Here is a 56797-nt window from a genome sequence, read left to right on the forward strand (position 1 = left end):
CGCTGATCGCCGCGCCGGCGGCGCGGTCGCGGCGGCGCAGCACCCGCCGCCCGGCCAGCCCCAGCACCGCCGGCAGGAGGGTGAGCGCGCTCAGCACGGTCACCGCGACGACGAGCCCGGTGGTGAAGCCCATGGTCATGAAGACCTGGATGCGGGACAGCACCAGCCCGAACAGCGCCAGCAGCACGGTGAACCCGGCGAAGAGGACCGACAGCCCGGCCGTCGCGATGGCCCGCCCCGCCGCCTCCGGCACGTCCAGCCCCGCCGCGAGCCCCTCCCGGTGCCGGGTGAGGATGAACAGCGCGTAGTCGATGCCGACGCCGAGCCCGACCATGGTCGCCAGCGTCGGCGCGGTAGTGGCCACATCAGTGACCGCGGCCACCAGCGTGATCCCCGACACGCCCACGCCGAGGCCGGCCAGCGCCACCGCCAGCGGCAGCCCCGCCGCCACCACCGACCCGAACGCCAGGAAGAGGATCACCAGCGCGGCCACGATCCCGATCGCCTCGGCGACGCCCCCGGGCGCGGTGACGTTCTCCGGCACCTGCCCGCCGAACTCCACCTGGTAGCCGTCCAGTCCCCGCGCCGCCGACCGCAGCCGGTCGAGCGTCTCGTCCGGCGCCAGATCCGTGACGGGCACCGAGTACCGGACGGTCAGCAGCGCCGTCGCCCCGTCCGGGCTCGGCTGCGGCGGGCTCACCTCGCTCACGTGCGGCAGCTTCCGCAGCTCCCCCGCCGCCGCGGCCAGCCTCGCCCGGTCCACCGTCCCGGACTTCGCGTGGACGACCACCCGCGCGTCCGCGCCCGACAGCGCCGGGAACCGCTCCCGCAGCAGATCGGTGGCCTGCTGCGACCCCGTGCCGGCCAGCGTGTAGTCGTCGTGCAGGGCGCCGCCCGCGGCGCCGGCGAACCCGGCGGCCGCCGCGACCAGCGCAAGCCACACCACGATGAACCGCCAGGGCCGCAAGGCCGCGGCCCTCCCCAGGCGGTAAAGCAGACGGGACATCGTTTTCTCCCCCGGCTCGGCAGTCCGACCGTCCGAGGATCGCGCGGGCCCCTTGCCGCCCACTTGGCGATGACTTGCGGCCCACCCCGTACGCTGGGCGGCGTGAGCGAGCTGAACGCCGAGGACGCGAAGATCATCACCCTGGCCAGGTCGGCGCGGGCCCGCACGGGCGCCGCCGAGGGCGCGGCCGTGCGCGACGAGACGGGCCGCACCTACAACGCCACGAGCGTGGACCTGCCGTCCCTCCGGCTCTCCGCCCTCAAGGCCGCGGTGGCGATGGCCGTCTCCAGCGGCGCCGCAGACCTGGAGGCCGCCGCGGTGGTGACGGCCGCCGAAACCCCCGACCCCTCCGACGTCCAGGCCGTCCGGGACCTGGGGCCGAAGGCACCCGTCCTGGTCGCCGCCCCCGACGGAACCCTCCGCACCACCCTCTGACCCGGCGCGTCAGCGGAGCCGGCCGGACTCCCCGGTGGCCGGCGCGTCCGCCGCGGCGGCCCCCAGCCTCGTCACCAGCACGGTGCCGATCCGGTTGCGGCGGCCGGCGATCGTCTCGGCTCTCAGGGTGAGGACGGGGCCGTCGTCACCCGAGCCGACCTCGGCCGTGGAGCCCTCGATGGGGACGCGGCCGAGGGCATGGGCCAGCAGGCCGCCGACGGTCTCCACGTCCTCGGCGTCGAGTTCGACGTCGAACAGCTCGGCGAGGTCCTCGACGGGGAGGCGGGCGGTGACGCGGGCGGCGCCGTCCGGCAGCCAGGTGACCGGCGGGATCTCGCGGTCGTACTCGTCGGTGATCTCCCCGACGATCTCCTCCAGGATGTCCTCGATGGTGACGAGGCCGGCGGTGCCGCCGTACTCGTCGATGACGATCGCGACGTGGATCTGCCGGGCCTGCATCTCGCGCAGCAGCTCGTCGATCGGCTTGCTGTCGGGCACGTAGGTGGCCGGGCGCATGACCGAGTCGACCGTCTCGACCGACTCGCCCTCGCGGTGCTCCTGGGAGCGGCGGACGACGTCCTTCAGGTAGGCGATGCCGACGACGTCGTCCTCGTTCTCGCCCACGACGGGGATGCGGGAGAAGCCGCTGCGCAGCGCGAGCGACATCGCCTGCCGCAGCGTCTTCGTGCGCTCGATGAACACGATGTCGGTGCGCGGCACCATCACCTCGCGGACGAGGGTGTCGCCCAGCTCGAACACCGAGTGGATCATCTCCCGCTCGACGGGCTCGATCAGATCGCGCTGCTCGGCGAGGTCGACGAGGTCGCGCAGCTCCGCCTCGGACGCGAACGGGCCCTCCCGGAACCCCTTGCCGGGCGTCAGCGCGTTGCCGAGGGCGATCAGCAGCGCGGGCAGCGGCCCGAGCACCCGGGTCACCGGGTGGATCACCGCGGCGCCCGCGAGCGCGATCCGGTCGGCGTGCTGGATGCCGAGCGTGCGGGGCCCGACGCCGATCACCACATAGCTGACCACGATCATGATCGCGGCGGCGGTGACGTAGGCGCGCCACGTCTCGTCCAGCCAGGAGATGCACAGGTCCGCCACGATCACGGTGGCGACCAGCTCGCAGCCGATCCGCAGCAGCAGCACCATGTTGACGTAGCGGGCCGGGTCGGCGACGACCTCAGCGAGCCGCTTCGCGCCGCGCCGCCCCTCGCGGACGACCTCGTCGACGGTGACGCGCGACACCCGGGCGAGCGCCGTCTCGGTGCCGGCCAGCAGGCCCGCCATGAACACCAGGCCCGCCGCCAGGGCGGACAGCCACGCCTGCGCCGTGCTCATCAGCCGCCGCGTTTCTCCCGCCAGGAGGTGAGGAGCTCGGCCTGCAGGCCGAACATCTCCTTGTGCTCCTCCGGCTCGGCGTGGTCGTAGCCGAGGAGGTGGAGGATGCCGTGCGCGCACAGCAGCTCCAGCTCCGCCTCCGTGGCGTGCCCGGCCGCGCGCGCCTGCCTCTCCGCCACCGACGGGCACAGGACGACGTCGCCGAGCAGCCCCGGATCGGTCTCGCCGTCCTCGTCGGCGCCGCCCGGCATGTGGCCGGGGCGCAGCTCGTCCATGGGGAACGACAGCACGTCGGTCGGGCCGGGCTCGTCCATCCACTTCTCGTGCAGCTCGGTCATCGCGGCCTCGTCGACCAGCAGGACCGACAGCTCCGCGAGCGGGTGCACGCGCATCCCGTCGAGGACGTGCCGGGACAGCGCCGCGATCGCGTTCTCGTCGACCGGGACGCCCGACTCGTTCAGCACCTCGATGCTCACTGCCGCCCCCGCTTGCGGGATCCGCCGCGCGCGCCCTGCTTGAACTCCGGCACGCGCGCCTCGTCCCAGCGGTTGTAGGCGTCGACGATGTCGGTGACCAGCTTGTGCCGGACGACGTCGCGGCTGTTCAGCCTGCAGAAGTCGATGTCCTCGACGCCCTCCAGGATGTCCTGGACGACGCGGAGCCCGCTCGTCTGCCCGTTCGGCAGGTCGACCTGGGTGACGTCGCCGGTCACCACGACCTTCGACCCGAAGCCGAGCCGGGTGAGGAACATCTTCATCTGCTCGGCCGAGGTGTTCTGCGCCTCGTCCAGGATGATGAAAGAGTCGTTCAAGGTCCGTCCACGCATGTACGCCAGGGGGGCGACCTCGATGGTGCCGGCGGCCATCAGGCGCGGGATCGAGTCGGGGTCGACCATGTCGTGCAGCGCGTCGTACAGCGGCCGCAGGTACGGGTCGATCTTCTCGTAGAGAGTGCCGGGCAGGAACCCGAGCCGCTCCCCCGCCTCGACCGCGGGACGCGTCAGGATGATGCGGTTGACCTGCTTGTCCTGCAGCGCGCGGACGGCCTTGGCCATCGCCAGGTACGTCTTGCCGGTGCCGGCCGGGCCGATCCCGAACACGATCGTGTGCTTGTCGATCGCGTCGACGTAGCGCCGCTGGTTCAGCGTCTTCGGGCGGATCGTCCGGCCCCGGCTGGACAGCACGTCCAAGGTCAGGACCTCCGCCGGGCGCGCACCGCTCTCGCCGCGCAGCATCGCGAGGCTGCGCTCGACCGCGTCGGGGGTGAGCTGGGTGCCGCCCCTCAGCAGCTCCAGCATCTCGCTGAAGAGCCGGGACGCCAGGTCCGTGTCGGCCTCCGGGCCGGTCACGGTGATCTCGTTGCCGCGGACGTGGATGTCGATGTCGCTGCCGAACGCCTGCTCGATCGCGTGGAGCAGCTCATCCCGGGAGCCCAGCAGGCTCACCATCGAATGGTCGTCCGGCACCACGATCTTGATCTGCGAGCGCGAGCCGTTCCGGTCGTCGCGCCCCGTGCGAGTTGCCCTCGTGTGAGTTGATTCGACCATCAGCCGGGCCTTGCGGCCTCTCGGACCTGCCTTCTGTCTGCTCCGGGTGTCCAGGTATGTCGCCATCCATCGTACTGGCCGCCCCCGGCAGAGCGCCGACAGGTTTTTCGCGTGGCGTGACCCGCCGGGCACCCGGCCCGGCGGAGGGCTCAGCCGGGAGGCCAGTTGAGGCCGCGGCCGCCCAGCACGTGGGCGTGCACGTGGAAGACCGTCTGGCCGGCCTGGGCGCCGGTGTTGAACACGACCCGGTAGCCGGCCTCGGCGACGCCCTCGTCGACGGCCACCTGGTGCGCCTCGCGGACGATCTCGGCGAGCAGCTCCGCGTCGGCCGCGGCGAGCTCCCCGACGGTCGGGTGGTGGTCCCTCGGGATGACCAGCACGTGCGTGGGCGCCTGCGGGTTGATGTCGCGGAACGCCACCGTCCCCGCCGACTCGCGGACGATCTTGGCGGGCACGTCCCCGGAAACGATCTTGCAGAACAGGCAGTCGGTCATCTGTCTCCCCTCGCAGCGGCCCGTGACCGCCCGGGAATCCTATCGAGACGGCGACGGCCGCGGCCCGCGGCGCCCCGTGCCGGATAGTGTTTCCGTTGATCAACCTCCGGTTGCGGTCACCATGACGACCGGTCACTGGTTAAGGTTGTCAGCTCAGGGCGCACCCCCCGGTACGCAAGGCGTTGCGGCGTTCTGCCGGCCGGGCGGGGACGCCCGATTCATGCCGCCCCGAGGGCGCCCGTCGAATGGACGGCCGGGGCCGGCGAAGGCGGCGGACAGGTGACCGAGGCAGACCAGGACATGCCCTTTCGTAAACCGGGCGAGGAGGGTGCGCGTCGAACTGACGTGACCGAGACCCTCGTGGCCAGGGGCACGGCGGGGGCGGTGGCCGTCGCCTGGGACGCCGATCAGGCGGTGACCGCGCTCTACAGCGCCAACTACCGCTCGCTCGTGCGTCTGGCCGCCATGCTCGTACGGGACGCCGGGACGGCCGAAGAGGTCGTCCAGGACGCCTTCGTCGCGATGCACGGCGGCTGGCGGCGCCTGCGCGACCCCGACAAGGCCCTGTCGTACCTGCGCCAGTCCGTGGTGAACCGGTCGCGATCGGTGCTCCGGCACCGCGCCGTCGTCGAGAAGTACGCCCCGAAGGGCCTGCCGGACGCGCCGAGCGCGGAGGCCGGGGCCATCGGGGAGCTGGAACGCTCGGCGGTCATCGACGCGCTGTCCCGGCTTCCCACCCGCCAGCGGGAGGCACTCGTCCTTCGCTACTACGCCGATCTCTCCGAAGCGGAGATCGCGAACTCGATGGGCATCTCCCGCGGCGCCGTGAAGAGTCACACGGCTCGTGGAATGACCGCGCTACGCAACGTCCTGGAGCAATTCTCATGACCACCGACCCCCACGACGAGCACGGCGAGATCCTCCGCCGCGCCCTGCACGCGGAGGCGGACTCGGTCAACCCCGCGGGCGACGGCCTGGAGCGCATCCGGGCCCGCATAGCCGACGGCCAGAGCCGCCGGTTCGGTCTCGGACTGCTCTTCGGGCACGCCCGGTTCGGGGTGGACCGGTTCACCGTCGGCTGGGCGCGGCCCGTCCTCGCCGTGGCCGCCGCCGTTCTGATCGCCGCGCTCGGCGTGACGGCGCCGCAGACCATGAACCTCATCCAGCAGACGGTCGGCAACAACGGGCCGGCCGGCGGCGGGCAGAACAGCACCGACGGGGACCGCACCGACCCCCAGGGCAACCCGCAGTTCCCCGGCCCGTCGTCCCCGGGGGCCGGCGCGTCCGGCTCTCAGTCGGCCTCCTCGACGGCGGGCCCCAGCTCCACGCCGGGGCTGTCGTCCTGCCGCATCCCGCAGCCGGGCGCCGCGTCCGCCTCGCCCGGCACGACCACCACGCCGTCCGCGGCCACCACGCCGTGCCCGAGCGAGACGCCGACCACCTCGCCGGTCACTCCGGCGCCGACCACGCCGACCGCGCCGCCGACCTCGGCGAAGCCGACCGACACTCCGACGCAGACGCCGACGAGCGACCCGGCGAGCACGACGGAGCAGGGCGCCGCGAGCACGCCCTGACGGCCTCGCGGGACGGCCTTACCAGCGTCCGGTGGCGGCCAGCAGCACGCTGGCCGCCGCCACCCCGGCCGTCGACGTGCGCAGCACGGTCGGGCCGAGCCTGGCGGGACGCCCGCCCGCCGAAGCGAACCGGTCCAGCTCCGCGTCCGTGATGCCGCCCTCGGGCCCGACGACGAGGACGATGTCGCCGTCCGCGGGCGCCTCCACGGCGCTCAGCGGGGCCTCCGCCTCCTCATGCAGGACCAGGGCCAGGGTCGCGGCCGCCAACCGTGCGGCGACGTCCTCGGTGGACGCCAGATCCGGCACTTCGGGGAGCCGGCTGCGGCGCGCCTGCTTGGCGGCCTCCCGCGCGGTCGCGCGCCAGCGTCCGAGGGCCTTGTCGCGGCGCTCCGGACGCCACCGGGTGACGCAGCGGTCCGCCGCCCACGGGACGATCACGTCCACGCCGACCTCGGTCATGGTCTCGACGGCCAGCTCGCCCCGGTCGCCCTTCGGCAGGGCCTGGACGACCGCGATGCGCGGCGCCGGGGGCGGCTGCCGGTGCCGGGCCCGCACGTCCAGCGTGAGGGACGCGCGGTCGGCGGCGGTGACGACGCACTCGGCCAGCAACCCGGCGCCGTCGGTCAGGTCGACGCGCTCACCGGGCCGCAGCCGCCGCACGGCCGCCGCGTGCCGGCCCTCGGGCCCGTCCAGGACGATCGTGTCCCGCTCCAGCGCGTCCGTCCCCGCGAGGAACACCGGCGGACTCATGCGCGAGCCCTGTGGGAGGCGACCCCCCACACCGCCCGCTTCGCCCCGCTCATCTGGATCCTCCAGGGTCGCCCTGCTCGCCGTCGCCGCGGCGGCCTTCCCGGTAGGCCGCCGCCACGGCGCTTCAGTGCTGGTTGAAGACGTCCTTGATGCGGGAGAACACGCCGGTGCGCTGCCCGGGGGCGAACTTGCCGGGGGGACGCTCCTCGCCGCGCAGGACCGCGAGGCGCCGCAGCAGCTCCTCCTGCTCCTCGTCCAGCCGGCCCGGCGTCTCCACGTCCACGTGGATCATCAGGTCGCCGCGGCCGCTCTCGTTGAGGTGCCGGACGCCCCGGTTGTAGAGCGTGATGACCTGCCCCGACTGCGTGCCGGGCTTGATGTCGACGCTCTCGGCCGCGTCCAGCGTCTCGATCGTGACGCTGGTGCCGAGCGCCGCCGCCGTCATCGGGATCTCGACCGTGCAGTGCAGGTCGTCGCCCTCCCGCTCGAAGATCGGGTGCGGCTTCTCCACGATCTCCAGGAACAGGTCGCCGGGCGGGCCGCCGCCGGGGCCGACCTCGCCCTCGCCGGCGAGCTGGATGTGGATGCCGTTCTCCACCCCCGCCGGGATCTTGACCTTGACGGTGCGCCGGGTGCGGACCCGGCCGTCGCCGGAGCACTCGGTGCACGGGTTGCGGATCACCGACCCGAACCCGCCGCACGCCGGGCACGGCCGCGCGGTCATCACCTGGCCGAGGAACGAGCGCTGCACCTGCTGCACCTCGCCGCGCCCGTGGCACGTCTCGCACGTGTCCGGGTGGGTGCCGGGCGCGCAGCCCGACCCCTCGCAGGCGGTGCAGGCGACCGCGGTGTCGATGGACAGCTCGCGGGTCGTGCCGAACGCGGTCTCGCCGAGGTCGAGCTCGACCCGCAGCGTCGCGTTCCGGCCGCGCCGCGCCCGCGACCGCGGGCCGCGCGAGGTCGCCGTCCCGAAGAAGGCGTCCATGATGTCGCTGAACGGGAACCCGGCGCCGCCGAAACCGCCGGCGCCCGCCCCCGCCCCGGACGCGAACGGGTCCGCGCCGAGGTCGTACATCTCGCGCTTCTTGGGGTCGGAGAGCACCTCGTACGCCTGGGTGATCTCCTTGAACTTCTCCTGGGTCTCCGGATCCGGGTTGACGTCCGGGTGGAGCTCGCGCGCGAGCCGGCGGTAGGCCTTCTTCACCTCGTCGGCGCTGGCGTCGCGCCGGACGCCCAGGATCGCGTAGTAGTCGTTCGCCACTTTCACGACCCCGCCAGGATCTGTCCCACGTAGCGTGCCACTGCCCGTACCGCTCCCATCGTGCTGGGGTAATCCATGCGTGTAGGCCCGAGCACTCCAAGCCGGGCCAGGGTGAGGTCGCCCACCCCGTAGTCCGCGGCGACGACCGAGGTCGACCGGAGCCCCAGGTCGGGGTTCTCGGTGCCGATCCGCACCGTAACTGTAGAGGAGTCTCCGGTCTCGCCGAGCAGCCGCATGAGGACCACCTGTTCCTCAAGCGCCACGAGCACCTCCCGCAGGCTCTGCGAGAAGTCCACGGCGGCGAGGTTGGCCGCCCCGGCGAAAACGATCTTCTCCTCGTGGTTCTCGACGAGCGTCTCCAGCAGGACGGACAGCACCGACGCCGCGACCGGCCGCTCGTCCGGCCCCACCTTCTCGGGGAGGTCGGCGACGGCGGCCGGCACGTCGCCGAGGCCGAGCCCGTCCAGGCATGTGTTCAGCAACGCCCGCAGGTGCCCGATCGATTCCTCGGACAGGGTGCCGGGCATGTCGATGACCCGCTGCTCCACCCGCCCGGTGTTGGTGATCAGGACGAGCAGCAGCCGCTCCTCGGCGACCCGGACCAGCTCGACGTGCCGCACCGACGAGCGGGTCAGCGACGGGTACTGCACGACCGCGACCTGCCGGGTGAGCTGCGCGAGCAGCCGCACCGTGCGGCCGACGACGTCGTCGAGGTCGTAGGCGCCGGACAGGAACGTCTCGATCGCGCGCCGCTCGGCGACCGACAGCGGCTTGATCGTGGACAGCCGGTCGACGAACAGCCGGTAGCCCTTGTCGGTGGGGACGCGCCCGGCGCTGGTGTGCGGCTGGGCGATGTAGCCCTGCTCCTCCAGCGCCGCCATGTCGTTGCGGATGGTCGCCGGGGACACCCCGAGATTGTGCCGGTCCGCCAGGGCCTTCGACCCCACCGGCTCGTTGGTGGAGACGAAGTCCTCGACGATGGCGCGCAGGACCTCGAGTTTCCGGTCGTCCAGCACGGCGTCACCTCCCTCGTCCGGCCGGCCTCCCCGCCGCTGGCACTCCTTGCTCCTGAGTGCCAAGTGTACGACCCCCGGGACCCCGATCGGAGTGCCCGCGGACCGCCCGCACGGCTGCGTGATCCTATCCGCATCGGGCGCGGGCGCCACGCCGAGGGACGAGGGGCGACGCCGTACGGCCGTCCCGCCGGGTTAATGTGCGGACCCGTGCGCAGTAAGAAATACGGAAACGACGTGCTCTCCGGCGACTGGCGCAGGCCGCGCAAGGGGCAGATCCCCGAGGTGCCGGCCGAGCCGGGGCTGGTCGCGGAGGATCCCGGCAGCGGCTTCTGCGGTGCCGTGGTCGGCTGCGACAAGCTCGGCGTCACCCTGGAGGACCGGTTCGGCAAGCGGCGCGTGTTCCCGCTCACCAAGTCGGGCTTCCTGATCGACGGCAAGCCGGTCACGCTGGTCAGGCCCACCGCGGCGCCATCGGGGCCGGCGCGGTCGGCGTCCGGCTCCATCGCCGTCCAGGGGCTGCGCGCCCGGGTGGCCAAGGAGAGCCGCATCTACGTGGAGGGCGTCCACGACGCCGAGCTGGTCGAGAAGATCTGGGGCCACGACCTGCGCGTCGAGGGCGTCGTGGTGGAGTACCTCGAAGGCGTGGACGACCTGCCCGCCATCGTCGAGGAGTTCGGCCCGGACGCGGACCGCCGCCTCGGCGTCCTCGTCGACCACCTGGTGGAGGGCTCCAAGGAGTCCCGGATCGCCGCGCGGGTGTCGTCCCCGCACGTCCTCATCACCGGGCATCCGTTCATCGACATCTGGGAGGCGGTCAAGCCCGCCGCCGTCGGCATCCGGGCCTGGCCGCGCATCCCGCGAGGCGTCCCGTGGAAGGAGGGCGTCATCGCCGAGCTCGGCTGGGGCGACAACACGGGTGCCGCTTGGAAGCGGATCCTGAATTCGGTCAACTCCTACACCGACCTGGAACCCGCCCTCCTGGGCCGTGTGGAAGAACTCATCGATTTCGTCACGGCGTAACTGCGCCTAGGTCAGATCGCGGACTAGTGCGTCGGCCAGGAGACGGCCTCGGAGGGTCAGGACGACTCGTCCCTGCTCATAGGAGTCTCGTTCCACCAGGCCATCGTCGATGGCTCTGCGGACGGCCTTGTCGTCCAGCAGGTCGGCGGGGCAGCCCTGTGCCAGGCGGAGTTCGAGCATGATGCGCTCGATGTGGCGGTCGTCGCCGGTCAAGACCTCCCTGGCGTGCGCGGGCGTGGTGCCTTCGGCCAGGCGGGAGGCGTAGGCGGCGGGATGCTTGACGTTCCACCAGCGGGTCCCCCCGACGTGGCTGTGCGCGCCCGGGCCGACGCCCCACCAGTCGGCGCCCGTCCAATAGAGCATGTTGTGGCGGCACGCGGCGGAGGGGTCGGCGGCCCAGTTGGAGATCTCATACCAGTGCAGGCCGTGGGCGCGGAGCATCTCGTCGGCGATGAGGTACCGGTCGGCCATGGCGTCGTCGTCGGGGGCCGTGAGTTCGCCGCGTTTCACCTGGGCGGCCAGGCGGGTGCCCTCTTCGACGATGAGCGCGTACGCAGAAACGTGGTCGGGTTCCGACGCCAGGGCCGCCTCTAGGGAGGCCCTCCAGTCGTCGTCGGTTTCGCCTGGTGTGCCGTAGATGAGGTCGAGGTTGATGTGCTCGAAGCCTGCCTTGCGCGTCCACTCGACGACTTGGGGGACGCGTCCGGGACTGTGTGCGCGTTCGAGGACGGCCAGGACGTGCTCGCGCGCGCTCTGCATGCCGTACGAGATCCTGGTGAACCCGGCCTCGCGGAGCTTGGCCACATAGGACTCGTCCACCGACTCCGGGTTCGCCTCTGTGGTGACCTCCGCGTCCTCCGCGAGCCCGAACTCGGCGTCGATGGCGGCCAGGACACGGCCCAGGTCGCCCGGCGGAAGCAGCGTCGGCGTACCGCCGCCCACGAAGACCGTCTCGACGGGGAGGTCCACGTCCCCGAGGACGCGCCGCGCCATCCGCACCTCGGTGATGGCGGTATCGGCGTAGGAGTCACGGCTCGCGCCAGGCCCGAGCTCCGTCGCCGTGTAGGTGTTGAAGTCGCAGTACCCGCACCGCGTCACGCAGAAGGGCACGTGGACGTAGAAGGCGAACGGGCGGCCTCCGAGGCCGTCCAGGGCACTGGCGGGCAGCGCGCCGTCGGAGGGGACGGGATCACCGTCGGGAAGGGTCGAGGGCACCCCTCAAGTCTGCCTCGTCCGGCCGCCTGCTCGGACCCGTCGAACTTCAGGCCCCGCCCGTCAGGCCCCGCCCGTCAGGCCTCGTCGAGCTTCGCGCGCAGCCAGTCCGGGATGTGGGCCTCCGCGCGGGGGAAGCGGTCGAGGTCCAGGGCGTAGGCGGACGGGGTGAGGGGCGGGGTGAAATCCGGCTCCCCGTCGTAGTCGAACTCGGCGCTGAACCGGCCCGAGCGCTCGATCCGCAGCCGCGCGGTGAACCAGGCGCCCTTGCCGTTCCGGTACATGACGCGGCGCAGCTCGTCCATCCTGCCGATGGCCTGCCCGGGCGGGATCGCGGTGAGCCGCCCGCCGTCGGCGTCCTCCACCTCGAACGAGGCGCTGTCGATGCCCACGGTCGCGCGGAACTCGAAGTCGAGCCGCTCCCAGCCGTCCGGGGCCGCGGAGCGCAGCGCGCGGACGGCGCCGTTCACCGTCTCCCGCTCCTTGGCGGAACGCAGAACCTGCTCGGGGTGGGTCACGCTACCTCCGGGAGGTCGGGTCCGGACCGTCTGGCCGCTGCCTCCGACCGTATCGACATACGCGCCGAGGTCGAGCAACCCCCGCCGTGTCGTCGGGAAACCACCCGCCGGGCGGCCGGAATGGAGCGTGCCGACCCTCTTGGGTGGATAGTGTCGTCGGGATGGTGGACGAGGGTGCGACCGAGCGGGGACGCGCGCCGGCGCGCGTGCTGCTGCGGGGCGGGCCGGACGGCTGGCACTGCGTGGTGGTCGACGGCGCGGGCGGCGAGCGGCGTTCGGACTTCCCCGGCGCGGGGACGCGCTGGTCGACGGGCGCGGGCGGCGATCCCGAACCGCCGTGGTGGCGCCGCCGGCTCGCCGAGACGGCCGAGGGACTGCGGGAGGCGGTCGCCGAGCGGCTGACCGACGCGACGTTCCGGGCCCTCGGCGTGGAGACCGTGATCACCTGGTTCGCGGTGGACGAGCCCGTCGCCTGGGAAGGGCTCGTCACGCTCCGGGAGGCCGATCCGGCGCGGTTCCCCGGCCGGGTAGCGCCGTTCGTGATCACGCTGGAGCCGGGGCGCGGGGCGCTGCTGCCGGACGCGAGCCTGCTGTTCTCCACCCAGGCCGCCGACGCGTGGACGACGCTCGCCGCGGTCTCCGACCGCTGCGGCACCCGCCCGCCGAAGGCGTCGCTGCTGTGCGGCTGGGCCGACCACCGCAGCGTGCGGGTGGGGCGCGGGACGCTGGCGCTGTCCACCGGCCGCGGCGAGGACGGCGTGGAGCGGCTCGCCGAGATCTGCGGGACGCGGTCGCCCGGCTGGAGCGGCAACCCGGAGATGCGGTTCCGGCTGGACGGCGTCGACCTGCTCGACGAGCCCGCCCACGACGTGGTCCGGCTGCTGGGTGAACTGGGGCACGAGGCCGTCCGGCGGGGACGGACGGTCCGGCTGGCGGCGTCCGGCCTGACCCTGTACGGGCCCGACCGGCCGGGTGACGCGGAGCCCTTCACGGCCGTGTCGCTGCAGCCGCCGGCGGCGCCCGCGGCGCTCCGGATCCCGCACCGCAGCCGCGTCTGACGGCTCACGAAGCCGACGCCCACGGGCTACCGCGCCGTCACCGGAACGCGACCCGGCGGCCCTAGTTTCCCTGATCATGAGAAGCCGTGCGCGTCATGCCGTGCTCGCCGTGACCGGCGCCGCCCTCGCCGGCGCTCCCCTCACCCTCACCGCCCCGCCCGCCCACGCCGCCCCGCTCGCCCACGCCCCCTCGTCCAGCACGATCACCGTCCGCCGCGGCGGCCCCGCCAGATCGCTGCCGTTCACCGCCCGCCGCGACGGAGAGGCCGTCATCTCCTTCGCCGCGTCGGCCCCGGGCGTCTCGTGGGTGCGCAAGGGCGCCGAGTCCGCCGTCGTGTCGATCGCGGTGGACGGACGCCATGTGACCGACCTCGTCGTCCCCTCGTCCGACCCGATCCCCCGGAGCCTCGGGCTCGGACATGTCGGGAAGGGCCGCCACAAGGTGACGCTGCGCTTCGGGAAGGGCGGCGCGCCCGCCGCCCGCCGCGTCACCCTGCGGGGTACCGGGGTCCGGGTGTCGGACGCGCTCGCCCTGCGCCACGCCCCGGTCGTCGTCGGCCGGACGGGCTGGCCCTTCGGCGACCCCTACCAGAACGCCACCACCGACACCCCGCTGATCGCCTGGCACGAGACGCGGGCCGCCGCCGCGCCCGGGCACCGCGTCATCGAGTACTCCGTGGTCTGGAGCAACGAGGACGGCGGCACCGACACGCCCGCGCTCATGGCCCGCTGGGGCCGGACGACCGACATCGAGTGGGTGTACCGGGTCGAGGTGGACGCGTCCGGGAACCGGGTGGACGGAACCGCCGTCTACCAGGCGCCCCTGCACCTCACGCTCAAGTTCACCGGCCGCTACGAGGGCGATCATCCGGTGCTGCAGACCTGCACGCAGAACAACAACATGTGCGACGTGATCTCACCGGACCCACCGCTGCGCTTCCTCCTCGACGCGTCCCGGACGCGGCCGGACGGACGCGCCCGCGAGGTCGTCATGGACCGCGAGCCGTGGACGTACCGGGTCGCGGCGCAGGAGATGGTGCGGGAAGGCGAGATCGAGGACCCGTCCGATCCGGCGACGCGGGCGGTCGGCGACCAGCGCACGTACCTGTTCGCGGAGTTGACCAAGGCGACGGGCGCGGCGACCGGGAGCGGGGCGGTGCCGGGTGTGGCGCTCGGGGTCCGGCTGAAGTCCGACCCGTCCAGGCTGTACCGGTCCGACCATGACGAGCCGACGTGGGCGATCGACCGTGACGGCGCCGTCGCCACGACCGTCGAACTGCCCGAGGGGACGCGGGTCTCCGACATCGCGAGCATCGAAGCGGTCCGCCGTCCGACCGGGCTCGGTGACAACGGCGCGCCGGCCACGGTCACGTCCGTGAACCGGGGGTTCTTCCTCGACGAGTCGTACCTGCCGCAGCCGTCGTCCATCGCCTGGACGGGCTCGGTCACGCTCACCCCGGCGAACCCGTCCGCCGTCATCTGGCGGCCCTGATCACCTTCGCCGCCCGGCCCGTGGCGCGAAACGGCCACGGGCCGGGCGGGTGAAGGAACCGGTCCGAACTTCTCACGCGTCGAAAGAGTCATACACTTCGCGCAATAGCTCGCACAGCGAACGCGCAGCGAACTAGAGGAGAGGACGTCCGCCATGGCCTACGGGCCTCCCCCGTCGCCCGGTCAAGGGCAGCAGCCTGGATGGCAGGCGCAGCCGCAGCAGCAGGCACCGTGGCAGCAGCCCGGGAACGCGTGGCAGCAACCCCAGCAGGGTCAGCCGGCCCAGCAGCAGCCCAACGCGGCCTGGCAGCAGCCGCAGCAGGGCGGACACACCGCCCAGATACCCGGGCACTACGGGCCCGTCAGCGACGACGACAGGACGTGGTCGCTCATGGCGTACGTGGGCCAGTTCCTCGTCGGCGCGGTCGCACCGGCCATCGTCTACTTCGGCAAGGCCCGCTCGCCGTTCGTCCGGCGGCACGCCGCGCAGGGCCTCAACATGGGCGTCGCCGCCATCGCGGTGTGGTTCGTCTTCGGCCTGCTGTCCCTCGTCGCCGAGTTCTTCATCTGGGTGCCGCTGCTGTTCACGGCCGCCGTGATGTTCTTCCTCGTCTACGCGGGACGGGCCGCCAACCGCGGTGAGTTCCGGAGCGTCCCGGCCGCGGTGGCGTGGCCCATCATCAAGTAGCCCGTCACCAGGTAGCCGGGCTACTTCCTGCCCTTGTCGGCGTCGCCGCCCCCGCCGGTGGAGAGGGCGGCGACGAAGGCCTCCTGCGGGACGTCCACCCGCCCGATGGTCTTCATCCGCTTCTTGCCCTCCTTCTGCTTCTCCAGCAGCTTGCGCTTGCGGGAGATGTCGCCGCCGTAGCACTTGGCGAGGACGTCCTTGCGGATGGCGCGGATGTTCTCGCGGGCGATGATCCGGGCGCCGATCGCGGCCTGGATGGGCACCTCGTACTGCTGCCTCGGGATGAGCTCCTTCAGCTTGGACGTCATCATCAGCCCGTACTCGCGGGACTTGTCCTTGTGCACGATCTGGCTGAACGCGTCCACCGACTCGCCCTGCAGCAGGATGTCGACCTTCACGAGGTCGGACTCCTGCTCGCCGCTGGGCTCGTAGTCGAGCGAGGCGTACCCGCGCGTCCTCGACTTCAGCTGGTCGAAGAAGTCGAAGATGATCTCGGCGAGCGGCAGCGTGTAGCGGATCTCGACGCGGTCCTCGGACAGGTAGTCCATGCCGAGCAGCACGCCGCGGCGGCCCTGGCACAGCTCCATGATCGCGCCGATGTGGTCCGACGGGGACAGCAGCGTCGCCCTCACGACCGGCTCGTACACCATGCCGATCTTGCCTTCGGGGAACTCGCTGGGGTTGGTGACGGTGTGCTCCGTCCCGTCCTCCATCACCACGCGGTAGACCACGTTCGGCGCGGTCGAGATGAGCGACAGGTCGAACTCGCGCTCCAGCCGCTCCCGGACGATCTCCATGTGCAGCAGGCCGAGGAAGCCGCAGCGGAACCCGAACCCGAGCGCCGCCGACGTCTCCGGCTCGTAGACGAGCGCGGCGTCGTTCAACTGCAGCTTGTCCAGCGCGTCCCGCAGCTCCGGGTACTGGTCGCCGTCCACCGGGTAGAGGCCGGAGAACACCATCGGCTTCGGGTCGCGGTAGCCGCCGAGCGCCTCGGGCGCCGGCCGGGACGCGCCGGTCACGGTGTCGCCGACCCGCGCCTGCCGGACGTCCTTCACCCCGGTGATCAGGTATCCCACCTCGCCGACGCCGAGGCCCTGCACGGGCTTCGGCTCCGGGGCGATCACGCCGACCTCCAGGGTGTCGTGCGCCGCCCCGGTCGACATCATCAGGCTCTTCTCGCGGCGCGACAGGCGCCCGTCGATGATCCGGACGTAGGTGACGACCCCGCGGTAGGTGTCGTAGACCGAGTCGAAGATCAGCGCCCGGGCGGGGCCGTCGGGGTCGCCGACCGGCGCCGGCACCTCCTCGACGATCTTGTCGAGCAGCTCGCGGACGCCCTCGCCGGTCTTGCCCGACACGCGCAGCACGTCCGACGGGTCGCAGCCGATGATCCCGGCCAGTTCCCCGGCGTACTTGTCCGGCTGCGCCGCCGGGAGGTCGATCTTGTTCAGCACCGGGATGAGGTGCAGGTCGGCCTCAAGGGCGAGGTACAGGTTCGCGAGCGTCTGCGCCTCGATGCCCTGCGCCGCGTCCACCAGCAGGACCGCGCCCTCGCACGCCGCCAGCGACCGCGACACCTCGTAGGAGAAGTCGACGTGCCCCGGGGTGTCGATCAGGTTGAGGACGTGGTCGACCCCGCCGGACGTCCAGGGCAGCCGCACGGCCTGGCTCTTGATCGTGATGCCGCGCTCACGCTCGATGTCCATGCGGTCGAGGTACTGGGCGCGCATCTGGCGATCCTCGACCACACCCGTCAGCTGCAGCATCCGGTCAGCGAGGGTCGACTTGCCATGGTCGATGTGCGCGATCACGCAGAAGTTGCGGATGATCGCGGGATCGGTCTTGTCAGGCTGGGGCGCTGGCACCGGGGTCCGTTCGCAATACTCACTGGTGGGCATGGATATGTGTGCTTCCATAGTCCCATGCCGGGCCCGATGCTCCGTGCACGGCCCGGTTTGGGGCAGGCCCCGGTGATTGGTAGGCTGTGCGACTGCGTGTGGCGTAGCGTCGTGCCCCGGGGGCACCGTCCCGCCCCCGTTCAGACATTCTGTTGGAGCCTGCCGGTGAGCAGGCGTGGATCGCAACCAAGCTGAGGCACTACGACGTGGCTAACATCAAGTCCCAGATCAAGCGCAACAAGCAGAACGAGAAGGCCCGCCTGCGCAACAAGGCCGTCAAGTCGGAGCTGAAGACGGCGATCCGCAAGTTCCGCGAGGCCGCCGACGCGGGCAACGTCGACGACGCCGTCGCCGCGCAGCGCAACGCCGCGCGCAAGCTGGACAAGGCGGTCAGCAAGGGCGTCATCCACAAGAACCAGGCCGCCAACCGCAAGTCGGCGATCGCCAAGCAGGCCGCCGCCCTGCAGGCCAAGTAAGGGCCGCACGCCCGGGGCCGGCCTTTCGCGCCGGCCCCGACGCATGTCCATGTCCATGGACGAACGCCGCGTGGTGAAGATCTCGAAGTATCTCGCCAAGCATCTGCGGCACCGCCCCGAGCGGATCGGCCTCACCCTCTCGCCGGAGGGCTGGGCGGACGTCGCCGACCTGCTCGCCGCCGCGTCGCGGAACGGCTTCGCGCTGACCCGTTCCGAACTGGAACACGTGGTCAGCGTCAACGACAAGAAGCGTTATGAGCTGGACGGGGACCGGATACGGGCCGTCCAGGGGCATTCGGTCCCGGTCGAGCTGAACCTGCCGCCGGTGGATCCGCCCGAGTTCCTCTACCACGGCACCGTCCGCCATTCCGCGGACGCCATTCTGCGCGAGGGGCTGCGGCCGATGGGGCGGCACGCCGTCCACCTGTCCCCCGACCGCGAGACGGCCCGGCGCGTCGGCGCCCGCCGCGGCCGGCCGGTCGTCCTCACGGTCGAATCCGGGCGGATGGCCGCCGACGGGCACGAGTTCCGGGTCAGCGCGAACGGGGTGTGGCTGGCCGGCTCCGTCCCGCCGGAATATCTCCGCGAATGACCTCCGCGGCCTCCCAGCCGGGCAGGTGCCGCACCCATTCGGGCCCCTGCTCCGGGCCGAACAGATACCGGTAGGGCACGATCTCGCGGATGGCCCGGTGCACGTCCAGCCGGTCGTCGATCATGTGCGTGATGCCGAGGTCGGCGCAGTGCCCCGCCTTCTCCGCCCGCCTCCGGCAGAACCGGACGTTCTCTCTGGGCAGGCCCGTCCGAGCGTAGAAGTCATGGTGGTCGAGCCAGGCCAGCGTCCTCCGCCGGATCCGGTCGCCGCACTTGGAGATGATCCAGGCGCGCCCCTCGAACGCTTCGATGAGCCCGGGCAGCACGTCGTAGACGCCCTCGGTCGCGGGCGATGCGAGAGCCTCCTCGAAACTTCCGTCGAGGAAGACGGTGTCCTCGTCGCCGGGGGCCCTCAGTCCCCCGTGAATGACTCGGCCGAAATCGACGCCGAGCCGAGATTCGATGTCCATGCCCTCAACTCTCGGGGCCCGCTCCACTAAATGAGAACTATTATTGAGTGCCATTGCTATAGTTTGCGACTATGGAACTGAGCAGCCTGTCCACGGACGCGCTCGCCTCGTTCGCCGTCTTCGCCGACCACCTCAACTTCACCCGCGCCGCCGGCGAACTCCACATCTCCCAGCCGGCCCTCCACGTCAAGGTGCGCAAACTCTCCGAGACCCTCGGCCGCCCCCTGTACACCCGGCACGGACGCCGCCTCGTCCTGACCCCCGCCGGCGAGCAGGTCGCCCGTTTCGCCCGTGACCTCGACGCCCGCATGTCCGCGTTCCTCGCCGGCGTCCACGGCACCGCCGGATCCCGCGTCCCGGCCCTCGCCGCCGGCGAGGGCGCCTACCTGTACCTGCTCGGCGACGCCGTCCACCCCGGCGTCCGCCTGATCAACGGCGACCGCGCCCGCACCCTCGCCGCCGTCCGCACCGGCCGCGCCGACGTGGGCGTCGCCGTCCTGGACGTCCTGCCGGACGACGTGGAGGCGGAACTCCTGAGGTCCTACCCGCAGATGCTCGTCATGCCGGACGACCACCCCCTCACCGCGAAGCCGCACCTCGCCCTCGCCGACCTCACGGGCGCCGCCCTCGTCGTCCCGCCTCCGCCCGGCCCGCACCGCGCCGCGCTCGAACGCGCGCTGCGCGCCGCCGGTATCCCGTGGTCGCTCGCCGTCGAGGCCGAGGGCTGGCCGCTCATGCTGCACTTCGTGTCCCTGCGCATCGGCCTGGCCGTCGTGAACGGCTGCGTGCCCCCTCCGCCCGGCCTGACCGGACGCGAGATCATCGACCTGCCCGCCGTCCCCTACTACGCTCTGCACCTGCCGGGACGCACCGACGACCCCCTGGTCGCCGGCCTGCTGACCGCCGTCCGCGCCGCCGTAAGGAGCACGCCGTGCATTTCGAGACCTCCGTCGACATCGACGCCGCCCCCGAAACCGTCTGGAACCTCCTCAAGGACGTCGAACACTGGCCCGAGATGACGGACTCGATCGACCGCGTCGAGGTGCTCGACACGCCCTTCGCGCTCTCCGGGCGGGCCCGCGTCCACCAGCCGAAGATGCCCGCCGCCACCTGGACGGTCACCGCCTTCAAGGAGAACGAGACCTTCACCTGGGAATCCCGCTCCCCCGGCGTGACCACCACAGCGGCGCACCACATCGTCCCGAACCCGGATGGCACGGTCACGGTCCGCCTGGTCCTGGACCAAAAGGGCCCTCTGGCTCCCCTGATCGCCCTGCTGACAGGCCGTCTGACCCGCCGCTACGTGACAATGGAAGCCAATGGCCTGAAGACGAAGGCCGAGCAATAACATCTCTCCCCGAAACACCCGCAGACCACCCGACGAGAAAAGCGTCCTGGAAACAGATCAATGGGCGGCCGCTGGTTGGCCGCTGGCAGCCGCTGGGTGATGCGCGTCGGCACGGGCGGGCGGTCAGCCGCGGGCGGCGACGATCCGGGCGACGGTCTTCTCCAGGGCGTACGCCGGGTCGGCGGCGCCGCCCTTGACCGCCTCGTCGGCGTCGGCGACCGCCGTCAGTGCCCGCGCGACCCCGTCCCCGGACCAGCCGCGCAGCTGCCTCTGCACCCGCTCGATCTTCCACGGCGGCATGCCCAGCTCCTTGGCCAGCGCCGCGCCCCGCGCGCCTCTCGGGGCCCCGCCGACCTTCGCCAGCCCCCGCACCCCCTGGGCGAGCGCGCTGACGATCAGCACCGGCGCCACTCCCGTGGCGAGCGCCCACCGGAGCTGCTCCAGAGCCTCGGCGAGCTGCCCCTCGATGGCCTTGTCCGCCACCGTGAACCCGCTGACCTCCGCGCGCCCCCGGTAGTAGCGGGCGACGGCGGCATCGTCGATCTTCCCGCCGGTATCGGCTACCAGCTGGCTGCACGCCGCCGCCAGCTCCCGCAGGTCGTTTCCCACCGCGTCGAGCAGCCCGCGCGCGCCGTCCGCCGAGATCTTCCCGCCCGCGCGGCGGATCTCGGCCCGCACGAAGTCGACCCGCTCCCCCATCTTGGTGACCTTGGGACACGAGATCTTGCGCGCCTTGAGCTTGGTGAGCCCGTCCACCAGCGCCTTGCCCTTGGCCCCACCCGGGTGGACGGCCACGAGCACCACTTCATCGGCCGGGTTCTTGGCGTACCTGAGCACCTCGGCCGTCAGGTCCTTCCCCAGGTCCTGCGCCGACCGGATCACCAGCACCTTCCCGCCGCCGAACAGCGACGGCGACGTCAGCTCCGAAATCCGCCCGGGTTCCAGCCCGCCGGGCGCCAGGTCGATGACCTCGGCCTCCGGATCCCCGGTCCGCACCGACGCGACGATCTCCCCGATCGCCCGCTCCGCGAGCAACTCCTCGTCCCCGACCACCAGCACAATGGGCTCAACCGACACCCCAGCAGCATGCCACGCTCAGGACGGCTCCGTGCCGCCGAGGAGCACGGTGACCCGGGTCAGTGGCGGGGGACGGTGGTTATGGACGTCGCTGTGCGGACTATGGCTATGTCTCCTTCCCTGTCGGTGCGGTGGATCTGGGTGTGGAGCTGGTGGAGGAGGGTGAGGGTCGCCGGGGACGGGTGGCCGTAGTCGTTGTGCTCGCCTACCGAGATCAGGGAGATGGACGCGTGGGCGGCGGCCAGGAAGCTGGGGTCCTGGCTGCGGGAGCCGTGGTGCGGGATCTTCAGAACCTGGACGTGGGGGACGGCCGCTGCCAGGGCGCGTTGGGCGTCCGTTTCGATGTCGCCCGCGAGGAGTGCGCTGAAGCCCGGTTTGCGGGCGACGAGGACGATGCTCGCGTTGTTGACCGTGGTGCCGTCGTCCTCTGGTGAGAGGGGGTGGGCGCCGAGCGGGGCCAGGATTGAGAGGGTCAGCTCGCCTATGCGCCATTGCTGGCCCGGTTCGGCGTGGCGGGTTCGGAGGCCGGAGGTGTAGCGCGCCTCGCGGCCTGAGGTGAGGGGTGTCGTCAGCACTTCGTGGACCGTGCGGTGGTGGCGGACGCCGGACGTGCCGTTGATGTGGTCGGCGTGCGGGTGGGTGAGGACCAGGAGCGGGACGTCGGATACGCGGAGGCGCCGGAGGCAGCCGTCGACGGGGGCGGGGTCCGGGCCCGTGTCCACGACGACGGCCTGGCCGGGGCCGGCGGCCAGGACCAGAGCGTCGCCCTGGCCCACGTCGCAGGCGACCATCTGCCAGCCGGGCGGCGGCCAGCCGGGGGCCATCGCGCGCAGGGCGATGACGCCGGCCAGGACGCCGGCCATGGCCGCGGCGGCGATCAGGCGCAGGCGGCCGCTGCGCAGGATCAGGAACGCCACGGCGGCGGCTGCCAGGAGGGTCGCGGCGCCGAGCGCGCCGCCGGTCCAGGGGAGGGTCGCGTAGGGCAGCGCCGCGGCGGTGCGGGCGACCCAGATGATCCAGCCGACGGCCAGGCCGGCGGGCCACACGATCAGGCGGGCGAGGGGCAGGGAGACGAGGGCGGTCACGGCGCCGAGTGCGCCGAGGAGGGTCGCGGGGGCGACGGCGGGGGCCGCCAGCAGATTCGCGAAGACGGACACGACGCCCACCTCGCCGGAGAGCATCACCAGGACCGGCGCCACGGCGACCTCGGCGGCGGCCGTGACGGCGAGGGCGTCGGCGATGGGGCCGGGGAGCCGGCGCGCGAGGCGTTCCCGCCACGGCGGGGCCAGGACCAGCAGCCCGGCCGTCGCGAGGACGGAGAGCGCGAACCCGTACGAGCGGGCGAGCTCGGGGTCGATCAGGACGAGGAGGAGGACGGCCGCGGCCAGCGCGGGAAGCCCCTGGCGTTCCCTGCCGGTGAGCAGCGCCAGCAGGCCGATCATGCCCATCACCGCCGCCCGCAGGACGCTCGGTTCCGGCCGCGCGACGACGACGAAGGCCAGCACCGCGAGGACGGCCACGGGCGGGGCGCGCCGGCGGCCGAGACCCGCGAGACGGCACAGCCCGAGGACCGCCCCGATGACGATCGCCAGGTTCGCGCCGGAGACGACGAGGAGATGGGTGAGCCCGGCGGTGCGGAAGTCCTCGGCCAGCGCGGGATCGAGACGGGAGGTGTCGCCGACGACCATGCCGGGCAGCACGCCGCGCCGGTCGGGCGGCTGCCGGTCCACCGCCGCCCGGAGCCCCGCCCGCACGTGCTCGGCGGCCCGCTGCGGCGTGGACGGCGGGCCGAGGACGGCGGGCGGCCCCTGGACGATCACGACCGCGGACAGCAGACCGGCCCCCTTGGGCGGCACGAACCGTCCGCGCAACCGCACCCGCTGGCTGGGAATGAGGCGCAGCCACCGGGGATCGCCCGCGATGAGCAGCACCGGGACGCGGACCTTCACCCGCCGCACCGCCTCCGCCCGCGCCCGGATGATGATCATCGGCCGGGGATGGCCGGTCTTCGCCTGCGGATCCCCGGTCACCACCGCCTCGGCCGTCGCGAACCGTCTGCCACGTGCCAGGTCGTGCACCGGCCCGGCGGCCACGGCGGTCGTCCGGAGCGCCACCCCGCACGCCGACGCCGCCGCGCACGCCAACGCGACCCCGATGAGAGCCCGCCGCCCGTTCGCCGCGCCGCCGCTACGACGCCGCCCATCGAGGCTCCCGCCGGTATCCGCCCTTCTCGCCGAGTCCTCCGACCTCCTCAGCCGGCGCGGGAGGCGGGTTAGCAGGCCGAGGGCCGTCAACGCTGCGGTGACGGCGAGGGCATAGGTGATTTCCGCGGGGAGGCTCAGGGCCGCGGCGGCGGTCAGCCAGGTGGCCAGGGCGGGGGCCAGCAAGCGGATGTCGTGGGTCATCTGGATCGCTCCGCGGGCACCCCTGTCTTCAGGTGGGGGTGCACATTGACGCCTGCGGAGCGGGGAAGGGAACGGTGGTCCGTTGCCAAGGCAGATCGCCGCCCATCGCCGTCCAACCGGAACGCCTGCGGCGTCACATCGGTGCCGCTACGGCACGAGGCACGGCGCGGCAGGTGAAGCGCGCTGCGAGTTCGCCGATGAGGCTGTCGACAGGTGGAAGGATCCGGCATGACCGGGAGGCCAACGCCGCTCACAGCGGGCCGGCCGCCGGGCCGGCGGTGTCGGCCTGTGGAGCCGGTGTCAGAGCTCAACGGGAGTCCTCTCGGACGGGGCAGCCGGTACCGAAGCAGGAGACCGGTGACGGTTGGGGACCCCCGCTATTGGGCGTGGGAGGAAGTCAAACGCGGACCATGGGTTTCAGGTCGGCGAAGCGGCGGGCGCCTATGCCGCTGACCTCCTGAAGTTGCTCGACCGAGCGGAAGCCGCCGTGCTGGGTTCGATAGGCGACGATGCGCTGGGCGAGGACGGGGCCCACGCCGGGGAGGTCGTCCAGTTGGTCGGGGGTGGCGGTGTTGAGGTCGAGCGGGGTTCCCGGCGCCCCCGATGCGCCGGAGGACGCGGCGGGGGCCGGCGGCGGGGCCGGGCGGGAGATGCCGACCGGGATCTGTTCGCCGTCGACGAGCTTGCGGGCGAGGTTGAGCGTGCCGGTCTTGGCGCCCCGGCGCACACCTCCGGCGGCCTTGATGGCCTCGCCGACCCGGGAGCCGGACGGCAGCGTGACCACCCCGGGGCGCTTCACCTTGCCGAGGACGTGGACGACCACCGAGCCCGCCGCCGCAGGGGTCGCCGAGACGGCGGGCCGCGGGTCGGTGAGCGTGGCGCTCGCCATCGGGGTCGCGGACGCCTCGGGGCGCGGCCGGGCGAGCCACAGGTAGCCCGCTGCCACCACGGCCGCGACCACGCCGATGAGGACGAGCGTCCGGACGTGGGACCGGTCGGGCGTCGCGCGTAAGCGGGCCGCCGGTGGCGCGTCCGATGGCGCGTTCGATGGCGCGTCCGATGGCTTCAGCCTCCCCATGAGCGTGTGCAGGCGCTCCTGCGTGTCGGGTCTCATGCCGTCCGACGTTAAGGAGGCGCGAAGGGTGATCGCGGCGCGTTACGGAATTGTGGATAACTCCGGGTCAGCGGCGCTGAGCGGCGACGCCGGCGGCGGCCGCGGCGGCTGCGGCGGCCACGACGAGCAAGGCCGCGATCAGCGGCGTGACGCGCGACAGCGACGTCGGGTCGGAGAGGTACACGCCGCCGAAAACGGCGATCGCGAGGACGTTCGCCAGCAGCGTGCCGGTGTTCGCCAGCGCGGAGACGGCCGATGCCCGTGCGGGCCCCACGGAGCCCGCGATGCGGTCGACCAGTGGGCTGAAGCCCGCGGCATGACCCGCGCCGGCGATGTACAGGAGCGGGATGGAGAGCAGTACCGGCCAGCCGGAATCGGTCAGGAGGGTCAGGGCCGAGGCTGCCGCGGCGAAGGAGAGCAGGCCCGTGGGCGGAAGGTTTGTCCGGATGCGCGGAGGCAGGCGCGCCCAGCCGAGGCCCACCGTGGCGAAGCCCGCCGTGTACGGGATGAACGTGAGCCCGGCCTGCAATGGCGAGAAGCCGCAGATGTCCTGCAGGTACAGCGCGAGCGTGAACAGGAATCCCGCGTACGCGCCCATCACCGAGCAGGCGGCGAACAGGCCGGGACGGACGGCCGGCCTCCGGAGCACAGATAGATCCAGCAGTGGGGAGGCGGCCTTGAGTTCGTAGATGTAGAAGGCCACCAGCAGGGCGCAGCCCGCAGCCAGGGACGGCCATGTCCAGAGCGGCCAGTGCTGTTCCCGGCCGAGCACCAGCGGCACAACGAACGCGCCCATTCCGCACGAGAGCAGCACCACACCCACCAGGTCGAGACGCGTTGCTTTCGTGGGTTCCGGCGGCATCACCCGTGGCCCTATGACGAGGAGCAGTGCGCCAATGGGAACGTTGACCAGGAAGATCGGCCGCCAGCTCCCGCCAAGGGTCACGATGACGCCTCCCATGACCTGTCCCAGGGCGACCCCCAGGGCCAGGACCATCGAGTAGAGGCCGAGCGCACGTGCTCGGGCGGTGCCGTCGAAGGCGAGCTGTATCAGGGAGAGCACCTGCGGCAGCAGCATCGCCGCCGACGCGCCCTGGCACACCCTCGCGACGACGAGGACGGTACCGGTCGGCGCCAATCCGCAGGCCAAGGACGCGGCGGTGAAGCCGAACAGCCCGAAGAAGAACATCGTGCGGTATCCGCACTTGTCCCCTAGACGCGCTCCGGTGACGACCAGTACGGCCAACGCGAAGCTGTACCCGCCCGTGACGAGCTGCAGCAGCGCCCCCGACGAATGCAGCCCCGCCGCGATGCTGGGCATCGCGACCGACACGATGGAGCCGTCCATCGAGACCATCGTCTGTCCGGTGAGCAGGACCACCAGCAGCCATCGCCTGAGCATTCGGCGAGTGTGCGCCCCAAGCCGGTGACAGTGCTTGAAGATGTTTGACCTACGTACGATGGGGAGCATGCGCGAGTCGACGACCGTGGCCGTGACGGAGGATTTCGCCGTCCACTCGGTGCGTTGCACGGACCATCGGCCCGGCTGGTCGGAGGCGGAGCCGTTCACCGGTCACGAGGTCGTTCTGGTGAGGGCGGGACGGTTCCGCATGCGATCACGCCACGGACGCGCCGCGATCGACCCCACGACGGGATACGCGCACACTCCGCATGAGGAGGGCCAGTTCGCCCACCCGGACGGCGGTGACATGTGCACCGCCATCACCCTCTCCCCCGATTTGTGGCGCGGGACGTCCGGGATGGTCAGGGTCGGCGCGCGCGCGGACGTCGCCCATCGCCTCCTGCTGCGGGCCGGCCCGGACGCCGCTTACGAGGCCGCCGAACGGCTGCTGGGGCTTCTCGTCCACCTGGCCTTGGACGACGCGGCGGGAACCCGCCGCGCACTGGCGGACGAGGCCCGCGAGGCCATCGTCAGCGACCATCCCCACGCTGCCGGGCTCGTCCCGCTGGCCCGGTTCCTGGAGGTCTCCCCGTCCCACCTGAGCCGGACGTTCCGCCGCGAGACCGGCATGTCGGTCACCCGGTTCCGGAACCGGGTCCGGGTCGGCCGCGCCCTCGACCGCATCGAACGGGGCGAAGACGATCTGGCGGGCCTCGCCGCCGACCTCGGTTTCGCCGACCACGCCCACCTCACCCGAACGGTCAAGGCGGAGACCGGCCATCCCCCGGCCGCGCTCCGCCGTCTCCTCACGGCCTGAACGTCAGAGCTGGGGAGCGACGACGACGCCGAGCATGCCGGGGCCGACGTGGACGCCGATGACCGGGCCCACCTCGCCGACGTAGACGTCCTCCAGCCGCGGGATGCGTTCGCGGAGGCGGGCGGCGAGGGTTTCCGCGCGGGCCGCGGCGAAGAGGTGCTGGACTCCTAGGTCGACCCTGCGGTCGCCGGCCTCCGCGACGGCGAGTTCTTCGAGCCGGGCGAGCGCGCGCGAGGACGTGCGCACTTTCTCCAGCGGCGCTATCCGTCCGTCCGCGATGTCGAGCAGAGGCTTCACCATGAGCGCCGACCCGAGGAGCGTGGCGGCGGCGCCGATGCGGCCGCCGCGCCGCAGGTGCTCAAGGGTGTCGACGTAGATGAGGGACCGGGTGAGTCCGGCCCGGCGAGCGGCGGCGGACGCGGCCGCTTCCGCCGTGCCGCCCGACATGGCGGTGGCCGCCGCGGAGAGGGCGGCGAAGCCGAGCCCCATCCCGATGGTGCCGCTGTCGACGACCGTCACGGGCACGGGCGCGTCGCGCGCGGCGAGGCGGGCGGCCTCCACCGTCCCGGACAGGGCCGCCGACAGGTGCACGGAGACGATGTGCTCGGCGCCGGATGAGGCGGCGGCCTTGTAGACGTCGGCGAAGCGTTCCGGTGCGGGACGCGACGTGGTGATGGGGCGCCATTCCTTCAGCGCCTGCGCGGCCTCGGCGGTGCTGATGTCGCCTTCGTCGCGGGCGGTGCCGCCCACGGCGATCTGCAGCGGGACGACGGTCAGCCCGTGCCGTTCGGAGAGCCCGGCCGGGAGGTAGGCGGTGGAATCCGTGACGACCGCGACCGCACTGACCATGGTGGCGAGACTACCCCGCCGGGACGGGACGTCAGGGCTGGACGGGCACGCCGCCGCGCCAGATGCGCAGCGCCCGCAGCCCGAACGCCCACGCGAACGCGCCCTCGTGGTCGGCGTCCCACAGGACGATGTCGGCGAGCATCCCGGGGGCGAGCGAGCCGCGGTCGCCGACGCGCAGGGCGGCGGCGCCGCCGAGCGTGGCGGCGCGCAGGGCCTCGGTCACGCTCAGCCCGAACATGGCGACGGACAGCCCGATGACGAGCGGCATCGACGTGATACCGCACTGCCCGGGGTTGTGGTCGGTGCCGAGGGCGACGGTGACGCCGCGGTCGAGCATCTGCCGGACGGGCGCCGGCGCGCGGCTGCTGTTGAGGGAGCTGCCGGGGCAGACGGTGGCGGTGACGCCGGCGTGCGCGAGGGCCTTGATGTCGTCGTCGTTGGCCTGGGTGAGCAGGTCGGCGGACGCGCAGCCGACCTCGGCGGCGACCTGCGCGGCGCCGATGCGCTCGTTGGCGCAGGCGTGCATGCGGGCCTTCAGCCCGGCGCGCTTGCCGGTGAGCAGCAGGGCGCGGGCCTCCTCGGCGGTGAAGTGGCCCTCGTCGCAGTAGACGTCGATGGAGTCGGCGCCGGCCACGGCGGCGTCGCCGGCCCACAGCCGGACGGCCTCGATGTAGTCGCGGCGGCGGCCGAAGAACTCGGGCGGCAGGATGTGCGCGGCGAGGAACGTCGCGTGGATGCGCGGCATGGACGGCTCGCCCTCCAGCGACCGCAGCATCCGGATGTCGGCGAGTTCGCCGTCGCGGGTGAGGTGGTAGCCGGTCTTGGCCTCGACGGTGGTGGTGCCGGCGAGGATCCACTGGCGGAGCCGTTCGCGAACGCCGTTGCACAGCGTCCAGGGGTCGGTCCCCCGGGTGACGGTGACGGTGGAGTTGACGCCGCCGCCCGCCGCGGTGATCGCGGAGTGGGACGACCCGCTGGTGCGCATGGCGAGCTCGGCCCATCGGTTGCCCGCGTAGACGGGGTGGGAGTGCGCGTCGATGAGCCCCGGCGTGACGAGGCCGCCGCCGAGGTTCTCGACGTGGTCGACGTCGACGATGTCGTCGATGATGCCGGGGACGCTCTGCGGGAGGTCGGATGCGGGCCCGGCCCAGACGATCCGGTCGTCGTGGATGAGCACCGCGGCGTTGCTGCAGACGTCGGTGCCCGTCCAGAGCCTGCCGATGTTCGTCAACAGCCGTACCGTCATAGGGTCACCGACCTGGGTGGAGCCGTGCGCGCCTCGGCGCGGGATGGCGCTGGAGGGGGCCGCCCGCCCTCGTTCCAGTGTTCGGACCTGCCATGGCCACCTGCTCTCGATCCGAAACACCGGCTGGATGCCGGCGACTCACCATTGGAGGGTCGGGTGGCCGGACGACCACCGCTGGCAACGAGACCGGAGATATCGGTTTCGTCACGGTAGTGCACCGGACGCCCGTCCGACAACCTCTGGTAGCAGCGCATCGACAGCCATCACCCCGCCCCTAGCTCTATGACCGTACGGATTTCAACCGGCCCGTCAAGCGGATTGGACAAGCTGTCACCGTTCGGCGACCAGGATGGCCCTTCAGCCGGTTCCGACCGGTCCGAAGCGACCGTAAGAGTGACCCGGAACCGCCGGCCTCCGGGAAACACAGAGGCCGGCGTTTTTCGGGTCGGGGCGTGCGCATCAGGACACGCGGGTCAGGCGCACGGGTCAGGACGTCGGGTCAGGACGTCGGCGAGACGGTCTCGTACTGGGCGAGTTCACCCGCGAGCACGGCGGGCACCCTGGCGTGCAGGACGGTGCCCTCCGCGACGTGCTCCTGCTTGAGCACCTCACCGCGCTCGTGCACCCGCGCGACGAGGTCGCCGCGCTCGTAGGGCACGAGGGCGTGGAGTTCGCTCTCCAGTCCCGGCAGGTCCGCCTCGATGGACTCGCGCAGCTCCTCGATGCCGAACCCGGTGCGGGCGGACACCACGACGCTGTGCGGCTCGCGGCGCTGCAGCCGCGCGATCGCGAGGTCGTCGGCCGCGTCCGCCTTGTTGATGACGATGATCTCGGGGATCCCGGCGGCGTCGATCTCGCGCAGCACCTCGCGCACGGCGTCGATCTGCGCCTCGGGGTCGGGGTCGGAGCCGTCCACGACGTGCAGGATCAGCCCGGCGTCGGTGACCTCCTCCAGCGTCGACCGGAACGCCTCGATGAGCTGGTGCGGCAGGTGCCGGACGAACCCGACGGTGTCGGCCAGCGTGTAGGCGCGCCCGCCGGGCGTCTCGGCGCGCCGGACGGTCGGGTCCAGGGTGGCGAACAGCGCGTTCTCCACCAGCACCCCGGCGCCGGTGAGCCGGTTGAGCAGGGACGACTTGCCCGCGTTGGTGTAGCCGGCGATGGCGACGGCGGGCACTTGGTGGCGGCGGCGCTCGCCGCGCTTGGTGTCGCGCGCCTTGGCCATCTCGGCGATCTGCCGGCGCAGCTTGGCCATCCGGGTGCGGATCCGCCGCCGGTCCAGCTCGATCTTGGTCTCGCCGGGGCCGCGGCCGCCGATGCCGACGCCGCCCGCGGCGCGTCCGCCGACCTGCCGGGACAGGTTGCCGCCCCAGCCGCGCAGGCGCGGCAGCAGGTAGTTGAGCTGCGCGAGCTCGACCTGCGCCTTGCCCTCGCGGCTCTTGGCGTGCTGGGCGAAGATGTCGAGGATGAGCGCGGTCCGGTCGATGACCTTGACCTGGACGGTCTCCTCCAGGTGCCGCAGCTGGCTCGGGGCCAGCTCGCCGTCGCAGATGACGGTGTCGGCGCCGGTGGCGATCACGACGTCGCGCAGCTCCGCGGCCTTGCCGGAGCCGATGTAGGTGGCGGAGTCGGGGCGGGACCGGCGCTGGACGAGCCCTTCGAGCACCTCGGAGCCCGCGGTCTCGGCGAGGAGCGCCAGCTCGCGCAGGGAGTTCTCGGCCTCGGCGGCCGTCCCCTCCGTCCAGACGCCCACGAGGACGACCCGCTCCAGCCGCAGGGCGCGGTATTCGACCTCGGTGACATCGGTCAGCTCGGTGGACAGGCCCGCGACGCGGCGCAGTGCGCGGCGGTCCTCCAGGTCGAGTTCACCCGTCATGGGCTCGTACTCGAGCTCGTCCCGCTCGTCCCGCTCGAACTGGTCCTGGGCCTGGGTCTGGTCTGCAGAGAAAGGTTGAGTCATATGTCCTCAGTAGAACGCCGCTTCGCGGCCGTATCTTCCCGGCGATCGTCTCACGCGCCTTCCCCGGGGTCACCCGGTTATCGCCATGGTTTCCGCACTGGGTTGACGTAAGCGCGCGCGGGGAGATCCATCGGGACACCCGCTTTGACCGGCCCTCGCACCGCCGAGTACCGTTCTCCACGTAACAGAAGTCGAATTTCACCATACGAAAGGGCGAGCAGATGGCTGGACTGGAAGGCATCGAGGTCACCGGACCCCTCGGCGATCGGTACGAGGAGATCCTGACCCCCGAGGCGCTCGGCCTGCTCGCCGCCCTCCAGCGCGAGCTGGGCGCCCGCCGCAAGGAGCTCCTGGAGGCCCGCGCCGAGCGGCAGCGCAAGCTGTCCGCGGGCGGGACGCTGGACTTCCTGCCCGAGACCGCGGACGTCCGCAACGACGACTCCTGGCGCGTCGCCGAGCCCGCGCCCGGCCTGGTCGACCGGCGCGTCGAGATCACCGGCCCGACCGACCGGAAGATGACGATCAACGCGCTGAACTCCGGCGCGAAGGTGTGGCTGGCCGACTTCGAGGACGCCAACACCCCGCTGTGGACCAACATGGTCGAGGGCCAGCTCAACCTGCGGGACGCCCTCGACCGCACCATCGACTTCACCGACGGGAAGAGCGGCAAGTCCTACGCGCTCAAGGCCGACGAGGAGCTCGCCACCATCGTCGTCCGGCCGCGCGGCTGGCACATGGAGGAGAAGCACCTCCTCGTCGACGGCGAGCCCATGTCCGGGTCGCTGTTCGACTTCGGCCTCTACCTCTTCCACTCGGCCCGCCGGCAGCTGGACAAGGGCAAGGGCCCCTACTACTACCTGCCGAAGATGGAGAGCCACCTCGAGGCGCGGCTCTGGAACGACGCGTTCAACCTCGCCCAGGACCACCTGGAGATCCCGCGCGGCACGATCCGCGCGACCGTCCTGATCGAGACGATCCCGGCCGCGTTCGAGATGGAGGAGATCCTCTACGAGCTGCGCGACCACTCCGCGGGCCTGAACGCCGGCCGCTGGGACTACCTCTTCTCCGTCATCAAGAAGTTCCGCGACCGGGGCGCCGAGTTCGTCCTCCCCGAGCGCAACGCCATCACGATGACCGCGCCGTTCATGCGCGCCTACACCGAGCTGCTCGTCCGGACGTGCCACAAGCGCGGCGCGCACGCGATCGGCGGCATGGCGGCGTTCATCCCGTCCCGCCGGGACGAGGAGGTCAACAAGGTCGCGCTGGAGAAGGTCCGCGCCGACAAGACCCGCGAGTCCGGCGACGGCTTCGACGGCTCCTGGGTCGCCCACCCCGACCTCGTCCCCGTCTGCCGCGAGGTGTTCGACGGCGTCCTCGGCGACAAGCCGAACCAGCGCGACCGGCTCCGCGAGGACGTCAAGGTCTCCGCCGCCGACCTGCTGAACGTCAAGGACACCCCCGGCGAGATCACCGAGGCGGGCGTGCGGGGCAACGTCGACGTGGCGCTGCGCTACCTCGCCACCTGGCTGGACGGCGCCGGCGCGGTCGCGATCCACAACCTGATGGAGGACGCGGCCACCGCCGAGATCTCCCGCTCCCAGGTGTGGCAGTGGATCTACAACGGCGTCTCCACCGCCGAGGGCAAGAAGATCACCAAGGAGTGGGTGGAGCAGCTCCTGGACGAGGAGCTCGGCAAGATCCGCGCCGAGCTCGGCGATGCCTACAACGAGCCCCGCTACAACCAGGCCGTGACCCTCTTCAAGGAGGTCACCCTTGCCGACGAGTACTCCGAGTTCCTGACCACCCCGGCCTACCAGCAGTTCCCGTAAGGACGCGCCACGGTACGAGGAGCCGGGCGGCCGCCGGCCGCCCGGCCCCGATCTTGCGGGGGTGCCGGGGGGCGGAGGATGGTGGTAGGGATGGAATCCATGCTCACAGGGCTCGCGCCGCGGCTCGCCGGGATAGCCGGGGCGGAATGGGTGATCACCGACCCGGTGCGGTTGCGCACGTACGAGTGCGACGGCCTCACCAACCACCGGTCGACGCCCGGGATCGTCGTGCTGCCCGACACCGCCGAGCAGGTCGCGGAGATCGTGCGCGAGTGCGCGGCGGCGGGCGTGCCGTACGTGGCGCGCGGGTCCGGGACGGGGCTGTCCGGCGGGGCGCTCCCGCGCACGGACGGCGTGCTGATCGTCACGTCCCGGATGCGCCGGATCCTGGAGATCGACATCCCCGGCCAGCGGGCCGTGGTGGAGCCCGGCGTGATCAACCTGGACGTGACGCGCGCCGTCCGGCCGTACGGGTACTACTTCGCGCCCGACCCGTCCAGCCAGCAGATCTGCTCGGTCGGCGGGAACGTGGCGGAGAACTCGGGCGGCGCGCACTGCCTGAAGTACGGGTTCACCGCGCACCACGTGCTGGCCTGCGAGGTCGTCGCGCCGGACGGCGAGCTGGTCGAGCTGGCGGCGGACGCGCCCGGCTACGACCTGCTCGGCGTGTTCGTCGGGGCGGAGGGCACGCTCGGCATCACCACCAAGATCACGGTGCGGCTGACGCGGGTCCCGGAGACCGTGCAGACCCTGCTGGCGGCGTTCGACTCGATCGAGGCGGGCGGCACCGCGGTGTCGGCGATCATCGGTGCGGGCGTCGTCCCGGCGGCGATCGAGATGATGGACGCCCTCGCCATCGAGGCGGCCGAGGCGGCGGTGCGCTGCGAGTACCCGGCGGGCGCGGCGGCCGTGCTGATCGTGGAGCTGGACGGCCCGGACGCCGAGGTCGCGGCCCAGTTCGCCGAGGTGGAGCGGCTGTGCCGGGACGCGGGCGCCTTCGAGATCCGGATCGCCGCGGACGACGCGGAGCGCGCGCTGATCTGGAAGGGCCGCAAGTCGGCGTTCGCGGCGGTCGGCCGGATCAGCCCGGCCTACCTCGTCCAGGACGGCGTGATCCCGAGGACGGTCCTGCCGCAGGTGCTGGCGAGCATCGACGCGCTGTCGGCCGAGTCGGGCGTGCGGGTCGCGAACGTGTTCCACGCCGGCGACGGCAACCTGCATCCGCTGGTGCTGTTCGACGACGCCGAGGAGGGCGCGGAGGAGCGCGCCGAGACGGTGTCGGGCGCGATCCTCGACCTGTGCATCCAGCACGGCGGCTCCATCACCGGCGAGCACGGCGTGGGGGTCGACAAGGCCCGGTACATGCCGCGCATGTTCACCGACACCGACCTGGACACGATGCAGATGGTCCGCTGCGGGTTCGACCCGGCGGGGCTGTGCAACCCGGGCAAGGTCTTCCCCACGCCGCGGCTGTGCGGCGAGGTGCCCGGCAAACGCAAGGGCCCCCACCCGTACGAGGGAAAGGCGGACATCTTCTGATGCGGCCTCTGGACGCCCTGGCGAAGGTCTGCGCCGATGTACGCCCCGGTGATCCCGCGGAAGGCGTGCTCGGTGTCGAGCCCGCGTTCGTCGCCGCGCCCAAGGATCTGACCGAGGCCGCCGACGTCATGCGCGTCGCCGCCGAGAAGGGGCTCGCCGTCGTCCCGCGGGGGGCCGAGACCCGCCTCGACTGGGGGGCGCCCCCCGAGCGCTGCGATCTGCTGGTCGACACCCACCGGCTGGACGGGCTCATCGAGCACACGGCCGGCGACCTCGTCGCCAAGGCCGAGGCGGGCCTCTCCATGGAGGCGCTCGGCGAGCGGCTCGCGGAACGCCGCCAGCGGCTCGCCCTCGACGTCCCCCTGCCCGGCTCCACGGTCGGCGGGACGATCGCGAGCGGCGCCGCCGGCCCGCTGCGCACGATGTACGGGACGCCCCGGAACCTGGTCATCGGCCTCACCGTCGTCCGGGCGGACGGCCAGGTCGCGCGGTCGGGCGGCAAGGTCGTCAAGAACGTCGCCGGATACGACCTCGGCCGGCTCTTCTCCGGCTCGTACGGCACCCTGGGCCTGATCGTGGAGGCGACGTTCCGCCTGCATCCGATCGCCGCCGCCTCCGCGTACGTGGTGTGCGCCGTGAACGGTGCAGAGGACGCGCATGATGCCGTCCAGAGCGTCCTTCACTCTCCTGTGGCGCCCAGTGCCGTCGAGTACATCGGCCCAGGGACGGTCGCGGTACTGGTGGAAGGCGTGCCGGACGGCGTCGCCGCGCGCGCCGGGCAGGCCGCAGAACTCCTCGGCGAGAACGCCGAGATCTCCGACACCGCGCCGGACGGCTGGGGACGCTACCCGGACGGCACCACGCTCATCGACATCAGCGCACCGCCGCCTTCGCTCCGCGACGTCCTCACTCTGCTCGGCCCCGGCGTCGCCACCACGTGGAGCGGCAGCGGCCATGGCCACGTGGGCCTGGCCGCCGGGACGACGCCGGAAGACGTCGCCGACCTCCTGGGCCGTCTAAGGGAGGTGCTGGCCCGCCACCGCGGTCACGCCGTCGTCCGCTACGCCCCGGAAGAGGTGCGCCGCGAGATCGACCTGTGGGGGCCGATTCCGGCGCTCGCGCTGATGCGGCGCGTGAAAGACCAGTTCGACCCGAGTCACCGGCTGTCCCCCGGCCGCTTTGTGGGAGGCATTTGATGGGCACTCAAGACGACCTCCCGGACCTGCTCAACGACTGCGTCCACTGCGGTTTCTGCTTGCCCACATGCCCGACGTACGTGCTGTGGGGCGAGGAGATGGACTCCCCCAGGGGCCGCATCCACCTCATGCAGCAGCGGGTGGAGGGCGCACCGCTCAGCGGGCCGATGGTCGAGCATTTCGACGCCTGCCTCGGATGCATGGCATGCGTGACGGCGTGCCCGTCCGGGGTCCAGTACGACCGGCTCATCGAGCACACCCGCGCCGACGTCGAAAGCGAGCATCCGCGTTCGCTGAAGGAGCGGGCCATAAGGGAGATGGTCTTCCAGCTCTTCCCGTACAAGCGGAGGCTGCGGGCGCTACGCGGTCCCCTGCGCGCCTACCAGAAGTCGGGGCTGGACCGTTTCGTCCGGCGCAGCGGGATCCTGGAGCGCCTGTCGCCGTCGATCGCGGCGATGGAACGGCTCGCACCGCCCCTCGGCAAGGCGCCGAGGCTCCCGGAGCGGGTCGCCGCGCGCGGAGAGCGCCGCGCCACGGTCGGGATGCTGACCGGCTGCGTGCAGAGCGAGTTCTTCCCCGGCGTCAACACCGCGACGGCCCGCGTCCTGGCCCTCGAAGGCTGCGACGTCGTCATCCCCCGGAACCAGGGGTGCTGCGGGGCGCTGTCCATGCACTCCGGGCGCGCGGAGGAGGCCCGCGCCTTCGCCCGCCGGACGGTCGAGACGTTCGAGGCCGTCGACGTCATCGTGGTGAACTCGGCGGGCTGCGGGTCCGCGATGAAGGAGTACACGGCGCTGCTCGCGGACGACCCCGTCTGGGAGGAGCGCGCGAGGGCGCTGTCGGCGAAGACCAGGGACCTCGCCGAGTACCTCGTGGAGCTCGGGCCCCGCGCGGAACGCAGGCCACTTCCGGTCACCGTCGCCTACCACGACGCCTGCCACCTCGCCCACGCCCAGGGCGTGCGCAGCCAGCCCCGGGCGCTGCTGGCCGCGATTCCCGAACTGACCGTGCGGGAGATCGCCGAACCGGACATATGCTGCGGGTCCGCCGGAACATATAACCTGTTCCAGCCGGAGGCCGCCGGAGACCTCGGCGACCGCAAGGCGGTGAACGTGGACGCCACCGGAGCCGAACTACTGGTCGCCGCCAACCCCGGCTGCTCGATGCAGATCGCCACCGCGCTGCGCCGGCGCGGCGCCGGCATCTCGGTCGCGCACACCGCGCAGGTGCTGGACGCCTCCCTGCGGGGGCTCGGCCGCGACGCCCTCGTCGCGCGTCCTTCGTAACCCGCAGGCCCGGACCACCGCCGATCCGGGCGTCCCGTCGATCTGGGCGTCCTGTATCGTGTCCAGCCGCCGTTGCCGACCGCAGCACGACAGGACGCGCTTACTGAGCCTGGAGAAGGCCCGAGGGAGCACGCACCATCATGTCCAACAGCTACCAGCCGAACCGTTCGTCGCACCGCCGGAGCAAGAAGACCAGCGCGGGAAGGCTCGGCCTCGCCGGGGCCGTCACCGGAGCGGTGGGGATCGCCGCGATCGCCGCCGGGATCCTCGTGCTGCGCCCCGGCGCGGACGGCGCCGAGGAGGCCGCCCGGCCGACGCTCGCGAGCCAGGGCGACAGCGCCCAGCCGGACTCCGCCGCCCCCGCGCCGGACGCCGGCCCGCCGGTGAACTTCACGACGCCCGAGGGCTACGGCTACAGCCTGGCCGCCGTCCGCGCCGGGACCGACCGGCAGCCGCTCGGCGCCACCGAGGCGCCGCCGTCGGGGACGACGTACGCCTACGCCGACTACATCCTGACCAACACCCAGCGCCGGGCGGTGCTGCTGGACTTCCCCGCCGACCTGTTCATGCCGAGGGCGAAGGTGCCCAAGGCGGCGCAGGAGCGGTGCATGCCGCAGGCGGGCATCCCCGCCGACATGTGCACGCTCCCCAACCACAGCAGGATCACCACCCGGATCGACGGGGCGAAGGCGCCCGTCGACGACAGCGGCAGCAAGATGATGCCCGGCGGCGCCTCCTACGTCGTGCGGATCGCCTCCGACCTCCCGGTCAACGACGACCTCTCCGCCGACGACCTCCGGCTGTATGTCTGGAACGCGCGCTACACCAGCGACCGCAAGGGCATCCAGCTCGCCTACCCCTGACCGATTCGGGCCTCAGCGGGTTGTGAAGCCGATGTCCTGGTAGGCGGGCTCCAGGAAGCCGCAGGCTCCCAGGTTGGCCAGGTCGGCGCGCGCGGCGACGAGTTGCGGACGCTGGTACAGCGGCAGCACCGACGCCTGGCGCCAGATGAGCCGGTCGGTTCTGTTCACGAGGGCGTGAATCCTCACCGGGTCGACTTCCGCTATGGCCTGGTCCATGGCCGTGTCTATGGCGGCGGTCCCAGTGCGGGAGTAGTTCTGCTGGACGTGTCCGCGGCGCGGTCGTGCGAACACCGCTCTCATGGGCGAGACGGGGAACGACGTGCCCAGCCACGAGAACGGGACGATGTCGAAGCCGCCCCGCGTGACGTAGGTGTCCAGGGCGTCGTCGGCAGGGATGGGCTTGATGTCCACCCGGACACCGATTCGTTCGAGCAGCGCCCGTGTCAGTTCCGCTTCGCGCTTGCTCACCGGTACCCCGGCCGGAATCACGAACCGCAGTGCGAGAGTGCGTCCGGCCTTGGCGCGGTACTTTCCGTGCCGCCGCCAGCCCGCCTCGTCGAGGAGCCGCTCGGCGCGTGCCGGGTCGTAGCCGCCGAGGGCGGCCGAGTTGTCCTGGTAGCCGTCCTGGGTGTTGACGTAGAAGTGGTTGCCGAGCGTCTGGACGGGGACGCCGAGACCGGACAGGTCGGACCGCGCGATGACCCGCCGGTCGATGCCGAGCATGATCGCGCGCCGCACGCGCACGTCGGACAGGACGGGGCCGGCGGCGTTGAACGTGAAGTGCCGCCAGTCGGGTCCCCCCGCGCGGCGTATGGCGGTTTGGGGGACGTCCTTGACGCGTCGCATCGCGCCCGCGTCCAGCCCGATGTCCATCAGGTCGATCTCGCGGTTGGCGAACGCGCCGGGCATCGCGCTGGTGTCCATCGCGCGGTACACGATGCGGTCGAGTTTTGCGGGTGCGCCCCACCACGACGGGTCGCGGGCCAGGACGACGGTCTTGGCGGTGCGGTCGATCCGCTGCACTTTGAAGGGACCTGCCGTGACGGGCAGCCGGTTCGTCCAGCCTGTGTTGAACGCGCGCGGGCCGGAGTAGGCGGCGGCCGGGTAGAGCGGGCTGAACAGGCTTCGCCAGTCGGCGTACGTCTGGGCGAACCGCACCTTCACCTCGTGTTCGCGAGGCCCTCGTTCGATGTCGTCGATCAGGCGGTAGCCGGAGACGCTGGAGACCTCGTAACGCGGGTCGTGTCCGGAGAGCGCGTGGGCCTGGGCTACGAAATCGGCGTATCCGATAGGACGGCCGTCGGACCACGTGGCCCTCGGGTTGAGCCTGTAGGTGACGATCTGGCCGCGACCGGTGCGCTTCAGCGTGGCCGACTCCAGATACTCCGGGACGGGATGCGGGACGGCCTTCTCGCCCGCGCGCATCAGATACGGCAGGACGCCCTGGATGACGTGTTCGACCGCGCCCTTGGTGCCGTTGACGTGGTTGAAGTTCCACTGTGACGGAAACTCCGGCAGTGGCCATCGGAGCGTCCCGCCGTTCTCGATGCGGTCGCGCGGGGTGGGATTGACATCAGCGGCCGGCAGTCGCCCGGACGCGTCGGTCACGTCGTGCCGCTCCGGGCCGCTGCATCCGGGCACAAGGGCGATGGCCAGGAGAACTGAGCCGAGTATCCGTTTCACTGGTCGGCCCCGGCTTCGACCAGTGCGTGATGGCAGGCGACCGACCGGCCTTGACCGCCCCAGTGCCGCGGTTCCGGTTCCTGTTCGTCGCAGAGGCGCGCGTCCGCTTCGGCGAGCGTGAGGTAGCGGGGACAGCGAGAACGGAAACGGCATCCCGTAAGTGATGACATGGGATCGGGGGGATCTCCTTGTAGAGGGACACGGCGACGGCGCCCTGGGGACGGATCAGGCAGCGGGATCGCGTCCAGCAGCGCGCGTGTAAAGGGGTGGGCGGGCGCGTTGTACACGTCCTGCACCGCCCCCAGTTCCACGATGCGGCCCATGTACATGACGGCGACCCGGTCGGCTATCCGGTGGACGACGGCAAGGTCGTGGGCGACGAGCAGGCACGTCAGTCCGAGAAGGTCACGGAGGCTCTCCAGGAGGGTCATGACACTCGCCTGGACGGAGACGTCCAAAGCCGCGACAGGCTCGTCCAAGAGGAGCAGGCGAGGTTGCAGGGCCAGCGCCCTGGCGATGCCCACACGCTGCCTCTGCCCGCCGGACAGTGCGTGGGGATAGCGCCGTGCGTGATCGGTCGCCAGCCCCACCAGGTCCAGCAATTCCCTGACACGCTTGCTGATCAGCGGGGACGGGAACCTGTGCGCGGTCAGAGGTTCGGCGATGATGTCGGCCACGCGCATCCGGGGGTTGAGCGACGCGACGGGGTCCTGAAACACGAGCTGGACATCCCGCCGCAGGGACCTCCGCTGGGACGCGCTCAATGACGCCGTGTCCCGGCCGAGGACGACCACACGCCCCTCCTGCGGCTGCGACAGTCGCAGGATCTCCATCAGGGTCGTGGTCTTGCCGCATCCCGACTCGCCCACGAGCGCGAGGGTCTCGCTCTCCCGGACGTCGAATCCGACGCCGTCCACGGCGCGCACACACCCGACCCTGCGACGCACCAGCGTCCCCTTGAGGACGGGGTAGTGCCGGACAAGGCCGTCCACCCGCAGCACAACAGGACGCTCAGGCCGCGGCTGGGACGCGCCCTTGTCCTCTATGCGAGGCATGGAACGCAGCAGCTCGACCGTGTACGCGGCACGCGGCTCCCGGTAGATCCGCTCTACCGGTCCGGTCTCGACGATCTGTCCCTCACGCATCACCATCACGCGCTCGGCGAAGCCCTCGACGAGCCTCAGGTCATGTGTGATCAGCACGATCGCGGCACCGGTCGCCTCCTTCGCGGTGCGGAGCACGTCCAAGACCTGTGCCTGGACGGTCACGTCCAGCCCGGCCGTCGGCTCGTCCGCCAGGATCACGCGGGGGCGGTTGGCGATGGCCATGGCGATCATCACGCGCTGCCGCATCCCGCCGGAGAACTCGTGCGGGTAGGCGCGCCCCCGCCCTGCCGCGATCCCCACCAGGTCGAGCAACTCGGCGGCCCGTGCGCGCGCCGCCGCCCGCGTGACCTCGGAGTTGGCTCGGACGGCCTCAGCGATCTGGTCGCCCACGGTGCGAACGGGCGTGAGCGCCGGCTCCTGGAACACCATCGCGATGTCCTCGCCGCGCACACGGGAGAGTTCGGCGTCGGAGCGCCCGATCAGTTCTCGACCGCGCAGGCGCACCGATCCCGTCACTCCGGCGTCGTCCGGGAGGAGGCCCATCACGGCGTGCGCGAGCGCGGTCTTGCCCGCTCCGGACTCACCGACGATCCCGAGGGCCTCCCCTGCCCCGACCGCGAAGCTCACGCCGCGCACGGCGCGCACACCGCCCGCGTAACCGACTGCCAGGTCGGTGACCTCCAGCACGGCTAACGCCCGTCCCGCAGCGGATCGAGGACGTCCCGCAGCCCGTCGCCGAGCAAGTTCACCGCGAGGACGATCAGGACGAGCAGCCCGGCAGCGGACATGAAGGGCCAGGTGGCGGCCACACCCTGGCCGTCCGCGATGACCGTGCCGAGCGAGACGTCCGGCGGCCGGACGCCGAGGCCGAGGAACGACAGCCCGCCCTCGGCGGTGATCGCCACACCTGCGGTCAGGCTCGCGTCCACGATCAGCAGCGACGCGACCTGCGGCAGGACGTGCCGGACGATCGCGCGCGGGGCGCCCACTCCCGCGAACCGGGCGGCGAGCACGTACTCGCGCTCCCGCGCCGACAGGGTCATCGCCCGCACCACCCTGGCGGTGAGCATCCACATGAACGCGGCGAGCACCGGCGCGAGCACCGGCCATCCCCCGCCCGGCGCCAGGACGGCGACGACAAGCAGCGGCGGCAGCACCAGCAGGAGATCGACGCCCCACATCAGGGCTCGATCGAGCAGCCCGCCCGCGAAGCCGGCGGCGGTACCGACGACGGCCGCGAGCCCCGTCGAGAGCAGAGCGGCAAGAAGGCCGATGATCAGCGACTTCTGTGCCCCGCGCAGAGTGAGCGCGAAGACGTCCCGCCCATTTTGCGCAGTCCCGAGCCAATGCCGAACCGAGGGGCCCTGACCGAACGCCGTGAAGTCGATCTCGTCCCAGCGCCACGGCGATACGAGCGGCCCCACGAACGCCAGCAAGAACACCGACACCAGCAGCAGGAGCCCAACGACACCCCGCCGAGTCACGACGAGCCCCCGAACCGGACGCGTGGGTCGAGAAGAGCGTTCAGGACGTCCGACCCGAGACCGGTCAGCAGCACCGCGCAGGCGGCGACGCAGTCGATCGCCGCGACCGCGTTGACGTCGCCTCGTGCGATCGAGTCGACCAGCCACTCCCCCATCCCGTGCCGGCCGAAGGCCTTCTCGACGAGCACCCCACCGAGGATGAGGAACCCGGACGCATAGGCGAAGTACGTCGTCATCGGGACGAGTGCGGTGCGCAGCCCATGTCGGAGCAGCGCACTTCGCCTCCGTAGCCCTTTGGCTCGTGCGGTCCGGACGAAGTCGGCGTGCAGGACGTCCAGGACCAGGGCACGCTGGTAGCGGCTGTAGAGGGCGACCTGGGCCAGTGCGATGACGACCGCCGGCAGCAGCAGATGCCGAGCCTGGTCGACGACCCCGCTCAGCACGCCCGACTCCCCTGGCGTGGACTCACCGACCCACACGAACACCCGCACACCCAGGGCACCGTTGACCATGACGGCGATCGTCTGTAACAGCACCGCCAGGACGAACGCGGGGACGGCCAAGAGCAGATACGACCCGCCCGTGACGATCCGGTCGGCGACACGTCCACGCCTGGCCGCCGCGTAGGTGCCGAGAAGAACCCCCAGGACGCCGCCGAGAACACCCCCAGGAACCAGCAGCCGCAGGCTCACACCAAGCCGACGCCATAACTCCGCGTTGACGGGCTCGCCCTCCTGCGTCCGGCCGAAGTCGCCATGCAGGACGCTCCAGGCCCAGGTGCGGTAGCGGTCGGCCAGGGGCGTCCGGTCGTTGAGGTTGAGCGCACTGAGCCGGGCGTCGATCACGGCGTCCGGCGGACGCGGCGTCCGTCCCTCGAACCCGGCCCTCGGATCGAGCGCGGCGGCGGCCAGCAGGTAGGCGAGGCTCCCGGCGAGAACGACCAGCACGCCGCGACTCACCAGCCGCCGCAGCAGAAACCCCGCCAATGCCCTACCTCCCGGACCACCCAGCACAGAGCACGGAATGCTACCGATCGATCACGCTGTGCGTAGGAAAATCACAGGAGTCCGAGAGATCGGGCTCTGAACTGGGGTTCTGTTCTCCTGAGCGGGATCGCCGGTTACCATCGCGGCACGCCGGGGTGCATCATGCCCCTCGGCCATCGGCCGCGAACCGGATGACGGTGTCCTGAGGCGGACGCCGCCGAGACTGCAGGACGAGGAGCTGGAAGCTTTAACATTCCATTACTTCGGGCGGGGAGTGGATGATGGAGACGGCAGAACACGGCCGCGCGGCAGGGCGTACGGGCCTCCTGCTCGCACTGACCGCGGTCGCGTTCGTCGCCGCGTCCCTCATTCTCGGCGCGCAACTGCCCGCCGGGGTGCGGATGGTCTGGTGGCATCCGGAGATCCTGGTCGCGCTGGCCTGGACGCCCGTCGGCGCCGTCCTGCTGCGGCACCGGCCGGGGCTGAAGGTCGCGTGGCTCATGGTCGGCGCCGGGTTCAGCGCGGCGACGTACGTCCTGGCACTGAATCTGGGCCCGTGGGCCGAGCGGCACGACTGGGGCGCGGCCGGGTTCCTCAACTGGCTCGGGACCTGGCTGTGGGCCGTCGACACCTACGCGCTGACGCTGGTCCTGCCGCTGATCTTCCCGGACGGCCGGCTCGTGTCGCGCTGGTTCCGGCCGGTGCTGCTCCTGGCCTGCCTGGCGCCGGTCATCGTGTGCGTCCACCTGACGATCGACCCGGAAGTGCGGCAGTGGCACAACGGGGTCTCCGTCTACCCGTTCGACGAGATCCCGCTGCCGATCAGCGTCGTCATCATCGGCACCCTGGCCGCGGGCCTGCTCTCGGTGCTCGTCCGGTTCGTCCGGTCGTCGCCGGACGTGCGGCGGCAGATCGGCTGGGTCGTGTATCCCGGCATCCTCGCCGAAGCGGTCATCTACGTCGGCGAGAACAGCCCCATCGGCGATCCGCTGCGCAACATCACCATCGTCGCCGTCCCGATCTGCATCGCCATCGCCATCACCCGGTACCGGCTCTACGACATCGACCTGGTGGTCAGCCGGACGCTCGTGTACGCCGGGCTCGTGGCCGTCATCACCGGCGTGTACTTCGCGCTGGTGGGCGCGGCGAGCGTGCTCGCCCACGGCAGGGGCACCCTCGCCGGGCTGGCCGGGGCGATCGCCGCGGGCGCGGTGTTCGAGCCCGTCCGGCGGCGCCTCCAGCGCACGGTGGACGGGTTCATCCACGGCGAGCGCGACCCGTACCGGATCGCCGACCGCCTCAACCGGCGGCTGCAGACCGCCGCCAACCCCGGCGCCGCGCTCGCCGTGGCCGCCGAGGTGGCGCGGTCGGCGCTGCACGCGACCGGCGTGGTGATCGAGGTGCTGGACCGCGACGGCCGGACGATCTCCGCGGAGGACGGCGTGCTCGGCGCGCGGCCCCAGCTCATCCCGCTGGTGTGGCACGGCGAGCCGGTCGGCCGGCTGCTGTTCGGCGTCACCCGCACCCCGGACGCGCGGCTGTCCGGCGTCCTGGCCCGCAACCTCGCCGAGCTGGCGAACGCGGCCCGGCTCGCCGCCGACGTCCAGCGGTCCCGCGAGCACATCCTGCGCACCCGCGAGGAGGAGCGGCGGCGGCTGCGCCGCGACCTGCACGACGGGCTCGGACCCACCCTCGCCAGCCTCGCCATGACGGTGGACGCGGCCCGCATCACGCTGGAGACCGACCCCGAGGCGGTGGACGTGCTGCTGGAGGACCTGCGCGCCACCATGGGGCGCACCATCGGCGACATCCGCGATCTCGTGTACGGGCTGCGCCCGCCCGCGCTGGACGACCTCGGGCTGGAGGGCGCGATCCAGGCGCTCGGCGGCGTCGTGGCCACCGGGGACGGCCCGACCGTCGACGTCCGCGTGGAAGGCGATCTGACGGGGCTGCCGGCCGCCGCGGAGGTCGCCGCATACCGGATCGTCCAGGAGGCGCTGACGAACGTCCACCGGCACGCCAACGCGGATTGCGCCGAGGTCACGCTGTGCCTCAACGGGGATCTGCACGTCACGGTCGGCGATGACGGCGTCGGGCTGCCGGCGCACCTGCGCTCCGGCGTCGGCATGTCCTCCATGCGCGAGCGCGCGGCCGAACTCGGCGGATCCTGCACGGTGGGGCCCGGCCCCGGAGGCGGCACTCTCGTCCGGGCGAGGCTCCCCGTCGGCGGCGCCCATCCCTGACGCGCTGCCCGGAGGTCTTCGGCCTCACCCCCGGTGGGAGGGCCGGTGACCGCCCCCCGCCAAGAAGGTCGCCACCGGCCCTCGGGCTCCGTACGGCTCCGGGGCTCCCATCCCAGTCCGTACGGGCCATTCACCAGAGGGTGTGCAATGAAGAAGTTATGCGGCCCGCGGTCCCGTTGCAGAGGGACACCGGTCCCGTTCATGCCGGGACCACCCTGGAATCGTCCCAACCCCCTGGTGAGCAGGGGTCTTCATAGCCAGCCCGGCCGGGTGTCGCCCTCGGCGACCAGGACTGCCGGGCCCCGCAGAAACGCGGTCTCCCCGTCCAGGGTCACGGTCACCCGGCCGCCGGGGACGTCCACCGTCCACTCGGACGTGCCCGGCGTCCCGAGGGCCGCCGCGGCGGCCACGGCGACCGTCCCGGTGCCGCAGGAGCGGGTCTCGCCGGAGCCGCGCTCGTACACCCGCATCTCCACGTGCCGCTCCCCGACGGTCCGGAAGAACTCGACGTTGACCCCTTCGGGGAAGGCCGCCGAGTCGAAGGCCGGGGCGCGCGACAGGTCCAGGGCGGCGACCGGCTCGTCCACACGGCACGCCAGATGCGGGTTCCCGACCGAGACCCGCCGGCCCTGGAACGTCGTCCCGGCCAGGGACGCCTCGCCGTAGCCGAGGAGTTCGGGCGCGCCCATGTCCACGCTCACGTCGCCGGACGCGCCGAGAGTCACCCGGCGCAGGCCCGCGCGGGTCGCCACGTCCCACTCGCCGGGCGCGGCCAGGCCGGCGTCGACGAGGTAGCGGGCGAAGACGCGCACCCCGTTGCCGCACATCTCGGCGACGCTGCCGTCGGCGTTGCGGTAGTCCATGAACCACTCGGCGCCGTCCTGATGCTCACCGGCCTCAACGGCGTCGACGGCCTTCGTCCGGACGGCGCGCAGGACGCCGTCGGCGCCGATCCCGGCCCGCCGGTCGCACAGCCGCGCGACGGCCTCCGGCGTCAGGTCGAGGACGCCGTCCGGGTCGGGAAGGATCACGAAGTCGTTCTCGGTGCCATGCCCTTTGACGAACCGCATCCCCCGATCGTATGCCCGCCCGCGGGGTCGTCGTCAGGCGTCCCGCCCCGCCTCCTCCGCGATCAGCGCGAGGGCGCGTTCGACCAGGTCGGAGGCATCGTAGGGCAACCACCGGACGCGCGGGTCGCGGCGGAACCACGACTCCTGGCGGCGGGCGAAGCGCCGGGTCGCCCGGACGGTCTCCTCCTTGGCCCGCTCCTCCGTCCACTCCCCCGCGAGGAAGCGGAGCACCTGCGCGTAGCCGAGGGCGCGCCCGGCGGTCAGGCCGTCCCGCAGGCCGCGCTTCTCCAGGTCGCGGACCTCGCCGACCAGTCCCGCGTCCCACATCCGCTCGACGCGCAGCGCGATGCGCTCGTCCAGCGCCTCGCGGGGCACGCTCAGCCCGATCTGCACGGCCGAGCCGTAGCGGTACCGGTGCTCGGGCAGCGTCGCGGAGAACGGGCGGCCGGTGATCTCGACGACCTCCAGGGCGCGGACGATCCGGCGCCCGTTGCTCGGCAGGATCGCGTCCGCGGCGGCGGGATCGAGCCCGCGCAGCCGCTCGTGCAGCGGGCCGCTGCCGGCCCGCGCCAGCTCCTCCTCCAGGCGCGCCCGGACGGCCGGGTCCGTCCCGGGGAACTCCAGGTGGTCGAGCGCCGCCCGCACGTACAGGCCCGACCCGCCGACCAGCACCGGCAGCCGCCCCCGGCCCCGGACGTCCGCGATCGCCGCCGCGCCGAGCCGCTGGTACTCGGCGACGCTGGCCGTCTCCGCCACGTCCCAGACGTCCAGCAGATGGTGCGGGACGCCGCGCATCTCGGCCGCGGAGAGCTTCGCCGTGCCGATGTCCATGCCGCGGTAGAGCTGCATCGAGTCGGCGTTGACGGCCTCGCCGTCCAGCCGGAGCGCCAGCTCGACGGCGAGATCGGACTTCCCGGCGGCCGTCGCCCCGACGACGGCTATCACATAAGGAGCATCAGGTGAGGTCACGGGATTGATTGTGGCAACAGAACGGGTATGGCCGGGTTGCACGGACGGTGCCGCGCGATCCACGCGCCGCACCGATCGAGACGACGCTTCCGGGGGGATCGGGAATGTCCATCGTCGACAAGGTCAAGCAGATGCTGGGGCAGCATTCCGACAAGGCCAAGCAGGGAGTGGAGCGGGCCGGCGACATGTTCGACCAGCGCACCGGCGGCAAGCACGCCGACAAGGTCGACAAGGCCCAGGATAAGGCCGGCGACTACATCGAGCGCGAAGGCGGCCGGAGCGGCACGACCGGCCAGGAGGGCACGGGACCGGGCGGCGGCACCGGCCTCGGCGGGCAGGCCGGCCAGGGCCGTGACACGGGCCTGGGCGACGAGCCCGGCGGCCGGACGCCCTAGCCTCGGCAGCCGCTCCGCGACCAGGACGCCGCGAAGTAGCCGACGCCGTACGGCGCCTCGTCGGCGAGCAACTCGCCCGTGAGACCGGGCGTGTCCCCGGCCGCGCCGGCGAGCACCTGCCACGCCGCACGCCCGGCCGCCTGGACGTCCCGCGAGACGTCGGGATCCAAGGCGGCCAGGGCGGCGGTGTCGACGGCGGCGAGCGCGCGCGCCACGCGCTCGTCGTGGGGGCGCGCGCGCACATCGAGATAGCCCGGTGCCTTTTCCGAGCGGCACGCCGACCCGTCGCCCATCACCAGCAGCGCGACATCGCCCGCCGCCTTGGCCAACTCCCGGCCCAGTGCCAGGCAGGCTTCCGGTTCGGAGTCGAACGCCACGGCCTGGTAGCGCGCGCCTGCGGCGATCTCCTGCCGTTCCAGGAGCCAGCGTCCGATCGTCAGGGACAGCGGGAGTGCCTCAGCGCCGTCCCTGGGGTCGGCGGGGCTCGTCCAGCCGAGGCCGTAGGGCCTGAGGGACGCGTAGGCGTCCGGGCCGTACGCCCGCGTCCGCGCCCCGCCGCCCACCACGACCAGCACGTCCGCGCCCGCCAGGCGGCCGGCAGCGCTGTCGCAGGCGGCGCGCAGGCCGTCGAGCTCCGGCGCCGCCTCCCCCGCCATCTCCGGTACGAGGACGGGCGGATGCGGGCACACCGCCGCCGCTACGAGCACACTGCCTCCTCCGGGACCGGACCCGCCGCGCGAACCGGTGTCTCAGGAACACCCCTGGACCGGGGACGCCGGCTGGGCGGGGCGCCCGATCGACGGCATGCCCAGCGAGACGCCCTTCTGGCCGGCGTCCCGGCCCTGGCGGGCTTCCCAGGCGTCGCCCGCCCGCGTCCGGCGGACGTCCAGCACGGGCTTGTCCGCCACCAGGTGGTGCGGCGCCGCGTAGGTGACCTCGACCGTGACCATGTCTCCGGACCGGACCGGCACGTCAGGCGCGGTGAAGTGGACCAGGCGGTTGTCGCGCGCGCGGCCCGACAGCCGGCGGGTCGCCTCGTCCTTGCGCCCCTCGCCCTCGGCGACCAGGACCTCCAGGGTGCGGCCGAGCTGCTTCTTGTTCTCCGCCCAGGAGATCTCCTCCTGCAGCGCGACGAGCCGCTCGTACCGCTCCTGGACGACCTCCTTCGGGAGCTGGCCGTCCATGGTCGCGGCCGGGGTGCCCGGACGCTTGGAGTACTGGAACGTGAACGCCGACGAGAACCGCGCCTCCCGCACCACGTGCAGGGTCTCCTCGAAGTCGGCCTCGGTCTCGCCGGGGAACCCCACGATGATGTCGGTGGTGATCGCCGCGTCCGGGATCGCGGCCCGGACCTTCTCGATGATCCCGAGGTAGCGCTCCTGCCGGTACGACCGGCGCATCGCGCGCAGCACCGCGTCCGAACCGGACTGCAGCGGCATGTGCAGCGACGGTGTCACGTTCGGCGTCTCGGCCATCGCGGCGATGACGTCGTCGGTGAAGTCCTTGGGGTGCGGCGAGGTGAACCGGACCCGCTCCAGGCCCTCCACGTCCCCGCACGCGCGCAGCAGGCCCGCGAACGCCGACTGGCCGCCCTCCGTCATCGCCCGCACCTCGCCGGGCGCCGCGGCCAGGGCACCGAAGCCCGAGCCGTAGGCGTTGACGTTCTGCCCCAGCAGGGTGACCTCCAGGACGCCCTCCGCGACGAGCGCCTCCACCTCGGCGAGGATCTCCCCCGGACGGCGGTCCTTCTCCTTGCCGCGCAGGGACGGGACGATGCAGAACGTGCACGTGTTGTTGCACCCGACGGAGATCGACACCCACGCCGCGTAGGGCGACTCCCGGCGCGTCGGCAGCGTCGACGGGAAGGTCACCAGCGACTCTTCGATCTCGACCTGCGCCTCGCTCTGCACGCGAGCCCGTTCCAGCAGCGCCGGCAGCGACCCGATGTTGTGGGTGCCGAACACGACGTCCACCCACGGGGCGCGCTTGACGATGGTGTCGCGGTCCTTCTGCGCGAGGCAGCCACCGACGGCGATCTGCATGCCCGGATGGCCGTCCTTGACCGGCCGCAGATGGCCGAGGTTTCCGTAGAGCCGGTTGTCGGCGTTCTCCCGCACCGCGCAGGTGTTGAACACCACCACGTCGGGCTCGGCGTCCTCCGCGCGGACGTACCCGGCCGACTCCAGCAGCCCGGACAGCCGCTCGGAGTCGTGAACGTTCATCTGGCACCCGTAGGTACGGATCTCGTACGTACGGGGGGCCGTCTCCATTGGCGCACTCATGACGGTAACCAAGGGTACGGGCCCGGCGCGCCGCGATCGAACGCCCGCGCGGAACGCCGCGCCGGAACACGCGGCACGCCGCCCCGACCAGGCCCGATGATCATTCTCCGCGACGGCGGACCCCGTCCGACGTGGGGAGTCGTGATCGTATCGGTACCGCGCGGCGACTTCCGCGAATCTGACCATGACGTAAAGTCCGACCGCATGACGGACAGCGAAGACGGGCTCGACCTCACCAAGGACGAGCCGGAGGACTCCGTTCCGGAGCCGGCCACCGCTGGCGGCCGGCCCCTCGTCGTGGTGGAGAACGTCAACAAGCACTTCGGCGAGCTGCACGTCCTCAAGGACATCAACCTCACCGTGGACTCCGGCGAGGTGGTCGTCGTCATCGGCCCGTCCGGCGGCGGCAAGTCGACCCTGTGCCGGTCGATCAACCGGCTGGAGCCCATCGACGGGGGGAAGATCCTCGTGGACGGCAAGGAACTGCCCAAGGAGGGCAAGGAGCTGGCGAAGCTCCGCGCCGACGTCGGGATGGTGTTCCAGTCGTTCAACCTGTTCGCCCACAAGACGATCCTGGAGAACGTCACGCTCGGGCCGGTGAAGGTCCGCAAGCAGGGCCGGGCCGAATCGCAGAAGCGCGCGATGGAACTGCTCGACCGGGTCGGCATCGCCAACCAGGCCGGCAAGTACCCGGCGCAGCTGTCCGGCGGGCAGCAGCAGCGGGCGGCGATCGCGCGCTCCCTCGCGATGAAGCCCAAGGTCATGCTCTTCGACGAGCCGACCTCGGCACTGGACTCCGAGATGGTCAACGAGGTGCTGGACGTCATGACGGGGCTGGCCCGCGAGGGCATGACGATGATCGTCGTCACGCACGAGATGGGGTTCGCGCGCCGGGCCGCCCAGAAGGTCGTGTTCATGGCCGACGGCCAGATCGTCGAGGAGAACACCCCTGACGAGTTCTTCACCAATGCGCGCACCGACCGCGCGAAGGACTTCCTTTCCAAGATCCTCACGCACTGAGCCGCGGGGCTCCGGCAGAGAGCAGAGGTAGGACGAGAAATGCGAGTACGTCGTTTCGGCGCCCTCATCGGGGCGGGGATGGCGCTGTCCCTGGCGCTCAGCGCGTGTGGCAGCGACACCGAGAAGACCGAGGCCAAGACGGTCGTCCAGAAGGCCAAGGACGACAAGAAGCTGACCATCGGCATCAAGTTCGACCAGCCGGCGCTGGGCCTGAAGAAGCCCGACGGCACCTTCGACGGCTTCGACGTCGACGTCGCCAAGTACATCGCGCAGAAGCTGGGCGTCCCCGAGAACGGCATCACGTTCAAGGAGACGACCTCCGCGAACCGCGAGTCGTTCATCGGCGGCGGGCAGGTCGACCTCGTGGTCGCCACCTACTCCATCACCGAGGCGCGCAAGAAGCAGGTGACCTTCGGCGGTCCCTACTACGTCGCGCACCAGGACACGATGGTGAACGCCGACAACACCGCCATCAAGAAGACCGCCGACCTCAAGGGCAAGAAGCTCTGCAAGGCGGCCGGGTCGAACTCCTTCCGCCGCATCACCGAGGGCCCGCCGGACGGCAAGCTCAACATCTCGGGCGTCAAGCTGGTGGACGCCAGCAGCTACTCCGAGTGCGTGAGCAAGCTGAAGTCCGGCGCGCTGGACGCGGTGAGCACCGACGACCTGATCCTCGCCGGGTTCGCCAACCAGCAGAAGGGCTCCTTCAAGGTCATCAACGACCCCTTCACCGACGAGAAGTACGGCGTCGGCATCAAGAAGGGCGACACCGAGACCTGCGAGGCCGTCAACAAGGCCGTCAACGACATGTACTCCGACGGCACCGCCAAGACGCTGCTGGAGAAGCACTTCGCCGGCACCGGGCTGAAGCTCGTGACGACCGTCCCGCAGATGGAGGGCTGCTCCTGATCCGGGGCCGCGTCTGAGGCCCGTCACGCCGGTGCGTCCCAGCGGGAGCGCTTCCCGGGACGCACCGGCGTGGCCTGACGGCGCCGGGCTCCGGCCGGACGGCGTCCGCCTCCGGCCCGACGGCGCGGGCCGACGCCCCGGACCGACAGCCGGCGGACAGACCGCGCCGGCCCGACACCGCTGGAACGCCATGAAACAGCTGAGCAATGTTTGACTTCAGCCCGTTCTTCGACAGCTTCGACGAGATCCTTCAGGGGTTCTGGGCGACGATCCGCCTGGCGGCCGCCGCCGGTGTGCTCTCCCTCATCATCGGCACGGTCCTGGCGAGCTTCCGCGTCGCCCCGGTCCCGGTGCTGCGCGGCTTCGGCACGGGCTACGTCAACATCGTCCGCAACACGCCGCTGACGCTGGTGCTGCTGATGTGCAGCCTCGGCCTCAACGACATCCTCGCGCTGAAGTTCTCCTCGGACTCGTCGGTCACCTACTACTGGTGGGCCGTCCTCGGCCTGTCCGCGTACACCGGCGCCTTCGTCTGCGAGACGCTCCGGTCGGGGATCAACACCGTCCCGCTGGGGCAGGCGGAGGCGGCGCGGTCGATCGGCCTGACCTTCACCCAGTCGCTGCGCATGATCATCCTGCCGCAGGCGTTCCGCGCGATCATCGCGCCGATGGGCAGCGTCCTCATCGCCATGATCAAGAACACGACGGTCGCGGCGGCGGCGAGCTACGCCGAGGTCGCGCTGGTCACCAAGACGATCATCGACAAGCCCACGTTCGCCAACGGCGTCATCCCGCTGTTCCTCGGCGTGGCCGTCGGCTTCCTGATCCTCACCCTGCCGACCGGGTACTTCTTCGGCTGGCTGGCCAAGCGGATGGCGGTGGCCCGATGAGCAAGGAAGCGACAGTACTCTTCGACGTCCCGGGGCCGCGGGCGCGCGCGCGGAACACCCTCCTCACCGTCATCGTGACGGTGGTGCTCGCCGCCATCTTCGCCGCGCTCATGTGGCGGCTGGCCGACAAGGGCCAGTTCGCGGAGAGGCTCTGGACGCCGTTCACCAAGTGGACGGTCTGGCGGCACCTGATCATCCCCGGCCTGCTGAACACGCTGAAGGCCGCCGCGGTCGCGACCGTGCTGGCGCTGCTGTTCGGCGTCGTGTTCGGCCTGGCCCGGCTCTCCGACCACTGGTGGGTCCGGCTCCCGGCCGGGGCCGTCGTGGAGTTCTTCCGCGGCATCCCGCTGCTGATCCTGATCTTCCTGGCGTTCTTCGTCCCGAACAAGATCAGCCCGGAGATCGCCGAGTCGCAGTTCGGCCAGCTGCAGCGCGTCTCGGTCGACTACTTCTTCTCGGTCTTCGGCGTGGAGAGCAACGCCGGCGTGGTCACCGTGCCCGCGTTCGCCGCGGTCGTGTTCGGCCTCACCATGTACAACGGCGCGGTGCTCGCCGAGGTCGTCCGCGCGGGCGTCCTGTCGATCCCGAAGGGCCAGTCGGAGGCCGCCTACTCCATCGGGCTGCGCAAGAACGGCGTCATGCGGCTCGTCCTGCTGCCGCAGGCCATCACCGTGATGATGCCGGCGATCGTCAGCCAGATCGTCGTCCTGCTGAAGGACACCGCGCTCGGGTTCATCATCGCCTACCCCGAGCTGCTGCAGGCCGGCTTCAAGCAGGTGCCCGCCAACTACGAGAACAACGTGCTGCAGGCCGGGATCGTGATCGCGGTCATCTACATCGCGATCAACATGTCCGTGAGCCGGCTGGCGACGGCACTGGAGGCGCGCAGCCGCCGGAGCCGCAAGACGCAGGCCGAGACCATGGGCACCGGCGGGGCGCCGCCCGTCGCCGGGGTCGGGGTCTCGCAGCAGTCCCTCCCGGCGATCTGACCTCCTGGACGCCCGCATCGGGGGCGCCGCCGGTCTCCGGTGGCGCCCCCGCCGCCGTCCGGGCGCACGTTACCGGCGAGTCTCCTGGTCGCCCCTTGTATCTTTCCGAAGTCAAACAGCCCGTCATGGCCCCAACCGATCCCCGTATGCGGGACGATTCCTGTTATGACCGCTCGTGCGACCCTCCCCTACGGCTCCTGGCCCTCCCCCATTTCCGCCGCCGATGTCGCCCGCGCCCGGCTGCGCCTCAGTTTCCCCACCGTCGCGGGCGATGACGTGTGGTGGCAGGAGACCCGGCCCGAGGAGAACGGGCGGACCACGGTCATCCACCTCAAGGGCGGGCATCGCACCGAGCTGCTGCAGGCGCCCTGGGACGCCCGTACCCGCGTCCACGAGTACGGAGGCCGGTCGTACCTGCCGATCCGCACCGCCGAGGGCTGGTCGGTCGTGTTCTCCAACTACGACGACCAGCGGCTCCACCGGCTCGACGAGGGCGACCCCAAGCCCTACCCGCTGACGCCCGTGCCGGCCGTCCCGGCGGGGCTGCGCTACGCCGACTACGTCCTGTCCCCGGACCGGACGGAGATCTGGTGCGTCTGCGAGGGGCACATCGCCGCCCCGCCGGAGCCCGCCGAGGGCGAGGAGGGCGAGCCGCAGCCGCCGGCCGAGGAGCAGGCCGTCACCGGGATCCGGCGCGCCATCGTCGCCATCCCGCTGGACGGCCGCGCCGCCGAGGACGCCGGCGCCATCCGCGAGCTGGCCGCCGGCGCCCAGTTCTACGCGAACCCCGCCCCGTCGCCCGGCGGCGGGCACCTGGCGTGGGTGCAGTGGAACCACCCTCGCATGCCGTGGGACGGCACCGAGGTGCGCGTCGCGGCGATCGAGGACGGCGGCACCGTCGCGCCCCGGACCGTCAAGGGAGGGCTCAAGGAGTCGGCCCTCGCGCCGCTGTGGCGCGACGACGAGTCCCTGTACGTCATCTCCGACTGGCCCGGCTGGTGGAACATCTACCAGGTCGGCCTGCACGGCGAGTCGCCGCAGGCGCTCTACCCGGCCGAGGAGGAGTTCGCCGACCCGCTGTGGCAGCTCGGCGGCATGCCGTACGCGCTGCTCGGCGACGGGCGCCTCGCCGTCCTGCACGGCGAGGGCGACAAGCGCCTCGGCGTCTACGACCCCGAGACGCTCGACCTCGTCGACCTGGAGGTCCCCTACGAGAACTGGGCGACGCAGCTGTCCGCGGACGGGACGACCGTCGTCGGCATCGGCGGCGGCCCCGACCTGCCGCCCTCGGTCGTCCGCGTCGACACCACGACCGGGCGCGTCGAGGGGCTGCGCCGCGAGCTGGCCGAGCTGCCGGACGTCGCGTACCTGTCCAAGCCGCGTGCCGAACGCCTCGAAGGGCCGTTCGGACGTCCCGTCCACGCCTACGTGTTCCCGCCGACCAACCCGGAGGCCTCCGCGCCCGAGGGCGAGCTGCCGCCGTACGTGGTGTTCGTCCACGGCGGCCCGACCGGACGCGTCTCCAAGGTCCTCGACCTGGAACGGGCATACTTCACCAGCCGCGGCATCGGCGTCATCGACGTCAACTACGGCGGGTCCGCCGGGTACGGCCGCGCCTACCGCGAACGGCTGCGCCGCCAGTGGGGCGTCGTCGACGTGGAGGACGCCATAGCCGCGGCCCAGGCCCTCGTGGACGGCGGCATAGCCGACCCGGCGCGGCTCGCGATCCGGGGCGGTTCCGCGGGCGGCTGGACGACGCTCGCCGCGATCACGCAGACCGGCCTGTTCAAGGCCGCCACGTCCTACTTCGGGATCAGCGACCTGCAGAGCTTCGCCGCGGCCACCCACGACTTCGAGTCGCACTACCTGTTCGGCCTCATCGGCCCGCTGCCCGGCTTCGAACGCGCCTACGAGGAGCGCTCCCCGCTGAGCCACGCCGACAAGACGGCTTGCCCCGTCCTGCTCCTGCAGGGCCTGAGCGACCCGATCGTCCCGCCGGACCAGTCCGAGCGTTTCGCGCTGGAACTGGCCGCCAAGAAGATGCCGTACGCCTACCTCACGTTCGAGGGCGAGTCGCACGGGTTCCGGAAGGCCGGCACGGTCATCCGCTGCCTGGAGGCGGAACTGGCCTTCTACGGCCAGACCCTCGGCTTCGAGCCCCGCAACGTGGAACCCATCAACCTCACCGTCGGCTGACCCCCGGCCCGTCCGCTTCCCGGCGGACGGGCCCTCAGCGGGCTCGGCCGGCTCGGTCGGCTCAGCGGGCTCGGACGGCTCAGCGGGCTCGGCCGGCTCAGCGGGCGAACTCGATGGCGCGGGACTCCCGCACCACGGTCACGCGGATCTGCCCCGGGTAGGTCAGCTCGTCCTCGACCTGCTTGGCGATGTCGCGGGCGATGACCTGCGCCTGGATGTCGTCGACCGTGTCGGGCTTCACCATCACGCGGATCTCGCGTCCGGCCTGCATGGCGAAGACCTTCTCCACGCCCTCGTGCTTCTCGCGCGCGATCTGCTCCAGCCGTTCGAGCCGCTTGACGTAGGCCTCCAGCGACTCCCGGCGCGCCCCGGGGCGGCTGCCGCTCACGGCGTCCGCGGCCTGCGTCAGCACCGCCTCCACCGTGCGGACCTCGACCTCGTTGTGGTGGGCCTCGATCGCGTGGACGACGTCCTCGTGCTCCCCGTACCGGCGGGCGATCTCGGCGCCGATCAGCGCGTGGCTGCCCTCCACCTCGTGGGTGAGCGCCTTGCCGATGTCGTGCAGCAGCGTGCACCGCTTGGCGACCTCCACCGGCAGCCGCAGCTCGCTCGCCATGACACCCGCGATGTGCGCGGACTCGATCAGGTGCTTCAGTACGTTCTGCCCGTAGGACGTCCGGTACCGCAGCTGGCCCAGCAGCGCGATCAGCTCCGGGTGCATGTCGGCGATGCCGACCTCGACCAGGGCGTCCTCACCGGCCCGGACGCACAGCTGCTCCACGTCGCTCTTGCTGCGCTC

Annotated in this window: 52 protein-coding genes (2 of these 52 only partly in view); 24 read left to right on the plus strand and 28 right to left on the minus strand. The window is 72.0% G+C overall.

Translation table 11 applies throughout. From position 1 onward, the window contains the following. On the minus strand, positions 1-1006 hold the start of the coding sequence (locus AL2_RS08930; protein ID WP_067631806.1) for an MMPL family transporter. 1121 nt of this gene lie to the left of the window's left edge; 1006 of the gene's 2127 nt are visible here — the first part of the coding sequence; the start codon lies at positions 1004-1006; its stop codon lies beyond the left edge, outside the window. A gap of 69 nt (positions 1007-1075) precedes the next feature. Between AL2_RS08930 and AL2_RS08935 the strand changes: the two genes are divergently transcribed. Further along, the gene (locus AL2_RS08935; protein ID WP_067631808.1) at positions 1076-1441 is read left to right on the plus strand and encodes a cytidine deaminase-like protein; all 366 of its coding nucleotides are present in this window, start codon (positions 1076-1078) and stop codon (positions 1439-1441) included. Positions 1442-1450: 9 nt separating this feature from the next. Here the strand turns inward: AL2_RS08935 and AL2_RS08940 are convergent, their stop codons facing one another. The 4 genes from AL2_RS08940 to AL2_RS08955 form a co-directional block, all read right to left on the minus strand. Then, positions 1451-2782 carry a hemolysin family protein gene (locus AL2_RS08940; protein ID WP_067631811.1) on the minus strand — a complete coding sequence of 444 codons (1332 nt, stop codon included), beginning with the start codon at positions 2780-2782 and terminating at the stop codon, positions 1451-1453. Beyond that, a complete protein-coding gene (ybeY, locus tag AL2_RS08945) occupies positions 2782-3258 on the minus strand; it encodes an rRNA maturation RNase YbeY (protein ID WP_067631813.1) in 477 nt (158 codons plus the stop codon). Before ybeY ends, AL2_RS08940 begins: the two co-directional genes overlap by 1 nt. Then, on the minus strand, positions 3255-4328 hold the full coding sequence (locus AL2_RS08950; RefSeq protein WP_067631815.1) for a PhoH family protein: 1074 nt from the start codon (positions 4326-4328) through the stop codon (positions 3255-3257). The genes ybeY and AL2_RS08950 overlap by 4 nt, the downstream gene beginning before the upstream one ends. A gap of 149 nt (positions 4329-4477) precedes the next feature. Further along, entirely contained in the window at positions 4478-4822 is a 345-nt protein-coding gene (locus AL2_RS08955) for a histidine triad nucleotide-binding protein (protein ID WP_067631817.1), read from the minus strand. A gap of 345 nt (positions 4823-5167) precedes the next feature. Here AL2_RS08955 and AL2_RS08960 point away from each other — a divergent pair, with 345 nt between their 5' ends. Both AL2_RS08960 and AL2_RS08965 read left to right on the plus strand, forming a co-directional pair. Continuing rightward, positions 5168-5710 carry a SigE family RNA polymerase sigma factor gene (locus AL2_RS08960; RefSeq protein ID WP_245666461.1) on the plus strand — a complete coding sequence of 181 codons (543 nt, stop codon included), beginning with the start codon at positions 5168-5170 and terminating at the stop codon, positions 5708-5710. Further along, on the plus strand, positions 5707-6396 hold the full coding sequence (locus tag AL2_RS08965; protein ID WP_067631819.1) for a hypothetical protein: 690 nt from the start codon (positions 5707-5709) through the stop codon (positions 6394-6396). Before AL2_RS08960 ends, AL2_RS08965 begins: the two co-directional genes overlap by 4 nt. Positions 6397-6414: 18 nt before the next feature. On the opposite strand, the gene AL2_RS08970 is transcribed toward AL2_RS08965, so the two are convergent. The 3 genes from AL2_RS08970 to hrcA form a co-directional block, all read right to left on the minus strand. Beyond that, entirely contained in the window at positions 6415-7146 is a 732-nt protein-coding gene (locus AL2_RS08970; protein WP_067631821.1) for a 16S rRNA (uracil(1498)-N(3))-methyltransferase, read from the minus strand. Between the two features lie 124 nt (positions 7147-7270). Further along, entirely contained in the window at positions 7271-8407 is a 1137-nt protein-coding gene (gene dnaJ / locus AL2_RS08975) for a molecular chaperone DnaJ (protein WP_067631824.1), read from the minus strand. A 2-nt stretch (positions 8408-8409) separates the two neighbouring features. Continuing rightward, the gene (hrcA, locus tag AL2_RS08980; RefSeq protein WP_067631827.1) at positions 8410-9423 is read right to left on the minus strand and encodes a heat-inducible transcriptional repressor HrcA; all 1014 of its coding nucleotides are present in this window, start codon (positions 9421-9423) and stop codon (positions 8410-8412) included. Between the two features lie 207 nt (positions 9424-9630). On the opposite strand from hrcA, the gene AL2_RS08985 reads away from it, so the two are divergent. Further along, positions 9631-10443: a DUF3097 domain-containing protein gene (locus AL2_RS08985; protein WP_083946344.1), complete on the plus strand. Its 813-nt coding sequence runs from the start codon at positions 9631-9633 to the stop codon at positions 10441-10443. Between the two features lie 6 nt (positions 10444-10449). On the opposite strand, the gene hemW is transcribed toward AL2_RS08985, so the two are convergent. Together hemW and AL2_RS08995 are read right to left on the minus strand one after the other, a co-directional pair. Continuing rightward, positions 10450-11658 carry a radical SAM family heme chaperone HemW gene (hemW, locus tag AL2_RS08990; RefSeq protein ID WP_067631831.1) on the minus strand — a complete coding sequence of 403 codons (1209 nt, stop codon included), beginning with the start codon at positions 11656-11658 and terminating at the stop codon, positions 10450-10452. Between the two features lie 74 nt (positions 11659-11732). Then, positions 11733-12173 carry an antitoxin YezG family protein gene (locus AL2_RS08995; protein WP_067631833.1) on the minus strand — a complete coding sequence of 147 codons (441 nt, stop codon included), beginning with the start codon at positions 12171-12173 and terminating at the stop codon, positions 11733-11735. A gap of 161 nt (positions 12174-12334) precedes the next feature. Here AL2_RS08995 and AL2_RS09000 point away from each other — a divergent pair, with 161 nt between their 5' ends. The 3 genes from AL2_RS09000 to AL2_RS36160 all read left to right on the plus strand — a co-directional run bounded on the left by AL2_RS09000 (position 12335) and on the right by AL2_RS36160 (position 15410). Continuing rightward, entirely contained in the window at positions 12335-13231 is an 897-nt protein-coding gene (locus AL2_RS09000) for a hypothetical protein (protein WP_067631836.1), read from the plus strand. A 76-nt stretch (positions 13232-13307) separates the two neighbouring features. Further along, the gene (locus AL2_RS09005; protein ID WP_067631838.1) at positions 13308-14723 is read left to right on the plus strand and encodes a hypothetical protein; all 1416 of its coding nucleotides are present in this window, start codon (positions 13308-13310) and stop codon (positions 14721-14723) included. A gap of 153 nt (positions 14724-14876) precedes the next feature. Beyond that, the gene (locus AL2_RS36160; RefSeq protein WP_083946219.1) at positions 14877-15410 is read left to right on the plus strand and encodes a DUF4870 domain-containing protein; all 534 of its coding nucleotides are present in this window, start codon (positions 14877-14879) and stop codon (positions 15408-15410) included. A gap of 20 nt (positions 15411-15430) precedes the next feature. Here AL2_RS36160 and lepA read toward each other — a convergent pair whose 3' ends face one another. After that, positions 15431-17308 carry a translation elongation factor 4 gene (lepA, locus tag AL2_RS09015; RefSeq protein ID WP_067631842.1) on the minus strand — a complete coding sequence of 626 codons (1878 nt, stop codon included), beginning with the start codon at positions 17306-17308 and terminating at the stop codon, positions 15431-15433. A 206-nt stretch (positions 17309-17514) separates the two neighbouring features. Here lepA and rpsT point away from each other — a divergent pair, with 206 nt between their 5' ends. Both rpsT and AL2_RS09025 read left to right on the plus strand, forming a co-directional pair. Beyond that, entirely contained in the window at positions 17515-17784 is a 270-nt protein-coding gene (rpsT, locus tag AL2_RS09020; RefSeq protein ID WP_067632527.1) for a 30S ribosomal protein S20, read from the plus strand. A gap of 55 nt (positions 17785-17839) precedes the next feature. Then, on the plus strand, positions 17840-18376 hold the full coding sequence (locus AL2_RS09025) for an RNA 2'-phosphotransferase (protein ID WP_067632529.1): 537 nt from the start codon (positions 17840-17842) through the stop codon (positions 18374-18376). Here the strand turns inward: AL2_RS09025 and AL2_RS09030 are convergent. Then, positions 18318-18845: a hypothetical protein gene (locus AL2_RS09030; protein ID WP_067631844.1), complete on the minus strand. Its 528-nt coding sequence runs from the start codon at positions 18843-18845 to the stop codon at positions 18318-18320. The two genes, AL2_RS09025 and AL2_RS09030, sit on opposite strands and share 59 nt — an antisense overlap. A 71-nt stretch (positions 18846-18916) precedes the next feature. On the opposite strand from AL2_RS09030, the gene AL2_RS39730 reads away from it, so the two are divergent. Beyond that, the gene (locus tag AL2_RS39730) at positions 18917-19864 is read left to right on the plus strand and encodes a LysR family transcriptional regulator (protein ID WP_083946221.1); all 948 of its coding nucleotides are present in this window, start codon (positions 18917-18919) and stop codon (positions 19862-19864) included. Then, complete coding sequence (locus AL2_RS09040) at positions 19777-20193, plus strand: SRPBCC family protein (protein ID WP_067631846.1); 417 nt, start codon at positions 19777-19779, stop codon at positions 20191-20193. Before AL2_RS39730 ends, AL2_RS09040 begins: the two co-directional genes overlap by 88 nt. A 123-nt stretch (positions 20194-20316) precedes the next feature. Here AL2_RS09040 and holA read toward each other — a convergent pair whose 3' ends face one another. The 4 genes from holA to AL2_RS09060 all read right to left on the minus strand — a co-directional run bounded on the left by holA (position 20317) and on the right by AL2_RS09060 (position 26191). Then, positions 20317-21270, minus strand: coding sequence for a DNA polymerase III subunit delta (gene holA / locus AL2_RS09045; RefSeq protein ID WP_067631848.1), 954 nt, complete (start codon positions 21268-21270; stop codon positions 20317-20319). Positions 21271-21329: 59 nt separating this feature from the next. Continuing rightward, positions 21330-23675 carry a ComEC/Rec2 family competence protein gene (locus AL2_RS09050; protein ID WP_067631850.1) on the minus strand — a complete coding sequence of 782 codons (2346 nt, stop codon included), beginning with the start codon at positions 23673-23675 and terminating at the stop codon, positions 21330-21332. A gap of 397 nt (positions 23676-24072) precedes the next feature. Then, positions 24073-24789 carry a ComEA family DNA-binding protein gene (locus AL2_RS09055; RefSeq protein WP_157438064.1) on the minus strand — a complete coding sequence of 239 codons (717 nt, stop codon included), beginning with the start codon at positions 24787-24789 and terminating at the stop codon, positions 24073-24075. Positions 24790-24856: 67 nt separating this feature from the next. Further along, complete coding sequence (locus tag AL2_RS09060) at positions 24857-26191, minus strand: MFS transporter (RefSeq protein WP_083946226.1); 1335 nt, start codon at positions 26189-26191, stop codon at positions 24857-24859. Positions 26192-26258: 67 nt separating this feature from the next. On the opposite strand from AL2_RS09060, the gene AL2_RS09065 reads away from it, so the two are divergent. Further along, complete coding sequence (locus AL2_RS09065; protein ID WP_210748043.1) at positions 26259-27008, plus strand: helix-turn-helix domain-containing protein; 750 nt, start codon at positions 26259-26261, stop codon at positions 27006-27008. A 3-nt stretch (positions 27009-27011) separates the two neighbouring features. Here AL2_RS09065 and AL2_RS09070 read toward each other — a convergent pair whose 3' ends face one another. The 3 genes from AL2_RS09070 to hflX form a co-directional block, all read right to left on the minus strand. After that, positions 27012-27857 carry a DegV family protein gene (locus tag AL2_RS09070; RefSeq protein WP_067631852.1) on the minus strand — a complete coding sequence of 282 codons (846 nt, stop codon included), beginning with the start codon at positions 27855-27857 and terminating at the stop codon, positions 27012-27014. A gap of 31 nt (positions 27858-27888) precedes the next feature. After that, complete coding sequence (hutI, locus tag AL2_RS09075; RefSeq protein WP_067631854.1) at positions 27889-29103, minus strand: imidazolonepropionase; 1215 nt, start codon at positions 29101-29103, stop codon at positions 27889-27891. A 499-nt stretch (positions 29104-29602) separates the two neighbouring features. Next, complete coding sequence (hflX, locus tag AL2_RS09080; RefSeq protein ID WP_067631856.1) at positions 29603-31063, minus strand: GTPase HflX; 1461 nt, start codon at positions 31061-31063, stop codon at positions 29603-29605. A 221-nt stretch (positions 31064-31284) separates the two neighbouring features. Here hflX and aceB point away from each other — a divergent pair, with 221 nt between their 5' ends. From aceB to AL2_RS09105, 5 genes are all read left to right on the plus strand, one after another. Continuing rightward, a complete protein-coding gene (aceB, locus tag AL2_RS09085) occupies positions 31285-32892 on the plus strand; it encodes a malate synthase A (protein WP_067631858.1) in 1608 nt (535 codons plus the stop codon). Positions 32893-32982: 90 nt separating this feature from the next. After that, positions 32983-34431, plus strand: coding sequence for an FAD-linked oxidase C-terminal domain-containing protein (locus tag AL2_RS09090; RefSeq protein ID WP_067631860.1), 1449 nt, complete (start codon positions 32983-32985; stop codon positions 34429-34431). Then, on the plus strand, positions 34431-35627 hold the full coding sequence (locus AL2_RS09095; protein ID WP_067631862.1) for an FAD-binding oxidoreductase: 1197 nt from the start codon (positions 34431-34433) through the stop codon (positions 35625-35627). Before AL2_RS09090 ends, AL2_RS09095 begins: the two co-directional genes overlap by 1 nt. Beyond that, the gene (locus AL2_RS09100; protein WP_067631863.1) at positions 35627-36913 is read left to right on the plus strand and encodes a (Fe-S)-binding protein; all 1287 of its coding nucleotides are present in this window, start codon (positions 35627-35629) and stop codon (positions 36911-36913) included. The genes AL2_RS09095 and AL2_RS09100 overlap by 1 nt, the downstream gene beginning before the upstream one ends. A gap of 140 nt (positions 36914-37053) precedes the next feature. Further along, entirely contained in the window at positions 37054-37776 is a 723-nt protein-coding gene (locus AL2_RS09105) for a hypothetical protein (protein ID WP_067631865.1), read from the plus strand. A gap of 12 nt (positions 37777-37788) precedes the next feature. Here the strand turns inward: AL2_RS09105 and AL2_RS09110 are convergent, their stop codons facing one another. The 4 genes from AL2_RS09110 to AL2_RS09125 all read right to left on the minus strand — a co-directional run bounded on the left by AL2_RS09110 (position 37789) and on the right by AL2_RS09125 (position 43035). Beyond that, positions 37789-39384: an ABC transporter family substrate-binding protein gene (locus AL2_RS09110; protein ID WP_245666463.1), complete on the minus strand. Its 1596-nt coding sequence runs from the start codon at positions 39382-39384 to the stop codon at positions 37789-37791. Positions 39385-39455: 71 nt separating this feature from the next. Next, entirely contained in the window at positions 39456-41252 is a 1797-nt protein-coding gene (locus AL2_RS09115; protein ID WP_067631868.1) for a dipeptide ABC transporter ATP-binding protein, read from the minus strand. Positions 41253-41254: 2 nt separating this feature from the next. Next, positions 41255-42049 (minus strand): ABC transporter permease, encoded by a 795-nt coding sequence (locus AL2_RS38475; protein WP_067631870.1) that lies wholly within the window; start codon positions 42047-42049, stop codon positions 41255-41257. Beyond that, positions 42046-43035, minus strand: a complete 990-nt coding sequence (locus AL2_RS09125; protein ID WP_067631872.1) for an ABC transporter permease — start codon at positions 43033-43035, stop codon at positions 42046-42048. Before AL2_RS09125 ends, AL2_RS38475 begins: the two co-directional genes overlap by 4 nt. Positions 43036-43316: 281 nt before the next feature. Between AL2_RS09125 and AL2_RS09130 the strand changes: the two genes are divergently transcribed. Continuing rightward, the gene (locus tag AL2_RS09130; protein WP_067632537.1) at positions 43317-45278 is read left to right on the plus strand and encodes a sensor histidine kinase; all 1962 of its coding nucleotides are present in this window, start codon (positions 43317-43319) and stop codon (positions 45276-45278) included. Positions 45279-45529: 251 nt separating this feature from the next. Here the strand turns inward: AL2_RS09130 and dapF are convergent, their stop codons facing one another. Beyond that, positions 45530-46348 (minus strand): diaminopimelate epimerase, encoded by an 819-nt coding sequence (dapF, locus tag AL2_RS09135; RefSeq protein ID WP_067631874.1) that lies wholly within the window; start codon positions 46346-46348, stop codon positions 45530-45532. 33 nt (positions 46349-46381) lie between these two features. After that, entirely contained in the window at positions 46382-47293 is a 912-nt protein-coding gene (miaA, locus tag AL2_RS09140) for a tRNA (adenosine(37)-N6)-dimethylallyltransferase MiaA (RefSeq protein WP_067631876.1), read from the minus strand. A 128-nt stretch (positions 47294-47421) separates the two neighbouring features. On the opposite strand from miaA, the gene AL2_RS09145 reads away from it, so the two are divergent. Then, the gene (locus AL2_RS09145; protein WP_067631878.1) at positions 47422-47712 is read left to right on the plus strand and encodes an antitoxin; all 291 of its coding nucleotides are present in this window, start codon (positions 47422-47424) and stop codon (positions 47710-47712) included. On the opposite strand, the gene AL2_RS09150 is transcribed toward AL2_RS09145, so the two are convergent. Further along, positions 47709-48419, minus strand: a complete 711-nt coding sequence (locus tag AL2_RS09150) for a class III extradiol ring-cleavage dioxygenase family protein (RefSeq protein ID WP_067631880.1) — start codon at positions 48417-48419, stop codon at positions 47709-47711. The genes AL2_RS09145 and AL2_RS09150 overlap by 4 nt on opposite strands. 42 nt (positions 48420-48461) lie before the next feature. Then, positions 48462-49982: a tRNA (N6-isopentenyl adenosine(37)-C2)-methylthiotransferase MiaB gene (gene miaB, locus AL2_RS09155; protein WP_376741317.1), complete on the minus strand. Its 1521-nt coding sequence runs from the start codon at positions 49980-49982 to the stop codon at positions 48462-48464. A gap of 309 nt (positions 49983-50291) precedes the next feature. On the opposite strand from miaB, the gene AL2_RS09160 reads away from it, so the two are divergent. The 5 genes from AL2_RS09160 to AL2_RS09180 all read left to right on the plus strand — a co-directional run bounded on the left by AL2_RS09160 (position 50292) and on the right by AL2_RS09180 (position 55998). Then, entirely contained in the window at positions 50292-51014 is a 723-nt protein-coding gene (locus AL2_RS09160; protein WP_067632539.1) for an amino acid ABC transporter ATP-binding protein, read from the plus strand. A 39-nt stretch (positions 51015-51053) separates the two neighbouring features. Continuing rightward, entirely contained in the window at positions 51054-51923 is an 870-nt protein-coding gene (locus AL2_RS09165) for a glutamate ABC transporter substrate-binding protein (RefSeq protein ID WP_067631883.1), read from the plus strand. A gap of 206 nt (positions 51924-52129) precedes the next feature. Beyond that, positions 52130-52813, plus strand: a complete 684-nt coding sequence (locus tag AL2_RS09170; protein WP_067631885.1) for an amino acid ABC transporter permease — start codon at positions 52130-52132, stop codon at positions 52811-52813. Further along, the gene (locus AL2_RS09175) at positions 52810-53802 is read left to right on the plus strand and encodes an amino acid ABC transporter permease (protein ID WP_067631887.1); all 993 of its coding nucleotides are present in this window, start codon (positions 52810-52812) and stop codon (positions 53800-53802) included. Before AL2_RS09170 ends, AL2_RS09175 begins: the two co-directional genes overlap by 4 nt. A gap of 165 nt (positions 53803-53967) precedes the next feature. Then, positions 53968-55998 (plus strand): S9 family peptidase, encoded by a 2031-nt coding sequence (locus AL2_RS09180; protein WP_067631889.1) that lies wholly within the window; start codon positions 53968-53970, stop codon positions 55996-55998. Positions 55999-56095: 97 nt separating this feature from the next. Here the strand turns inward: AL2_RS09180 and rny are convergent, their stop codons facing one another. After that, a protein-coding gene (rny, locus tag AL2_RS09185; protein ID WP_067631891.1) for a ribonuclease Y crosses the window boundary here: on the minus strand, positions 56096-56797 show its final stretch. The gene runs 870 nt beyond the window's last position; 702 of the gene's 1572 nt are visible here — the last part of the coding sequence; its start codon lies off the right edge, out of view; it ends in the stop codon at positions 56096-56098.

It is taken from the genome of Actinomadura latina NBRC 106108 (assembly GCF_001552195.1).
Lineage (GTDB): Bacteria > Actinomycetota > Actinomycetes > Streptosporangiales > Streptosporangiaceae > Spirillospora > Spirillospora latina.

Excerpts from the sequence above, each read along its gene's own strand:
- AL2_RS09030 (WP_067631844.1), bottom strand. The coding sequence starts at position 18,845 with ATGGACATCGAATCTCGGCTCGGCGTCGATTTCGGCCGAGTCATTCAC.
- AL2_RS09050 (WP_067631850.1), bottom strand. The coding sequence starts at position 23,675 with ATGACCCACGACATCCGCTTGCTGGCCCCCGCCCTGGCCACCTGGCTG.
- AL2_RS09105 (WP_067631865.1), top strand. The coding sequence starts at position 37,054 with ATGTCCAACAGCTACCAGCCGAACCGTTCGTCGCACCGCCGGAGCAAG.
- AL2_RS36160 (WP_083946219.1), top strand. The coding sequence starts at position 14,877 with ATGGCCTACGGGCCTCCCCCGTCGCCCGGTCAAGGGCAGCAGCCTGGA.
- AL2_RS09025 (WP_067632529.1), top strand. The coding sequence starts at position 17,840 with ATGGACGAACGCCGCGTGGTGAAGATCTCGAAGTATCTCGCCAAGCAT.
- AL2_RS09145 (WP_067631878.1), top strand. The coding sequence starts at position 47,422 with ATGTCCATCGTCGACAAGGTCAAGCAGATGCTGGGGCAGCATTCCGAC.
- AL2_RS08950 (WP_067631815.1), bottom strand. The coding sequence starts at position 4,328 with ATGGTCGAATCAACTCACACGAGGGCAACTCGCACGGGGCGCGACGAC.
- AL2_RS09070 (WP_067631852.1), bottom strand. The coding sequence starts at position 27,857 with ATGGTCAGTGCGGTCGCGGTCGTCACGGATTCCACCGCCTACCTCCCG.
- AL2_RS08955 (WP_067631817.1), bottom strand. The coding sequence starts at position 4,822 with ATGACCGACTGCCTGTTCTGCAAGATCGTTTCCGGGGACGTGCCCGCC.
- AL2_RS09165 (WP_067631883.1), top strand. The coding sequence starts at position 51,054 with ATGCGAGTACGTCGTTTCGGCGCCCTCATCGGGGCGGGGATGGCGCTG.
- dapF (WP_067631874.1), bottom strand. The coding sequence starts at position 46,348 with ATGCGGTTCGTCAAAGGGCATGGCACCGAGAACGACTTCGTGATCCTT.
- aceB (WP_067631858.1), top strand. The coding sequence starts at position 31,285 with ATGGCTGGACTGGAAGGCATCGAGGTCACCGGACCCCTCGGCGATCGG.
- AL2_RS08935 (WP_067631808.1), top strand. The coding sequence starts at position 1,076 with ATGACTTGCGGCCCACCCCGTACGCTGGGCGGCGTGAGCGAGCTGAAC.
- AL2_RS09170 (WP_067631885.1), top strand. The coding sequence starts at position 52,130 with ATGTTTGACTTCAGCCCGTTCTTCGACAGCTTCGACGAGATCCTTCAG.
- AL2_RS08965 (WP_067631819.1), top strand. The coding sequence starts at position 5,707 with ATGACCACCGACCCCCACGACGAGCACGGCGAGATCCTCCGCCGCGCC.
- AL2_RS39730 (WP_083946221.1), top strand. The coding sequence starts at position 18,917 with ATGGAACTGAGCAGCCTGTCCACGGACGCGCTCGCCTCGTTCGCCGTC.
- AL2_RS09000 (WP_067631836.1), top strand. The coding sequence starts at position 12,335 with ATGGTGGACGAGGGTGCGACCGAGCGGGGACGCGCGCCGGCGCGCGTG.
- lepA (WP_067631842.1), bottom strand. The coding sequence starts at position 17,308 with ATGCCCACCAGTGAGTATTGCGAACGGACCCCGGTGCCAGCGCCCCAG.
- hflX (WP_067631856.1), bottom strand. The coding sequence starts at position 31,063 with ATGACTCAACCTTTCTCTGCAGACCAGACCCAGGCCCAGGACCAGTTC.
- AL2_RS09065 (WP_210748043.1), top strand. The coding sequence starts at position 26,259 with ATGCGCGAGTCGACGACCGTGGCCGTGACGGAGGATTTCGCCGTCCAC.
- AL2_RS09130 (WP_067632537.1), top strand. The coding sequence starts at position 43,317 with ATGGAGACGGCAGAACACGGCCGCGCGGCAGGGCGTACGGGCCTCCTG.
- AL2_RS09055 (WP_157438064.1), bottom strand. The coding sequence starts at position 24,789 with ATGAGACCCGACACGCAGGAGCGCCTGCACACGCTCATGGGGAGGCTG.
- AL2_RS09090 (WP_067631860.1), top strand. The coding sequence starts at position 32,983 with ATGGAATCCATGCTCACAGGGCTCGCGCCGCGGCTCGCCGGGATAGCC.
- AL2_RS09060 (WP_083946226.1), bottom strand. The coding sequence starts at position 26,191 with ATGCTCAGGCGATGGCTGCTGGTGGTCCTGCTCACCGGACAGACGATG.
- AL2_RS09180 (WP_067631889.1), top strand. The coding sequence starts at position 53,968 with ATGACCGCTCGTGCGACCCTCCCCTACGGCTCCTGGCCCTCCCCCATT.
- miaB (WP_376741317.1), bottom strand. The coding sequence starts at position 49,982 with ATGGAGACGGCCCCCCGTACGTACGAGATCCGTACCTACGGGTGCCAG.
- AL2_RS09005 (WP_067631838.1), top strand. The coding sequence starts at position 13,308 with ATGAGAAGCCGTGCGCGTCATGCCGTGCTCGCCGTGACCGGCGCCGCC.
- AL2_RS09100 (WP_067631863.1), top strand. The coding sequence starts at position 35,627 with ATGGGCACTCAAGACGACCTCCCGGACCTGCTCAACGACTGCGTCCAC.
- AL2_RS08970 (WP_067631821.1), bottom strand. The coding sequence starts at position 7,146 with ATGAGTCCGCCGGTGTTCCTCGCGGGGACGGACGCGCTGGAGCGGGAC.
- hutI (WP_067631854.1), bottom strand. The coding sequence starts at position 29,103 with ATGACGGTACGGCTGTTGACGAACATCGGCAGGCTCTGGACGGGCACC.
- AL2_RS09175 (WP_067631887.1), top strand. The coding sequence starts at position 52,810 with ATGAGCAAGGAAGCGACAGTACTCTTCGACGTCCCGGGGCCGCGGGCG.
- AL2_RS09095 (WP_067631862.1), top strand. The coding sequence starts at position 34,431 with ATGCGGCCTCTGGACGCCCTGGCGAAGGTCTGCGCCGATGTACGCCCC.
- AL2_RS08940 (WP_067631811.1), bottom strand. The coding sequence starts at position 2,782 with ATGAGCACGGCGCAGGCGTGGCTGTCCGCCCTGGCGGCGGGCCTGGTG.